Origin of the sequence: Streptomyces sp. A2-16, from assembly GCF_018128905.1 — a bacterium.
In the GTDB taxonomy this organism is placed as follows: Bacteria; Actinomycetota; Actinomycetes; order Streptomycetales; family Streptomycetaceae; genus Streptomyces.
This window is the reverse complement of the sequence record NZ_CP063808.1, coordinates 4,903,360-4,961,030: the sequence shown is the minus strand read 5'-3', so window position 1 is coordinate 4,961,030 and position 57,671 is coordinate 4,903,360. Positions and strand designations below refer to the sequence as shown.

The 57,671-nt window shown below is 70.5% G+C and carries 49 protein-coding genes and 1 pseudogene (2 of these 50 only partly in view); 27 read left to right on the top strand and 23 right to left on the bottom strand.

What is annotated here, in order from left to right:
* Positions 1-916 carry the 3' portion of an AMP-binding protein gene (locus IOD14_RS22230; RefSeq protein WP_212671290.1) on the top strand. 578 nt of this gene lie to the left of the window's left edge, so 916 of the gene's 1,494 nt are visible here — the last part of the coding sequence; the start codon falls outside the window, past its left edge; its stop codon occupies positions 914-916.
* A 164-nt stretch (positions 917-1,080) separates the two neighbouring features.
* On the opposite strand, the gene IOD14_RS22225 is transcribed toward IOD14_RS22230, so the two are convergent.
* The 7 genes from IOD14_RS22225 to IOD14_RS22195 all read right to left on the bottom strand — a co-directional run bounded on the left by IOD14_RS22225 (position 1,081) and on the right by IOD14_RS22195 (position 8,890).
* Complete coding sequence (locus IOD14_RS22225) at positions 1,081-2,028, bottom strand: zinc-binding dehydrogenase (RefSeq protein WP_212671289.1); 948 nt, start codon at positions 2,026-2,028, stop codon at positions 1,081-1,083.
* Positions 2,028-2,882: an alpha/beta fold hydrolase gene (locus IOD14_RS22220; protein WP_212671288.1), complete on the bottom strand. Its 855-nt coding sequence runs from the start codon at positions 2,880-2,882 to the stop codon at positions 2,028-2,030. Before IOD14_RS22220 ends, IOD14_RS22225 begins: the two co-directional genes overlap by 1 nt.
* A gap of 35 nt (positions 2,883-2,917) precedes the next feature.
* Complete coding sequence (locus IOD14_RS22215; RefSeq protein ID WP_123986579.1) at positions 2,918-3,766, bottom strand: alpha/beta hydrolase; 849 nt, start codon at positions 3,764-3,766, stop codon at positions 2,918-2,920.
* A gap of 119 nt (positions 3,767-3,885) precedes the next feature.
* On the bottom strand, positions 3,886-4,665 hold the full coding sequence (locus tag IOD14_RS22210; protein ID WP_123986578.1) for an SDR family NAD(P)-dependent oxidoreductase: 780 nt from the start codon (positions 4,663-4,665) through the stop codon (positions 3,886-3,888).
* 84 nt (positions 4,666-4,749) lie between these two features.
* Positions 4,750-5,592, bottom strand: coding sequence for an enoyl-CoA hydratase-related protein (locus IOD14_RS22205; RefSeq protein WP_249126019.1), 843 nt, complete (start codon positions 5,590-5,592; stop codon positions 4,750-4,752).
* Positions 5,589-7,901, bottom strand: coding sequence for a CoA transferase (locus IOD14_RS22200; protein ID WP_212671287.1), 2,313 nt, complete (start codon positions 7,899-7,901; stop codon positions 5,589-5,591). Before IOD14_RS22200 ends, IOD14_RS22205 begins: the two co-directional genes overlap by 4 nt.
* A gap of 137 nt (positions 7,902-8,038) precedes the next feature.
* The gene (locus IOD14_RS22195) at positions 8,039-8,890 is read right to left on the bottom strand and encodes an IclR family transcriptional regulator (RefSeq protein WP_212671286.1); all 852 of its coding nucleotides are present in this window, start codon (positions 8,888-8,890) and stop codon (positions 8,039-8,041) included.
* Positions 8,891-9,330: 440 nt separating this feature from the next.
* On the opposite strand from IOD14_RS22195, the gene IOD14_RS22190 reads away from it, so the two are divergent.
* The 5 genes from IOD14_RS22190 (at position 9,331) to IOD14_RS22170 (ending at position 14,240) form a co-directional block, all read left to right on the top strand.
* A complete protein-coding gene (locus IOD14_RS22190) occupies positions 9,331-10,308 on the top strand; it encodes an ABC transporter substrate-binding protein (RefSeq protein ID WP_123986575.1) in 978 nt (325 codons plus the stop codon).
* Positions 10,309-10,452: 144 nt separating this feature from the next.
* The gene (locus IOD14_RS22185; RefSeq protein ID WP_212671285.1) at positions 10,453-11,463 is read left to right on the top strand and encodes an ABC transporter substrate-binding protein; all 1,011 of its coding nucleotides are present in this window, start codon (positions 10,453-10,455) and stop codon (positions 11,461-11,463) included.
* Positions 11,463-12,371 carry an ABC transporter ATP-binding protein gene (locus IOD14_RS22180; protein WP_212671284.1) on the top strand — a complete coding sequence of 303 codons (909 nt, stop codon included), beginning with the start codon at positions 11,463-11,465 and terminating at the stop codon, positions 12,369-12,371. Before IOD14_RS22185 ends, IOD14_RS22180 begins: the two co-directional genes overlap by 1 nt.
* Complete coding sequence (locus tag IOD14_RS22175; RefSeq protein ID WP_123986572.1) at positions 12,368-13,201, top strand: ABC transporter permease; 834 nt, start codon at positions 12,368-12,370, stop codon at positions 13,199-13,201. The genes IOD14_RS22180 and IOD14_RS22175 overlap by 4 nt, the downstream gene beginning before the upstream one ends.
* Positions 13,202-13,268: 67 nt before the next feature.
* Positions 13,269-14,240 (top strand): zinc-binding alcohol dehydrogenase family protein, encoded by a 972-nt coding sequence (locus IOD14_RS22170; RefSeq protein ID WP_123986571.1) that lies wholly within the window; start codon positions 13,269-13,271, stop codon positions 14,238-14,240.
* A gap of 217 nt (positions 14,241-14,457) precedes the next feature.
* Here IOD14_RS22170 and IOD14_RS22165 read toward each other — a convergent pair whose 3' ends face one another.
* From IOD14_RS22165 to IOD14_RS22145, 5 genes are read right to left on the bottom strand one after another with little or no spacing between them, the layout of a single operon-like run.
* Positions 14,458-15,474: a branched-chain amino acid ABC transporter permease gene (locus IOD14_RS22165; protein ID WP_212671283.1), complete on the bottom strand. Its 1,017-nt coding sequence runs from the start codon at positions 15,472-15,474 to the stop codon at positions 14,458-14,460.
* Positions 15,471-16,343, bottom strand: coding sequence for a branched-chain amino acid ABC transporter permease (locus tag IOD14_RS22160; RefSeq protein ID WP_123986569.1), 873 nt, complete (start codon positions 16,341-16,343; stop codon positions 15,471-15,473). The genes IOD14_RS22165 and IOD14_RS22160 overlap by 4 nt, the downstream gene beginning before the upstream one ends.
* The gene (locus IOD14_RS22155; RefSeq protein WP_123986568.1) at positions 16,340-17,068 is read right to left on the bottom strand and encodes an ABC transporter ATP-binding protein; all 729 of its coding nucleotides are present in this window, start codon (positions 17,066-17,068) and stop codon (positions 16,340-16,342) included. The genes IOD14_RS22160 and IOD14_RS22155 overlap by 4 nt, the downstream gene beginning before the upstream one ends.
* Positions 17,065-17,793, bottom strand: a complete 729-nt coding sequence (locus IOD14_RS22150; protein ID WP_123986567.1) for an ABC transporter ATP-binding protein — start codon at positions 17,791-17,793, stop codon at positions 17,065-17,067. Before IOD14_RS22150 ends, IOD14_RS22155 begins: the two co-directional genes overlap by 4 nt.
* Positions 17,790-19,112: an ABC transporter substrate-binding protein gene (locus IOD14_RS22145; protein WP_123986566.1), complete on the bottom strand. Its 1,323-nt coding sequence runs from the start codon at positions 19,110-19,112 to the stop codon at positions 17,790-17,792. Before IOD14_RS22145 ends, IOD14_RS22150 begins: the two co-directional genes overlap by 4 nt.
* A 277-nt stretch (positions 19,113-19,389) precedes the next feature.
* Between IOD14_RS22145 and IOD14_RS22140 the strand changes: the two genes are divergently transcribed.
* The 9 genes and pseudogenes from IOD14_RS22140 (at position 19,390) to IOD14_RS22100 (ending at position 28,735) form a co-directional block, all read left to right on the top strand.
* Positions 19,390-20,757, top strand: a complete 1,368-nt coding sequence (locus tag IOD14_RS22140) for an amidase family protein (protein ID WP_212671282.1) — start codon at positions 19,390-19,392, stop codon at positions 20,755-20,757.
* A 20-nt stretch (positions 20,758-20,777) separates the two neighbouring features.
* Positions 20,778-21,788 (top strand): carbon-nitrogen hydrolase family protein, encoded by a 1,011-nt coding sequence (locus tag IOD14_RS22135; RefSeq protein ID WP_123986564.1) that lies wholly within the window; start codon positions 20,778-20,780, stop codon positions 21,786-21,788.
* Entirely contained in the window at positions 21,785-22,522 is a 738-nt protein-coding gene (locus IOD14_RS22130) for an IclR family transcriptional regulator (protein WP_123986563.1), read from the top strand. Before IOD14_RS22135 ends, IOD14_RS22130 begins: the two co-directional genes overlap by 4 nt.
* Positions 22,523-22,628: 106 nt before the next feature.
* On the top strand, positions 22,629-24,257 hold the full coding sequence (locus IOD14_RS22125) for a thiamine pyrophosphate-dependent enzyme (RefSeq protein ID WP_212671281.1): 1,629 nt from the start codon (positions 22,629-22,631) through the stop codon (positions 24,255-24,257).
* Positions 24,258-24,282: 25 nt separating this feature from the next.
* The gene (locus IOD14_RS22120; RefSeq protein WP_212671280.1) at positions 24,283-25,224 is read left to right on the top strand and encodes a hypothetical protein; all 942 of its coding nucleotides are present in this window, start codon (positions 24,283-24,285) and stop codon (positions 25,222-25,224) included.
* A gap of 48 nt (positions 25,225-25,272) precedes the next feature.
* Positions 25,273-26,733 (top strand): aldehyde dehydrogenase family protein, encoded by a 1,461-nt coding sequence (locus IOD14_RS22115; protein ID WP_212671279.1) that lies wholly within the window; start codon positions 25,273-25,275, stop codon positions 26,731-26,733.
* Between the two features lie 162 nt (positions 26,734-26,895).
* Positions 26,896-27,084 (top strand): annotated as a pseudogene (locus IOD14_RS22110) (cupin); the annotation flags it as partial.
* Positions 27,085-27,213: 129 nt separating this feature from the next.
* On the top strand, positions 27,214-27,813 hold the full coding sequence (locus IOD14_RS22105) for an isochorismatase family protein (RefSeq protein WP_123986559.1): 600 nt from the start codon (positions 27,214-27,216) through the stop codon (positions 27,811-27,813).
* A gap of 10 nt (positions 27,814-27,823) precedes the next feature.
* Positions 27,824-28,735 carry an AraC family transcriptional regulator gene (locus IOD14_RS22100; protein WP_212671278.1) on the top strand — a complete coding sequence of 304 codons (912 nt, stop codon included), beginning with the start codon at positions 27,824-27,826 and terminating at the stop codon, positions 28,733-28,735.
* A 121-nt stretch (positions 28,736-28,856) separates the two neighbouring features.
* Here IOD14_RS22100 and dmpG read toward each other — a convergent pair whose 3' ends face one another.
* The 6 genes from dmpG to IOD14_RS22070 all read right to left on the bottom strand — a co-directional run bounded on the left by dmpG (position 28,857) and on the right by IOD14_RS22070 (position 36,872).
* Complete coding sequence (gene dmpG, locus IOD14_RS22095; protein WP_123986557.1) at positions 28,857-29,870, bottom strand: 4-hydroxy-2-oxovalerate aldolase; 1,014 nt, start codon at positions 29,868-29,870, stop codon at positions 28,857-28,859.
* Entirely contained in the window at positions 29,867-30,814 is a 948-nt protein-coding gene (locus IOD14_RS22090; protein WP_212671277.1) for an acetaldehyde dehydrogenase (acetylating), read from the bottom strand. The genes dmpG and IOD14_RS22090 overlap by 4 nt, the downstream gene beginning before the upstream one ends.
* A complete protein-coding gene (locus IOD14_RS22085) occupies positions 30,811-31,635 on the bottom strand; it encodes a fumarylacetoacetate hydrolase family protein (protein WP_212671276.1) in 825 nt (274 codons plus the stop codon). The genes IOD14_RS22090 and IOD14_RS22085 overlap by 4 nt, the downstream gene beginning before the upstream one ends.
* Positions 31,636-31,728: 93 nt before the next feature.
* A complete protein-coding gene (locus tag IOD14_RS22080; protein ID WP_212671275.1) occupies positions 31,729-32,493 on the bottom strand; it encodes an IclR family transcriptional regulator in 765 nt (254 codons plus the stop codon).
* Positions 32,494-33,148: 655 nt separating this feature from the next.
* Entirely contained in the window at positions 33,149-35,188 is a 2,040-nt protein-coding gene (locus tag IOD14_RS22075) for an FHA domain-containing protein (protein ID WP_212671274.1), read from the bottom strand.
* A 55-nt stretch (positions 35,189-35,243) separates the two neighbouring features.
* Positions 35,244-36,872: a serine/threonine-protein kinase gene (locus IOD14_RS22070; RefSeq protein WP_212671273.1), complete on the bottom strand. Its 1,629-nt coding sequence runs from the start codon at positions 36,870-36,872 to the stop codon at positions 35,244-35,246.
* A 561-nt stretch (positions 36,873-37,433) separates the two neighbouring features.
* Here IOD14_RS22070 and IOD14_RS22065 point away from each other — a divergent pair.
* Positions 37,434-37,865, top strand: a complete 432-nt coding sequence (locus IOD14_RS22065) for a spore-associated protein (RefSeq protein WP_123986552.1) — start codon at positions 37,434-37,436, stop codon at positions 37,863-37,865.
* Positions 37,866-38,143: 278 nt separating this feature from the next.
* Here the strand turns inward: IOD14_RS22065 and IOD14_RS22060 are convergent, their stop codons facing one another.
* The gene (locus IOD14_RS22060) at positions 38,144-39,904 is read right to left on the bottom strand and encodes a S8 family serine peptidase (RefSeq protein ID WP_212671272.1); all 1,761 of its coding nucleotides are present in this window, start codon (positions 39,902-39,904) and stop codon (positions 38,144-38,146) included.
* 770 nt (positions 39,905-40,674) lie between these two features.
* Between IOD14_RS22060 and IOD14_RS22055 the strand changes: the two genes are divergently transcribed.
* Genes IOD14_RS22055 through IOD14_RS22015 form a run of 9 tightly spaced genes read left to right on the top strand, consistent with a single transcriptional unit; the run spans position 40,675 to position 49,103 of the window.
* Positions 40,675-40,980: an MSMEG_0570 family nitrogen starvation response protein gene (locus IOD14_RS22055; protein WP_123986550.1), complete on the top strand. Its 306-nt coding sequence runs from the start codon at positions 40,675-40,677 to the stop codon at positions 40,978-40,980.
* Positions 40,977-42,332, top strand: a complete 1,356-nt coding sequence (locus IOD14_RS22050) for an MSMEG_0569 family flavin-dependent oxidoreductase (protein WP_249126018.1) — start codon at positions 40,977-40,979, stop codon at positions 42,330-42,332. Before IOD14_RS22055 ends, IOD14_RS22050 begins: the two co-directional genes overlap by 4 nt.
* Positions 42,333-42,343: 11 nt before the next feature.
* Entirely contained in the window at positions 42,344-43,159 is an 816-nt protein-coding gene (locus IOD14_RS22045) for an amidohydrolase family protein (RefSeq protein ID WP_123986549.1), read from the top strand.
* 40 nt (positions 43,160-43,199) lie between these two features.
* The gene (locus tag IOD14_RS22040) at positions 43,200-43,730 is read left to right on the top strand and encodes an MSMEG_0572/Sll0783 family nitrogen starvation response protein (protein WP_123986548.1); all 531 of its coding nucleotides are present in this window, start codon (positions 43,200-43,202) and stop codon (positions 43,728-43,730) included.
* A 10-nt stretch (positions 43,731-43,740) separates the two neighbouring features.
* On the top strand, positions 43,741-44,832 hold the full coding sequence (locus IOD14_RS22035) for an MSMEG_0568 family radical SAM protein (RefSeq protein WP_249126017.1): 1,092 nt from the start codon (positions 43,741-43,743) through the stop codon (positions 44,830-44,832).
* Positions 44,829-46,268 carry an MSMEG_0567/sll0787 family protein gene (locus IOD14_RS22030; protein ID WP_249126016.1) on the top strand — a complete coding sequence of 480 codons (1,440 nt, stop codon included), beginning with the start codon at positions 44,829-44,831 and terminating at the stop codon, positions 46,266-46,268. The genes IOD14_RS22035 and IOD14_RS22030 overlap by 4 nt, the downstream gene beginning before the upstream one ends.
* Positions 46,265-47,116: a carbon-nitrogen hydrolase family protein gene (locus IOD14_RS22025; RefSeq protein WP_212671271.1), complete on the top strand. Its 852-nt coding sequence runs from the start codon at positions 46,265-46,267 to the stop codon at positions 47,114-47,116. Before IOD14_RS22030 ends, IOD14_RS22025 begins: the two co-directional genes overlap by 4 nt.
* Positions 47,113-47,949, top strand: a complete 837-nt coding sequence (locus IOD14_RS22020; protein WP_123986546.1) for a carbon-nitrogen hydrolase family protein — start codon at positions 47,113-47,115, stop codon at positions 47,947-47,949. The genes IOD14_RS22025 and IOD14_RS22020 overlap by 4 nt, the downstream gene beginning before the upstream one ends.
* A complete protein-coding gene (locus IOD14_RS22015) occupies positions 47,946-49,103 on the top strand; it encodes an MSMEG_0565 family glycosyltransferase (RefSeq protein WP_212671270.1) in 1,158 nt (385 codons plus the stop codon). Before IOD14_RS22020 ends, IOD14_RS22015 begins: the two co-directional genes overlap by 4 nt.
* Positions 49,104-49,777: 674 nt before the next feature.
* Here IOD14_RS22015 and solA read toward each other — a convergent pair.
* The 4 genes from solA to IOD14_RS21995 form a co-directional block, all read right to left on the bottom strand.
* Positions 49,778-50,923, bottom strand: coding sequence for an N-methyl-L-tryptophan oxidase (gene solA / locus IOD14_RS22010; RefSeq protein WP_212671269.1), 1,146 nt, complete (start codon positions 50,921-50,923; stop codon positions 49,778-49,780).
* 20 nt (positions 50,924-50,943) lie between these two features.
* Positions 50,944-52,347 carry an FAD-dependent oxidoreductase gene (locus IOD14_RS22005; RefSeq protein WP_249126015.1) on the bottom strand — a complete coding sequence of 468 codons (1,404 nt, stop codon included), beginning with the start codon at positions 52,345-52,347 and terminating at the stop codon, positions 50,944-50,946.
* 553 nt (positions 52,348-52,900) lie between these two features.
* Positions 52,901-53,386 carry a RidA family protein gene (locus tag IOD14_RS22000; RefSeq protein ID WP_212671268.1) on the bottom strand — a complete coding sequence of 162 codons (486 nt, stop codon included), beginning with the start codon at positions 53,384-53,386 and terminating at the stop codon, positions 52,901-52,903.
* Positions 53,387-53,434: 48 nt separating this feature from the next.
* Complete coding sequence (locus IOD14_RS21995; protein ID WP_212671267.1) at positions 53,435-54,115, bottom strand: haloacid dehalogenase type II; 681 nt, start codon at positions 54,113-54,115, stop codon at positions 53,435-53,437.
* Between the two features lie 842 nt (positions 54,116-54,957).
* Here IOD14_RS21995 and IOD14_RS21990 point away from each other — a divergent pair.
* Together IOD14_RS21990 and IOD14_RS21985 are read left to right on the top strand one after the other, a co-directional pair.
* Positions 54,958-55,644 carry a GntR family transcriptional regulator gene (locus IOD14_RS21990; RefSeq protein ID WP_212671266.1) on the top strand — a complete coding sequence of 229 codons (687 nt, stop codon included), beginning with the start codon at positions 54,958-54,960 and terminating at the stop codon, positions 55,642-55,644.
* A 1,288-nt stretch (positions 55,645-56,932) separates the two neighbouring features.
* Positions 56,933-57,671, top strand: the 5' portion of a protein-coding gene (locus IOD14_RS21985; protein WP_212671265.1) for an alanine racemase. It continues 368 nt past the right edge of the window; 739 of the gene's 1,107 nt are visible here — the first part of the coding sequence; the start codon lies at positions 56,933-56,935; its stop codon lies off the right edge, out of view.

Sequence of the window (57,671 nt, the reverse complement as noted above, 5' to 3'; positions counted from 1 at the left end):
CTACACGTGCCTGCCCCTGTTCCACACCAACGCGCTCAACACGCTGGCGCAGGCGATGACGGTGGGGGCATCCCTGGTGGTGGACCGCCGGTTCTCCGCCTCGCGCCACTGGACGCGGGCCGCCGAGACCGGCGCCACCTGCGTGTATGTGCTCGGCGCCATGGTGCCGATGCTGCTCGCGCAGCCCCCCGGGCCCGCCGACCGCGCGCACCGGGCCTGGCGCGGACTCGGCCCGGGCACCCCTGGTGCGCTGTGGGAGGTGTTCCGCGAGCGGTTCGGCGTGGCCCTCGTCGACGGGTTCGGCTCCACGGAGACCAACATGGTCATCGGCTCCACGCCGCAGGACTGCCGTCCCGGCTACATGGGCACGGTGCGTGACGGCTTCGAGGCGCGAGTCGTCGGAGCGGACCTCGCACCCGTGCCGGACGGTACGCCAGGGGAACTCGTCGTCCGCACCGATCAGGAGCATGCCTTCGCCACGGGCTATCTGGGCGATGTGACACCGGACCCGGGTGCGTGGCGCCGCACCGGTGACCGGGTGGTGCGCGAGCCCGACGGCTGGTTCCGTTTCGTCGACCGGGTCAAGGACTGCATCCGGCGCCGGGGCGAGAACATCTCGTCGTACGAGGTCGAGGCCGCGCTGCGGGTGCATCCCGATGTCGTCGAGGCAGCCGCGTTCCCGGTCCCGTCCGCACTGGCCGAGGACGAGGTGATGGTGGCGGTCGTCCCGCGCGCCGGCCGCACGCTCGATCCGGCGCAGCTGGCGCGGCACTGCGCAGAGGAGCTTCCCGCCTTCGCGGTGCCACGGTATGTGGACGTGGTCGAGGCGTTGCCGCTCACGGAGACGGGGAAGGTGCGCAAATCGGTGCTGCGGGAGCGGGGGGTGACCGGGGGGACGTGGGACCGATGCGGCTGACCTCCGGCCGGACGCGGGTTCGGCGACGGCCGTCCCGCGGCGCCCCGCAGCCGTGAAGGCGTGTGCCGCGCGCGGCTCCCCCGATGAGATGCCGCGCGCAGCACACGCCTTCACGAGGGCGTGGGAACCCCTGACCAGCTCCCACGCCCCACTGCCTCGGGCCCTCACCCGGGCAGCAGCACAGCCCGTCCCCGCACGCGCCCGCCGCGCAGGGCGTCGAGCGCCGCGGGAGCGTCCCCCAGGCCGAACTCCTCGACCGCCAGGGTCAGTTCACCGTCGGAGAGCCTCCGGACCAGGTCACCGGAGACCTCCCTGGCCCGGCGTTCCTGACGGATCATGTTCACCGGCAGCAGCGCCACCTCGTCGAGCAGCCAGCTCGGCAGATCGAGCTCGACGTGCGGGCCTGCGACGTACCCGATGACGACGGCGCGCCCGCCCCGCTGCACCCAGCGGCTGCGGCCGATGAGCCCGGCACCGCCGAGCGTGTCGACCAGCAGCGTGGCCGACCGGTCCTGGGCGAGACCCTCGGCATCGTCCAGCGTGACGGCCTCCGCGCCCTTCGGCACGTCGGCGAGCTGCTCCTCCCGGCCGACCACCCCGGTCACCCGTGCGCCCGCGGCCAGGGCCTGCTGGGTGACCATCGCGCCGACCGCGCCGGCGGCGCCCACCACGATGACGTCCTCGTCCTGCCCGATCCGGGCGATGTCGTGCAGGGCCACGTACGCGGTCGTGGCGGGGACGAAGAAGCTCGCCGCCACCGCCGGGTCGAGCGGAGCCGCGAGCGGCGTGACGGCCTTGCGCTTCACGCTGACCCGCTCGGCCCACGTTCCGTCGCGCAGGAGACCCAGGCCACCGCCGCGCAGCACGACCTGCGTACCCGGTGCCGGCCCGGAGTCGACGTCGGACTCCAGGACCGTGCCCGCGCCCTCGACTCCGCCGATGTACGGCAGGGCCGGCTTGAGCTGGAAGTCACCGGCGGCGACGGTGGCGTCGAGGTGCGAGACACCGCCGGCCGTGACCTGGACGAGGACCTCACCGGGTGCGCGGACGGGCTCCGGCAGCTCGTCGAGTACCGGAGGGGCGCCCCAGGCGTGGAAGCGTACGGCCCGCATCAGCCGGCGGCCTTGCCGATGAACTCGAGGCTGAGGGGGTTGTAGCGCTCGGCCTGCTCGTGCTGCGGCCAGTGCCCGCAGTTCTCGAACAGTTCCAGGCGCGACCCGGGGATGCCCTCGTGCAGCGCCGTCGCCTCGGGGGTGTCGCCGAACGGGTTCTGTCGTCCCCACACCACCAGCGTCGGCTGGGTGATCTGTGCCAGGTGCTCGGGGCGCAGCAGGTTGCGCCGGCGGCGCTCCATCTGCTGGAGGGACAGGAGGTTGTCGACGCCCGCGACGAACTCCGGCGTGTGGTAGATCGCGTGCCGGACCTCGACCAGTTCCTCGGTCGCGGAGGCGTCGTCGGCCATGAGCAGCCGCATCCGCTTGCGGGTCAGCTCGATGTCGTCGGACGTGACGGCCTGCTTGGTGCTGGTGCGGATGCGTTCCATGACCTCGGGGTTGGCCACGGTGCCGCCGGAGCACAGCAGTTGGAGGCTGCGCACCCGCTCGGGGTGGTCGATGGCGGCGCGGGCGCCGACCCAGCCGCCCAGGGACTCGCCGACGATGTGGGCGCTGTCGACTCCGACGGCGTCCAGGTAGTCGAGCAGGTGGGCGACGTAGTCGGCGATCTCGTACGGCTTGTCGGGCTTGCCGGTGTAGCCGTGGCCGAGCATGTCGATGGCGTGCAGGTCGTAGGCGGCGTGCGCGGTGATGTTGCGCGCGAAGGCCTCCAGATGACCGCTGGTGCCGTGCAGGAAGACGACGGCCTGGGCGGCCGGGTCACCGGCGCGCAGGGTGCGGGTGGGAACTCCGCCGGCGTCGACGTACTCGACGCGGAAAGGGGTGGGGCTGATCTCGGTCCAGATGGACATGCTGCACTCCGAAGGCGGTTGGGGAGGGGGATGTTTCAGCTCAAGGAGTTGAGGAAGCCGCTGACCACCGAGTGGTACGCCTCGGGGCGCTCCTCCTCGAGGTGGTGGGAGGTGTGGTCCATCACGTGGAGGTTCCCGTTCGGCACCATGCGGGCCAGCATCAGCGGGTAGTCCGGGGTGAGGAACGCGTCCTGCATGCCCCAGATGAACAGGGTGGGAGCCTGGATCTGCCCCAGTTCCTCGGTGAGGTCCTGCCATTCGCCGCGCGGCGAGTCGGACATGGCCGCCAGCGCGCGCTCCTCCTCGTCGAGGCTCTGCTCGTAGCGCAGCGTCAGGGTCTCCTCGGGGAGCTTCGCGCCGTCGTACCACTCCAGCTTCGTGATCAGCTCCCGCATCTTCTCGCGGGTCGGGCCCTCGCCGCCGTAGTAGATGTCGCGGGCCGTGCGGCCACGGTGCCCGTTCTCCGGGAGGGGGGCGAGCGGTCCGTAGAAGACGGGCATGCTGCCGGTGACGACCAGCGAGCGGACCCGGTCCGGGTACTTCGCGGCGAGGTTGAGGGCGATGGTGCCGCCCCACGAGCTGCATATGAAGTCGGCGCGGTCGACGCCGAGCGTGTCCAGCAGGCCGACGGTCTTCGCCGCGTGGTGGTCCCACATCGGGCCCTCGATGGGGGACTTCTCCGACTTGCCGTACTGCTGGATGTCGACGAGCAGACAGCGCCGGTCGGCGGCGAACAGGTGCGCGACGGGTCCGAAGTCGCTCCACGCGGTGCAGCCGGGGCCGCCACCGTGCAGGAACACGGTGTCGGTCCCCGAGCCGAGGTCGTGGTAGTGGTAGCGGATGCCCGCGCCGTCCGCGTAGTGGCTCTCCGGTGCTGGTGACATGCGAGTCCTTCCGTACGAAGCAGGGGGGTGCGGTGTCGAGCCCATCACCGGGCCGGGCGCGGGCCCAGCGGCGCGGTCCGTTCAGCGAACCGCTCTCGCTGGGTGGCCCGGGTGATCGCTCACTGCGCGGTGTAGCCGCCGTCCGCGTGCACCACCGCGCCGGTGGTGAAGGACGAGCCGGCGGCGAGCAGCGGGAGCACCGCGTGGGCGATGTCCTCGGGCGTGCCCCAGCGGCCCAGCGGCACCTTGGCGGTGAAGGCGGCCTGGGCGGCGGCGTCGGTGGTGGTGGCACTCTCGTTCATGGGGGTGCGGACGGGGCCGGGCGCGACGCAGTTCACGGTGACGCCGGTCCCGGCGACCTCCAGAGCCGCCGACCGGGTGAGCGCGGCGACCGCGCCCTTGGTGGCGGCGTAGCCGGACCGTTCGGGGGCGCCGGTCGTGCCGAGCACGGAGCCGATCGTGACGATGCGACCGTGACCGGCGTCGAGCATGCCGGGCAGGACGGCGCGCATCGCCAGCCATGTGCCGACGACGTTGGTGTCGAGGGCGGCGCGGAAGTCGTCGGGGGTGAGGTCGAGCACCGAGCCACGGGCCAGCTTGCCGGCGGCCGTCACCAGGCCGGTGACGGGGCCCCAGCGTTCGGCGGCCCGGCTCACGGCCGCGGCCAGCGCGTCGGGGTCGGTGGTGTCCGCGACCAGTGCCAACCGGCGGTCACCCGCGATGCCTTGGAGCTGCTTCTCCGCCGCGTGGCAGCGGTCCTCGGAACGCCCGGTGACCACCACGGGGCGCCCGGCACGGGCCACCGCCTCCGCGACGGCCAGGCCGATCCCGCTCGTGCCGCCCGTGACGAGCACGGCCCCGTTCTGCGGGGCTGCTTCGGTGTGTTGTGGGGAACTCATCCGCCGAGCATGCGGAACGCAGGGGAACACGCCAACGCGGGTGGTCCGGTCACCGGAACCGGGCCGTCCCGCCTCGGCGCGGCCTCACTGTCCGGTGAACACCGGCGTCCGCTTGTCGAGGAACGCCTGAAGCCCCTCCCTCGCGTCGGCGGTCCCGATCAGGTCGGCGACGCCCTTCTCCTCGCGCTCCAGGGCCTGTTCGAGGGGCAGCCCGTACCCCTCGTCGACGACCCGCTTGAGCAGGCCGATGCCGGCCGTCGGCTGCGCCGCGAGGCGGCGGGCCCGCTCGGCGACCGTCGCCTCGAACTCGGCGTGCTCCACCACGACGTCGACGAGTCCGAGCTCCAGGGCGCGCTGTGGTGTCAGCTGCTCCCCCTCGATCATCAGCCGTTTCGCCAGGTGGGGGCCGACGAGCCGGGGGAGGCGCTGGCTGCCGCCGGCCCCCGGGAACAGTCCGAGCCGCATCTCCGGGAAGCCGAACGTGGCCTCCGTCGAGAGGATCCGCAGGTCGCAGGCGAGCGACAACTCCGCGCCGCCGCCGAGCGCGTGGCCGTTCATCGCGGCGACGACCGGCTTGGGGGTCTGCTCGATCACCCGTTGTACGTGGATCCAGCGGCGCATCCTCGCCTGGTTGTCCGCGGACAGGTCGCGCATGACGGCGATGTCGGCACCGGCGACGAAGAACCGGCCGGTGCCGGTGATGACGATGCAGCGCACCTCCGGATCGGCGGCCAGCGGCGCCAGCGTCGCGAGGAACTCCTCGATCATCGCCGGATCCACGGCGTTCACCTTGGGACGGTCGACGCGCACGGTGGCCACGGCGCCGTCGCGCGTCACGCGCAGCACGGAGGGCTTCTCCTCGGTCGGCTTCTCCTGAGTCGGCCCTTCCTGGGTCGGCTTCTCCGGTGTCATCCTCGCCTCGCTCACTCGGTCACTCCTTCGGCGGTCAGCGTTGCCAGCTGTTCATCGCTCAGGCCCAGTAGTTCCCGCAGTACCTCGTCGGTGTGCTGGCCGAGGAGAGGTGCGGGCCGGTCGAGTTCGCCCGGCGTCGCCGTGAGCCGCGCGACGATGCCCTCGTGCCGGACCGGCCCGGTCAGGGGGTGGTTCAGGACGGGGTAGAAGCCGCGGGCCGCGAGCTGCTTGTCGGCCTCGACCAGGTCCTGTCCGGTCGCCACGACCGCCGCTGCTACGCCCTCCGCCTGGAGCGTCTCGGCCAGCTTGAGCGCGTCGTGCCGGCCCGTCCAGGCGGCGAGGGCGGCGTCGATCTCGTCCTCGTGCGCTCGGCGTGCAGCCAAGTCGCCGTCGGCGCAGGGGAGTTCGACCAGGCGGGTCAGGGCCTGCCACTGTGCTTCGTCGGTCACCGACAGCGCCACCCACCGGTCGTCCCCGGCTGCCGGATACACCCCGTGCGGCACGGCGCGCGTCGACCGGTTCGGGAACTCGGCGGTCCGGGGATCCGGATCTCCGTCGCCCAGGACGGGTTCCAGGGCGGCCGGGCCCATCGTCGCGGCCATCGCCTCCAGTTGGGACAGGTCCACGTGGCCGCCGCGCCCGCGCGCCAGCAGGTCGAGCGTGGCGAGCACCGCCGAATTGGCCGCGATCATGTCGCCGAGCCCGAAGGTCAGCCCCTGCGGCGGGCCGTCCGGATCCCGGGTCTCGCTGGACAGGCCGGACATCGCGGCGAGCGTGTCGGCGAACGTGACGGCCTTGCGCCAGGGACCGGTCTGGCCGACCCCCGCCATCGACACCAGGATCACGTCCGGGTTGAGTGCGCGCAGCGATGCGTAGTCCATGCCCCAGCGGGCGAGCACACCCGGACTGAAGTTCTCCACGACGACGTCGCAGTGCGGGACCAGCTCGCGCAGCAGCCGTCGGCCCTCCTCGGTCCGCAGGTTCAGGGCGACGCCGCGCTTGTTGCGGTTGAAATTGACGAAGTAGCCGCTGTCGTCGGGGTCGGAGCCCGGCCGCAGATGCATCGACGGGGCAAAACGCGTGGGGTCCTGGCGGTGCCGTGACTCGATCTTGACGATGTCCGCACCGTGCTCCCCGAGCTGCTTGGTCACGTACGGACCGGCGAGGACCCACGTCAGGTCCAGGACCCGCACCCCTTCCAGGGCCTTGGACTTCGGCTTCTCACCGCTGCCGCGCACCCGGCTCGGTCCGGACCCGCCCCACGGCTGATCGCCCGGTGCCGCCTCCCGCAGTGCGGGCAGAGCGACCGGCCGCGGCAGAGCCGCCCAGGGAAAGCCGACGTCCTGGACGCCGCCGTCGGGCAGCCCCTCGCCGGTGATCGTGACCAGGGACTCGCGGTCGCGCAGCTGCGGGTTGTCGGTCAGACGCGCGGCCGGTACGACCTCCGCCCACGGCAGGGCCCGGTTCCGCGCCTCCGCGGCCAGTTCGGCGGCCGGCTGCCCCGCCGCGAACTGCCGTACGACTGCGTCCACATGGGGGCGCTGCCGCCACCGGAACGTGGCGTCCTGCCAGCGCTCGTCGAGGAGGTCACCGGCCTCGCCACGCTCGGCCATCCACGCCAGCAGATCCGTCCACATCCGGTTGCTGCCGGAGTAGCCCCCGGCCACATACCCGTCCGCCGCCTCGAAGATCTGGTGCGCCACGTGTTCGTACACCCCTCCGTTGCGTACGGGGAAACGTCCGGCGTGGATCCATGCGAGGGCGGCGGTCTCCAGCGTGGCGGCGACGGCCTCCTGCGCGGAGATGTCGACCAGTTGAGGGGTGCCCGACACCACGGCCAGGAGCGCCCCGATCGCCGCGTGGGCGCCGGCGGTCTGGAGCGCCTGTTCGCGCGGCGGCGGCTTGGGCTGTGCGTCGGGGCGTCCGCCGAGCCAGGTCATGCCGCCCGCCGACGCCAGCACCAGATCGTCGCCGATCCAGTCGCGGCGCGGGCCGGTCAGCCCGAACGGCGTCACCACCACGTGTACGGCGTGCGGCCACCGGGACGAGCCGTCCTCCCGCAGGCCGCGCAGCCGCGCCACGGGCCCGCTCTCCAGGACGACGTCGGCGTCCGCCGCCAGTGCGTCGAGCTCGGCCGTGCTGTTGGCCGGGGTCCAGCGTTTGCCTGCGTGCCAGTGCGTACGGGCGGCCGTGTCGAGGCCGGTGCCCGGCTCGGTCCGTACCACGTCGGCGCCGATTCCGACGAGCAACCGGGCTCCCTGGAAGGCGAGTTCGTCGGTCAGGTCGAGCACGCGCAGTGTTGCCGGGTCCGTGTCTGGTCCCACCACGGCTCCTCCCCTTACGTGTCCGCAGCCTTTGCGGAATCTCACGATCACCGGGGTCGGGGAGGCGGGCCACGGGGGTGTTCTGCTGACCGGAACCGGCTGCGGAGTGGAGGCGCGCGGACGCGGCGAACTACTGCTCAGCTCGCGGCGCGGGCGGGACGCGCCCCGGCCCGTTTCGGCCGGCGAACCGCGCGAGCCCTTTCGTACGACGGACTGTCCTGCGTCTTCTGCGCCACACCCCGCTCGATGCTCTCCGCCGCGGCACGCAACGCCGCGAGGCACCGGTCCGCCGACACCTGCGTGACCGGTGCGGTGACCGAGAGCGCCGCGTACTCCGAGCCGGGCAGAGCGACCGGCACGGCGAGGCTGGCGTGCCCGGCTCTGACCTCCTCGACCTCCAGCGCGTACCCCTGGCGTGCCGCCTTCGACAGCCGCTGGGCCAGGACCCGCGGGTCCGTCACCGAGCGTCGGGTCATCGCGGGCAGCCCCGCGTCGGTGAGCGCCGCCACCCGCTCGGGTCCGTCCGGCGCCAGGGCGAGCAGCATCTGACCGGTCGCCGCACAGGAAGCGGGGAGGTGACCGCCGACGTACGAGGGGCCGAGCACGTTGGCCTCGCCTGCGATCTTCTCCAGGAACAGCACGTGGGTGCCGTCGAGGACCGCGAGGTGCACGGCCGTGCGGGTGCGTGTGAACAGGTCGGCCATCCGCGGGCGGGCCACGGTCCGCAGCACCGAGGAGGCGGGCACTCGCTGCCCCAGGTGAAAGAGCCTGATGCCGAGCTCGTACATCTCACCGCGCCGGTCCAGCAGACCCCACTGCACCATTTCCTGGGCGAGGCGGTACGCCGACGCCTTGGGCACGCCCGAGCGGCGGCTCAGCTCGCTCAGTCGCAGGCGGTCCGCCCCCGACTCGAACGCGGCGAGCAGCAGCTGGGCCTTGCCCAGGACGGAATTCGGCAGCAGGACGTCCTCGTCTGAATACGACCCCATCAGCGTCCCCTTACTCCGTCGCACGGCGTTACAGGCCATTTGAAGTGCAACAACGCCATGTTGCATAGAGGGGCGGGGGTGTAAACATCAGGCTACGGGTATGCCGGTGTTCTCCTCCTGGGGCTGGTCGGCATCCTGCGGAGGGTGTTGCCCGGAGTACTTCGGGATGCGCGCGAAGAGGACAAGTGCCACCCGGTGGCGGCCGGCGGTGTCGTGGCGACCCCGGGTGACGGTCCGCCGGCGATCGCTGACGACAGCGCCCGCCCTCGGAGCTGTGCGTGCTCCTTGCCGTTCGGGCGTCAGTTCGCTGGAGCGTACGAACGGCCGCAAGCCGCCTCGATCGAGCCGGTCCGCCAGACGGGACGTCGCGCTTTGCACAGGTCTTCCGGAGTGCCAGGTTTCGGCCACCTCGACAGCACTCCGACCGGAGGTCGTTTTCAATGTTCCGTCTCCACCGAACGGGAGGGCGTCCGGCGGTCGCCCTGTTCACCCTCCTCCTCGCCACCGCCTGCGGCGCGGGCACCACCGACTCGGCGGGATCCGCGGGCGGCACGAGCCCGACCGTGCGGATCGCGCTCGGCGTCGACGCCGCGTACGCCCCGCTGTATCTGGCCGTCGAGAACGGCATGTTCAAGAAGGCCGGCCTCGACGTGCAGCTGACGAAGGTGGAGGGTGGACCCGCCGCAGCCCAGGCGGTCACGGCCGGCACTGCACAGATCTCCGTGAACGCGGACTCCACCGCGCTGCCGCAGATGGTGAGCAACCCGCGCCTGCGCGCCCTGGGCGTGTTCCAGTCCTCGGGCCGCTACCTCAAGGTCGTCCTGCGCAAGGGCGTCACCTCGCCGAGCCAGATCAAGACGATGGGTTCGATCCAGGGCATCGGCCTGTACGCCACGCACGAGTACCTGGACCACCACGGCATCGACCCGGACTCCGTGAAGATCCAGCAGAGCTCGCCGCAGGAGATCCCCACCATGCTCCAGCGCGGTGACATCGACGGTTACATCCTCTTCGACCCCTGGGCGACCAAGGGCGTCGAGGCCGGCGGCCACATCGCCGGTTCCATCGGCGACTTCGGCGTCACGTACAAGCAGTGGCTGCTCGCGGACGACAAGTGGCTGAAAGAGAACGAAAATCTCGCCGGGAAGGTGTTCAAGGTGGTCGCGGAGGCCGACCGGCTGGTGACGAAGGATCCGCACGCGGCCGCCGTCGCGGCGCACGAGCAGGCCCAGCTGCCGGTGGCCCAGACGGAGAAGGGCGTCGGCGAGATCTCCTTCACGGCTCGCTCCCTGACCTCGGCCGATGTCGCCTCCTCGCGCAAGATCGTGGACTTCCTCCTCGCGCAGAAGCTCATCAAGAACGCACCCGACTACGACACCGTGCTGTTGCGGGGCTGGTACGACCAGCACGCCAAGTGACCGCCTGTGACGAACCACGTGCGAGCCCGTCCCGCTGAGCGGACCGTCGCGCATGCTCCTGCCCCTCCACCGGAAGTAGCGTTCGCCCACTCACGGGCCCGCACCCCCGATTACCTGCCAAAAGCGCCCAACTCCGAGGTGACCATGCAGAATACGTCCCGCCCGAATGCCCGCCCCGGCCAACGCATCGCCGGCACCGTCTTCCTCGCCGCCGCGCTGACCACCGTGACCGCCTGCGGAGCGGGTACCACCGACGCCGGCTCGGGGTCCGGCGGCAAGGCAGGTGTTCCCCACATCCGCATCGCCGTAGGTATCGACGCTGCGTACGCGCCGTTCTTCGTGGCCGATGCCGAGGGACTGTGGGCCAAGCACGGGGTCGACGTCGACCTCGTCCAGTTCGCCAAGGGCGGGGAAGGTGTCGACGCTCTCAACGCGGGACAGGTCCAGATGGCGGGGAACTCCGACGCCACCACCATCGGCCTGCTCGGGGAGAGCCAGGACCTGCGCTCACTCCTCGTGTACGAGGACTCCGGGAAGTACCTCAAGGTCGTTCTGGGGCCCGATGTGAAGTCCGCCGCGAAGATCCGGAAGATGGCCGTGGTCCCGGGCCTGTCCCAGCTGGCAGCCACGCGGTTCCTCGAATCGAAGGGCATCAAGCCTGACTCGGTCGAATTCGTCACGGCCGACCCTGCCGAGATCCCGGCGCTCACCAAGAAGGGCGACGTGGACGCCTACGTCCTGTGGGAACCGTGGCCGGCCAAGGGGGTGGAGCTGGGCGAGCGGATCCTGGAGACCACCGGCGACTACGGCTTCAGCTACCAGCACTGGCTGCTGTCGACGTCGACCTGGCTGAAGGACAACAGGGACGTCGCCGCGAAGGTGGCGGCCACTCTCACGGAAGCGGCGGAGAAGACCGAAAGCGACCCGCAGGTCGCGGCACAGTCCACCAAGAAGGCCGCGAAGATCCCCACCGACCAGACCCTGACCGCGGTGAGGGAGATCAACTTCGGCGTCCGCGACTTCACGGCGAAGGACCTCGAGGGCTACGACAGCACAGCCCAGTTCTACCTGGACACCGGCAAGGTGAAGGCCCGCCCCGATGTGTCCCGCACCGTCCAGCGCGGCTGGCTTTCCGACAACGCGGAGGGATCCTGATGGCCAAGGCGATCCAGGGGATGGAGAAGGAGACGGTGCCGGGGGACGTCGCGGTGGCCGCGACAACTGTGGCAGCTCCCGGTACGGAGCCGGCACCCGGACGTGGAGCGGCTCTGCGTGTCGAAGGCGCGGGCATCTCCTTCGGTGACTTCCAGGCCGTCCAGGGCATCGATCTGGACATCCCGGCCGGAGAGTTTCTCTGTTTGCTCGGACCGAGCGGCTGCGGCAAGTCCACACTGCTGTCGGCCATGGCGGGATTCACTCAGGTCAGCGAGGGGACTCTCACCGCGAACGGTGCACCCGTCCGCGGCCCGCACCCGGAACTCGGCATGGTGTTCCAGAGCAGTGAGGCGCTCTTCGACTGGCTGACGGTGCAGCAGAACGTCACCTTCGGACCTCGCATGCGCGGCATGTCCCGCGCCGAGCAGAACCGGGTGGCCGACGAGTACCTCGGCCTGGTCGGACTGCGCCACTGCGCGGACCGGTACCCCGGCCAGCTCAGCGGCGGCATGCGCCAGCGCGTCCAGATCGCCCGGGTCCTCGCCAACGAGCCAGGTGTCGTCCTCATGGACGAGCCCTTCGGCGCGCTCGACGCGCAGACCCGGCAGGTGCTTCAGCAGGAGACGGCTCGTATCTGGAGCGCGTCCGGCTGCACCATCGTCTTCGTCACGCACGACATCGACGAGGCGATCCTCCTCGCCGACCGGGTCGCCGTGATGACGGCTGGCCCCGCGGCCTCGATCAAGTCCCTGTACACGGTCGACCTGCCGCGTCCCCGCAACGAGTCCGACCCGGCCGCCCTGCGCCTGCGCAACCAGCTGCGCGAGGACATCGGAGAAGAGGTCCGCAAGGCCATGCGCGACCAAGGGCTCGACGACCAGCTCGACCGAGAGGCGAAGGGCGCATGACCATTACTACGACCGAGGCCCCCGCCACGGCCCGCACCCGGACCCGCACCCGCCGCACCACGGGGAAGGGCGGCGGACAGGCGCTGCGCACCATCGGCCTCTACATCGTCGCCATCCTCGTCGGCCTGGGTGTCTGGCAGCTCCTGGCCATGAAGTACGGTCCGTCCTTGGTCGCCTCGCCGAGTCAGACCCTGTCGGCCGCCCGCGAGCTGGCGGCCGACGGAACGCTGGGCAACTCGATCATCGCCTCCAGTCGTCGCATCCTGATCGGCTGGGGCCTGGGCGTCGTGGTGGGCGCCCCGGTCGGCCTGCTCATCGGACAGATCAGGATCGTCCGCGTGCTCCTGGAGCCGTACACCGAGTTCTTCCGCTTCATTCCGCCGGTCGCCTTCGTGACACTGGCGGTGGTGTGGCTGGGCATCGGTGAGAGTTCGAAGGTGGTCCTGATTTTCTACACGGCCGTCTTCATCGTCACGCTCAACACCAGCGCGGGCGTGATGGCCGTCAACGAGTCCAAACTGCGGGCCGCCGCCAGCCTCGGGGCCGGCCGCCGCCAGATCCTGCAGCGCGTCGTGTTGCCGTCCACCGTCCCGTACATCCTCACGGGCGCCCGCCTCGCCATGGGCAACAGCTTCCTGACGATCGTCTCCGCCGAGATCGTCGCCGCCCAGGTGGGTCTCGGCTCCCTCATCTGGACCTCCCGGAACTACGGCCGGATCGACTGGGTCTTCGTCGGCATCATCACCCTCGGCATCCTGGGCCTCGTCTACGACCGGATCCTGCGCGTGATCGCGATGCGTGTACTGTACAAGTATGGGGCCAAGGTCTAGACAAGGGGCGTCGGCGATCTACGGGGGAGCGCAGTCACCAACGGGGAAAGAACGGAGAACACAGCACGTGAGCACTACCGCATCCACGTCGCGCGCCCTGTTCCTCGAGAAGTTCGGCACTCTGCCGAAGCTCGGGGAACGCACCGTGCCCGAGCCGCGCCCCGGACATACGCTCGTCCGGGTGGCGGCGGCCACCGCCGCCCATCTGGACCTGAACATCCTCGACGGACAGTTCGGCATCCTGCCCGCATTGCCGTTCGTCCCCGGCACTCAGGGCAGCGGCTACGTCGTCGCCTCCGACACGCACCCCGAGGGCGCCCTCGTCCGGCTGCGCGGCGAAGGGCTGGGCCTGAGCCGTGACGGCGCCTGGGCCGAGCACGTGCTCGTGCCGGACGCGGCCGCGGAGATCATGCCCGAGGGCACCGACCCCGCCATGGCGTGCATCTACTTCTCGCCGGTCGGCACCGCCTGGGCGTCCGTCCATGCGATCACCCAGGTGCGGCCGGGGGAGCGGGTGCTGGTCACCGGCGCGTCCGGCGCGGTCGGTGCCGTGGCTGTGCAGCTCGCGGCGCGCGCCGGCGCGGAGGTGGTCGGCGCGGTCGGCCGCCCGGCGAAGCTGGCGCATGTGCCCGGCGTCGCCAAGGCACTGCTCGCCTCCGACCTCTCCGAGGAGGCGATCGGCGGCAAGGTCGACGTCCTGATCGACACCGTCGGCGGCCAGATCCTGCGCGACGCCCTCACGCTGGTCCGGCCCCGCGGCCGGGCCGCACTCCTCGGCTACACGGCCGGGCGCGAGCTCACCCTGGACCTCGCGGACTTCTTCCTCGCGGACGTCTCCCTCCTCCCCGTGAACATGATCAACCGCAGCGCGGAGGTCGCCCCCGAGGTGCTGCGCCTGCTGCCGGAGCTGTCCTCGGGTGCGCTGACGCTGCCGTACGAGAGCTACGGGATGGACGCGCTCGGCGAGGCCGTGGAGCGGCTGCGCACGGGCGCGGTGGTGGGCAAGATCGTGCTCGACATGGGGAACGCCGGCACGTGACCCCCGCCTCGCCGTGACAGGCGGGATGCACTGCATCCGAGACCCGGCCGGGCAAGGTGTCCGGCCGGGTCTCGTGCGCACGGTGCGGACGGAGGGGGCAGCCGATGCACCGCCAGAGCGGAGCCGGCCCTTCGCAGCGAACAAGTGCGCGCGCGGCGGCCGGCCACGACTCGCGGACCGGGGCACCGACCGGGCCGCCCATCCTCGTCGCTGAGGATCACAGCCGGACAGTGTGGCGCACCGGGAAGACGGCGAAGCCCGTGCGGTGTGCCAGCGTTCCCCACAGACCGCGTGGCAGGTACAGCGAGACCACGATGGCCGCCGCGCCGACCACGACCAGGTACCAGACACCGCTCTGCGCGAAGTACTTGTCGAGCAGGAAGTAGGCGACGGCGCCGACGACGGGTCCCTCGACCGTGCCGATGCCGCCGATGACCACCATGAAGACCATCAGGGCCGAGTACTGGACCCCGAAGATCTGTGTCGGCGACGCGACGCCCAGGCTGTTCACGCAGATCACCGCGCCCGCCGCCGCGCAGCCCCCCGCCGCGGCGACGTAGATGACGCGCTTGCCGCGGGTGACGTTCACGCCGAGGGAGCCCGCGGCGGTGTCGTCGTCGCGGATGGCCTGCAGGCCCAGGCCGAGCCGGCTGCGCAGGACGGCGTACGTCCCGAGCACGGCCGCCGCCATGACGGCGAGTGCCAGCCAGTAGGTGTACGCCCGCCGCAGCACCGGGTCGGCGGTGACATCGGACAGGCTGCGTCCGCTCGCCGCTCCCAGGGAGTCGAAGCGCACCACGATCAGACGTACGACTTCGGCGATCACCCAGGTGCCCACGGCGAAGTAGCCGCCGCGCAGCCGGAAGGCGAGGTACGACAACGGCCAGGCGACCAGGGCCACCAGTGCGGAGACCACGAAGGTGCCCGTGTAGACGTTCAACCCGTGGTCGTTGACGACGAACAGGAGGTAGGCGCCCAGGCCGATGAAGGCTTGCTGGCCCATGGACATCATGCCCGCGTAGCCCGTGAGCAGGTTCCACATGGAGGCGAGGGCCACCAGGTAGCAGAGCTTGACGAGTTGCGCGGTGACGCCGGTGGCCACGAGGTACGGCAGGACGGCCATCGCCAGCAGGACGACGGCCGTTCCGGTCAGGCCGAGGGCCGTCGCGCGGCCACCGCGGTGGACGGCGGGCAGTGCGGTCGCCTCCGCGGCGGGGGCTGTCTGGACGGTCATGCGGGAACACTCCTGCCGAACAGGCCCTGGGGGCGGACCACCAGGATGAGGAGGAAGACCAGGTGCCCCGCGAGCAGGGGCAGGTCGGGAGATATCTGGGCACCGACGGACTGCGCGATGCCCAGGACCATGCCGCCGGCGAGGGTTCCCCACAGAGACCCCAGGCCGCCGATGATGACCGTCTCGAAGGCGAACAGGACGGTGAGCTGGCCCTCGTACGGGGTCACCCCGCCCTGGCGCATGGTGTAGAGCGAACCGGCCAGCGCGACCGTGGCGAAGGCGATGACCGAAGTCAGGGCGTAGATCCGGCGGTTGTCCACGCCCATCAGACGGACCGTCGTGCGGTCGTCGGCCGTGGCGCGGACGATACGGCCCGGCTGGGTGCGGTGGAGGAAGAGGTGCAGGGCGGTGAGCACGGCGACCGCTGCCACGACGGTGATCAGCGGGAACCAGCCGATCGCCAGGCCGCCGCCGAGGTCGATGCTCGCGGTGCCGAGGGAGCCTGTGGACAGGGGCTGGGCGTCGTTGCTGAACATCTGGACGAGGACGTTCGGGATGATGAGGGAGATGCCGAAGGTGACCAGCATCGGGGTGAGTTCGCCCAGGCTCATCGCGCGGTCCAGCATGGAGCGCTGGACGAGATAGCCGAGCGCGCCGACGGCGATCATCGATACCAGGACGGTGACCGGGACGGGGACTCCGTAGTGGGCCGCCGCCACGGAGGCGACGTAACCGCCGAGGATCATCAGGTCGCCGTGGGCGAGGTTGGCGATCCGCATCACGCCGAAGATCAGGGACAGGCCGGCGGCGGCCATGGCGAAGATGCCGCCGAGCAGCATGCCCTGCACGATCGCGTTGACCCAGGTCATGAGGAGGTCACCTCCGGGAGAGTGCCGGTGCCGAAGTAGGCGGCGGTCACCTGGTCGCGGGTGAGCCGGTCGGCCCGCCCGGTGAGCACGATGCGCCCTTCCAGGACGCAGGCGATACGGTCCGCGACGGCGAGCGTGCGGTTGAGGTCCTGTTCGACGAGGACCACCGTCGTCCCTTCGGCGCGGATGCCCGGCAGTGCCGTGTACAGCTGGTCCACCACGAGCGGGGCCAGCCCCAGGGACACCTCGTCGAGGAGCAGCAGACGCGGATTGCCCATCAGGGCCCGGCCGATGGCAACGGCCTGCTGCTCACCGCCGGAGAGCCGGGCCGCCCTGCGGGTACGGCGGTCGGCGACCAGCGGCATCGCCTCGTACACCTTGGCCAGGTTCCAAGGCCCCTTCCGCCCGGTCGCCGCGCCCACTTGGAGGTTCTCCTCCACGGTGAGGGACGGGAAGAGGCGGCGGCCCTCCGGCACCAGACCGATGCCCTTGCGGGCCCGTCGGACGTCGGGGTCCGCGGTGACGTCCTCGCCGGCGAAGCGGACGGTGCCGCGGAACGGCTTCAGGGCTCCGGCGATGGTCCGCAACAGCGTTGACTTTCCTGCCCCGTTGGCGCCGACCAGGGCCAGCAGCTCGCCCTCGTCCACTTCGAGGTCGATGCCGAACAGGGCCTGGAAGTCCCCGTATCCGGCGTCGACGTCGGCCACGTTCAGCAGTGCGCTCATGCCGCCGTACCTCCCAGATAGACCTCGGCGACCTCGTCACTGGCCAGTACCTCGTGCGGGTCGCCGTCGACGCGGATGCGGCCGTAGGCGAGGCAGACCAGCCGGTCGACGACCTGGACCAGCGCCTTGACGACGTGCTCGATCCACAGGATCGTCACGCCGGACTCCTTCAGTGACAGCACGGTGGCGACGAGTTCCTCCGCCTCGGCCTCGGTGAGCCCGCCGGCGATCTCGTCGAGGAGGAGCAGTTCGGGGCCGGTGGCGAGCGCCCGTGCCAGCTCCAGCCGTTTCCGGCCGAGGAGGGGCAGGGAACCGGCGGGCTTGTTGGCGAGGCCGAGCAGCCCGGCGGTCTCCAGCGCGCGCAGGGATCGTTCGCGGGCGTGAGCGCCCCGCAGCCCGGCTCCCCGCTCGGCGCCGACCAGGGCGTTCTCGAACACGGTCAGGTCGGCGAACGGGCGTGGTATCTGGAAGGAGCGGCCGACGCCGAGCCGGCATCGTTCGGCCGCGGAAGTGCGGGTGACGTCGCGGCCCGCCAGCCGTACGGCCCCCGCACTCGCGCGCTCTACGCCCGAGATCGCGCTCAGCAGTGTGGACTTGCCCGCGCCGTTCGGGCCGACGATGCCGACGGCCTGCCCGCGAGGGACGGTCAGCTCGACGTCCTCCAGGACCCGCAACTCCCCGAACCGGACGGCAAGATGGTCCACTTCCAGCAGCGGGGTGGTCACAGTTCCGCCGCCTTGGCGTCGGGCTTGACCTGCGGCAGCAAGGTGTTGCTGATGACCTTGAGGTCGTACGCCCCACCGCTGCCCTTGACCCACTGGGTGCCGACCATGGGGATGGTGGCGACGTTCTTGACCGGGTTGGCCGCTCCGCCGCCGGTCCAGGAGAGGTGGCCGAGGACGGTGTCGAGGCTGGTCTTGGCGATCTGGGCGGCGACCGCCTCACGGTCCTTGGGATTCGCGTGGCGCAGGACGTGGTTGGCGACCTCGAACAGCGCGTGGTTGGGGCCCAGCCCCTGGTTCCACGTGCGGCCCTTCGACAGCGGGGACTTCTCGTAGTCGTCGGCGAGTGCGGTGGCGGTCTGGCCGGTGAGCGTGGAGGTGAAGGGGAACTGCGGCACCCACCAGCTCGCCGTGCACAGCCCGTTGCCGAGGTTGTTCGGCAGAGAGGACACCGACGACTCGAAGAGGATGGCCTTGGAGATGGTGGCGACCCTGGGCTTGAAACCCTGCTGCGCGGCCTGCGTCCAGAACGTCGAGAAGTCGGGCGGCGAGGGCACGCCGGCGAGGATCTCGACGCCCTCCTTCTTGAACTTCGCGATGATCGACGAGAAGTCCTTGGTGCCGGGCTCGTAGGAACCCGGGTCGACGAACGTGAAGCCCTTGGTCGGCGGCTGCGCGCGGTATCCGGTGGTCTTGTCCCGGAAGGCGTTGCCGTCGGAGTCGTTCGGCCACAGCACGCCGACCTTCTTGTTGGTGCCGTGCTGCCGCCACATGTCGCTCTCGACCCTGGCCAGGTGCTCGATGCCGTCGAAGAAGTGGAACGTGTACTTGAAGGTCTTCTTCGGCGTGCCGCCACGCCCGAAGAACCAGGCCTGCCAGGGCTCGATGGTCGAGATGCAGGGCACGCCCTCGCTCTCGCACTTGGCCGCGACCGGGTGGATCGTGTCCGGCGTCGCGGTGACGAGGACGAGGTCGACCTCCTGCTGGGAGATCAGCTCGTCAGCGATGGTGGCCGCCTGCTGCGGGTCCGAGCCCGTGTCGCGGTCCAGGATCTTCACGTCGTACTTCTTGCCGTCGTACGTGATCCCCTTGGCGAAGAAGGCACGCACCTGCTTGAGGATGTAGGCGTCGGACTCGGCGAAAGCGGCGTAGGCGCCGGTGCGCGGGCTGACGTAACCGATCTTGATGGTGTTGCCGGTCGATGTGCCCGAGCCCTTGAGGCCGGAGGAACAGGCGGACAGGATCGGGGAGGCCGCCACGGCAGTGGCTCCGAGGCCTCTGAGGACGCTGCGGCGGGACGGCTGGATCGCGGGGTGTTCCATGGCGGGCTCCGGAGGGCCTTGAGCCGCAGGTCACGGGCTGCGGCGGAGTGGTGGAAGTGGCCGCGAACGTAGGGCCGCCGTCCGTGCCTGGACAGGGCACGGATTCGATATGAGAGACGGCGGAGCCGTCGGTGACCTGAATGAAACATCGGCTGTACGCAGAGAGACGTATCGGGGACTACGGCACGCCCAGAGCGGGAGGTGCGGTGCGGGCCGCAGTCTCGCATTGCGAAACAGCCCTGTTCACCGGTTACGGCGGTGACCTTAGGGTCCGCCCATGCACACCGCCCTGTCCCGACTCGCCGCCGGGACGCTGACCAGCGTCTCGCTCACCGAGGAACTCATCGCACGCGCGGAGCGGGGCGGTGACCTGGGCGCCTTCGTGACCCTCGACGCCGACCGTGCCCTCGCCGGGGCCGCGGCAGCGGACCGCGGCCCCGTGCGGGGCCCGCTGCACGGGCTGCCGATCGCGGTCAAGGACAACATCCACGTCGCCGGACTCCCCAACACCGCGGGCTGCGAGGCCCTCGCCGGATTCGTCCCGGACCAGGACGCGCGGGCGATCACCCGGCTGCGCGCGGCAGGCGCGATCGTGCTGGGCAAGACCAACATGCACGAACTGGCCCTGGGAGCCACCATCGCGGGCGGCCCCTACGGGCCCGCCCGCAACCCGGCCGATCCCACCCGATTCGCGGGCGGAAGCAGCGGCGGCACCGCGACGGCCGTCGCCGCCGGTCTGGCGCCGGCCGGTCTGGGCACCGACACCGGGGGCTCGGTCCGTGTCCCGGCAGCCCTGACCGGCATCGCCGGTCTTCGCCCGACGACGGGCCGTTACCCGGCCGACGGAGTGACCCCGCTGTCGTGGACGCGCGACACCATCGGCCCCATGGCCCCGACCGTCGCGGACCTGGTGCTGCTGGATGCCGTCCTCGCTGCCGACCGCGACCCGGCCGAGGCACCCGACCCGCGCGAGGTCGTACTCGCCGTCCCCGAACACCACTTCACCGAGCCGTTGCACCCGCGCACCGCCGAGGTCTGGGAGCACTGCCTGCACGTACTGGGGAGCGCCGGGGTCCGGCTCGTGCCGGCACGACTGCCGGAGGTCGAGACGGCCGAGGAACGGGCCGGATTCCCGATCACCCTCTACGAGGCGGCCAGGCAGCTGCCCGGGTATCTGAGCACAGCGGCGGACGGCACGGACCCGGCGGGACTCCTGGCCCGGATCACAGATGCCGACGTCCGCACGACGATGGAGCGCGTCGTGTTCCCGCAGGCGATCACCGAGTCGGCGTACAAGGCCGCTCTCGGCATCCGCGACCGCGTGCTCGTGGACGGCTACCGGCGGATCTTCCGCGCCACCGGAGCCCACGCCGTGCTCTTCCCCACCACCCCCCTGCCCGCCGGACGGATCGACACCGACACCGAGCGCGTACGGCTCGACGGCGTCCTGCGCCCGGCCTTTCCCACCTACATCCGCAACACGGGACCCGGCAGCGTCGCCGCTCTTCCCGGCCTCACGGTGCCCGTCCGGTCGGCGGACCCGGGACTGCCGGTCGGTGCGGCGCTCGACGCGCCCTGGAACACCGACCGACGGCTCCTGGGCCTCGGCCTGCTGGTCGAAAAGCTCCTGGACGGGGGAGCATGAACAGAAGGAGACGATCGGACATGACAGACACCATCCGCCGTTTCAAGGCCGCGGCCGTCCAGGCCGAGCCCGCCTGGCTCGACGCGGAGGCAGGCGTCGCGAAGACCGTCGACCTGATCGCGGAAGCGGCCCGCAACGGTGCCTCGCTCATCGCCTTCCCCGAAGTGTGGATTCCCGGCTATCCGCACTTCCTGTGGCTGGGTGCGGTCGCCGACCAGGTCCCCTTCGTCGGCCGCTACCACGCTGCCTCCCTCGCCCCCGACAGCGAGGGGCTGACCACGATCCGTCGCGCGGCCCGGCGGCACGGCATCACCGTCGCGCTCGGATACAGCGAGAAGGACCACGGCACCCTCTACGTCAGTCAGACCGTGATCGCCCCTGACGGCAGCGTGCTGCTGCACCGCCGCAAGCTCAAGCCGACCCACGTCGAGCGGACCCTGTTCGGCGAGGGCGACGGCAGCGACCTCAGGGTCGTCGACAGCGCGGTCGGCCGGCTCGGCGCGCTGAACTGCGCCGAGCACGTCCAGCCGCTCAGCAAGTACGCCCTGTACGCGCAGAACGAGCAGGTGCACGTCGCGGCCTGGCCCTGCTTCGGTCTCTACCGCGACCTCGCCTTCCAGCTCAGCGCCGAGGCCAACACCGCCGTGACCCAGGTGTACGCCATCGAGGGCAGTGCCTTCGTCCTGATGGCCACCCAGGTCATCTCCCCGGCCGGCATCGACGTCTTCGCCTCCACACCCGAGCAGCGCCGCCTGCTCGCGGCCGGAGGGGGCTGCTCACGGATCTTCGGCCCCGACGGACGTACCCTCACCAAGGACGTCGACGAGGGCGAGGAGGCACTGGTGTACGCCGACATCGACCTCGACGAGATCGACCTCGCGAAGAACGCCTACGACCCGGCCGGGCACTACGCGCGCGCCGACGCCACCTACCTCGTTCACCGGCGCGAAGCCCGTCGGCCCGTGGTCCGGGAGGGAAGCCCCGCCGAGAGCGTGTTCCCGGCGTTGGACGACGAGATCCCCGAGCCATGACCGGACCCGCCGAAGACCCCCCGCCGCCGGGCCGGCCCTCCGTCCAGACCCTGGACCGGGGGCTCAGGCTGCTGGAGGTGATCGCGCTGTCGGACGTACCACTGACGCTGGCCGAACTGAGCCAGCAGATGGGGCTGCACCGCTCGATCGTCTACCGGCTGCTGCGCACCCTCCAGGACCACCACCTGGTCGCGCACACCACGCACGGGTACGTCATCGGCACCCGCGCGCAGTCACTGGGCCGGCGCACCCTGCCCATGCTCCAGCGCATCGCCAAGCCGGAGATCGCCAAGCTGGCCGCGCGGGTGGGCCTGACCTCCTTCTTCGTCGTGCGGGACGGCGAAGAGGCGGTCACGCTCGTCTCCGTCGAGGTCGAGAGCACCCGCTCGCGCACCGTCTACAGCCCCGGCGACCGGCACCCACTGACCCTGGGCTCCCCGGGCGTGGCGATGCTCTCCGCCGAGCCGCAACGGCTCGGTGAGCGCCCGGAGATCAGCCGTGCCCGTGCCTGTGGTTACGCCGCGACACGCAACGAGGTCGTGCCCGGGCTCGGGACGGTCTCGGCGCCGGTCGTGTCCGCGCCGGGCCACGCCGTCGCCGCCGTGTCGATCGCCTTCACCGTCGAGCACCCGGGCCCGCCACAGATCGAGGCCGTCCTCGACACCGCCCGCCTCATCACCGGCCGACTGCGCGCGGAACTGTCCACCGGAGCGGTCCTGCCCGGGGTCGAATGACGCGTCCGCCGGCGCAGGTACGGCACGTTTCGCATAGTGAACGTGCCTGTGGTTCCCGGAGGGTGGGCGGCCTAGCGTCCAGTCCTGTCAGAAAGGGGACCCGAGAATGACCACGGCCGCCCATGCCAGGACCGTCAAGGAACAGACCTTCGACGTCCTGCGCGAGTACGACCTCACCACCCTCTTCAGCAACCCGGGCTCCACCGAGGTCGGCTTCCTCGCCGACCTGCCGGCGGACATCTCCTTCGTGCTCGGCCTGCACGAGGGCTCGGTCGTCGGGATGGCCTCCGGCAGCGCCTTGGCCACCGGTCGCCCTGCGCTCGTCCTGCTGCACACCACCGCCGGCTACGGCAACGCGGTCAGCGCCCTGGCCACCGCCCGTGCGAACCGCGCACCCCTGGTGGTGATCGTGGGCCAGCAGGACCGCCGGCATCTGGCCCACGAACCGTTCCTGGCCGGGAGGTTGGACGGCCTGGCGGGGGAGTACCCGGTGTGGCAGCACACGCCGGCACGTCCGCAGGACGTACCCGGTGCCGTGGCCCGCGCCTGGCACGAGGCCCAGGAAGGCCGCGGTCCGGCGGTGGTCGTGGTCCCGATGGACGACTGGTTCGCCGAGGCCGACGAGGATGTCGCGCGGGCCGCGCCGCGCGGGCCGGTCGCGGTACGAGGCGGTCGTACGGCCTCCGACGAGGCTCTGTCCGCCCTCGCCGCGCTCCTGGCAGCGGCCGAATCGCCGTGTCTGGTGGCGGGCGCCGGCAATGACACGGCGGACGGCTGGCAGGCGTTGGTGGCGCTGGCCGAGCGGCTGGACTGCCCGGTCCACCAGGAGCCGTTCGGCGCCCGCGCGGGCTTCCCCCAGGACCACCGTCTCTTCGCCGGGCACCTGCCCGCGGTCCGCTCCGGGCTGCGCGAGGCGCTCGCGTCGTACGACACGGTCCTCACGGTCGGAGCCGCCGCCTTCCGCCAATACACCTACGCGCCCGGCGACTTCACCGTACCGGGCACCCGGGTCGCCGTCATCACCGACGACCCGGAGGAGGCCCACCGCAGTCCGGCGGAGCTGACCCTGCTCGCCGAACCGGCCGACACCGTGCGCCGGTTGGTGCCGCTGGTGCCCGCCGTCCCGCGTACCTCGAAACTGAACCGGCCGACAACTCCCCAGCCCCCCGCGCCCGGTGAGCCACTGCGTGCCGCTCATGTGCTGGTCGCCCTCGCCGAGCGACTCGACCCGAAGGCCGTGGTGGTCGAGGAAACCCCCTCCAGCCGCCCGGACCTGCACCGGCTGCTGCCCGCCCGAGCGCCGCTCGGCTTCCTCAGCGCGGCCATGGGCGGACTGGGCTTCGCCATGCCGGCCGCGATCGGCGTGCGCCACGGCGCCCCGGACCGGCCGGTCGTGGCCGTGCTCGGCGACGGCTCCTCCCTCTACTCGATCCAGGCCCTGTGGAGCGCCGCCCACTACGGCATCGGCGTCCTGTTCGTCGTCCTCGCCAACGGCCGCTACGCGATCATGGACCGCCTCTCCGAACGGGAGGGCTCCACCGCCCCGGCCTGGCCCGCGTTCAGCGAACTGAGCGTGTCGGCCCTTGCCCGGGGCCTGGGCTGCCCGGCCGAACGGGTCGAGGACCACACCGCGTTGGCCTCCGCCCTGGACAAGGTCCTGCCGTCACTCGCGGAGCGACGCGAGCCGCTCGTGCTCGAAGTCGCCGTCGAGGCCGACGCCCGCTACTCCTCCTGACCCGCCGAACGGAAGGCACAGACCCGTGAAGGTCGTCATCATCGGAGGCGCCGGCGGCATCGGCTCCTCCGCCGCGTTCAACCTGCTCTCCGCGCAGGGGACGTACGAGATCGTGCTCGTCGACACCCGACCGAACATGATCACCAGCCACACCATGGACCTGGAGAACGCCCTCGGCCTCGGCACCACCGCCGACACCGTGCGCGGCGGCACGCCCGAGGACGCCCTCGACGCCGACGTGGTCGTCCTCAGCGCCGCCGTTCCGCTGCGGCTGAACTCCTCCCGTTCGGTCTTCCTCGCCGACAACGCGCGGATCGTGGAGGAGTGCCTGCGCCCGGTGCGGGAAGCCGGAGCGGACTTCGGCGGTGTGGTCCTCATGCTCACCAACCCGGTCGACCCGCTGCTGACCTGGGTGCACCGGCAGGGCTGGCTGCCCCGTGAGCGGCTGATCGGCTACACCCTCAACGACAGCCTCCGGCTGCGCACCGGCATCGCCTTCGCGCTCGGCGTCCCGGTGAAGGACGTCGGCGCCTGGATGCTGGGCGAGCACGGCGAGGGCCAGGTCCCGCTGTACAGCCGTATCACCGTCGGCGGCGAGCGTGTCGTCCTCACCGAGGCGCAGCGCACTGTGGCCGAGGAGTACGTGGACACCTGGTACGCCAAGCACGTCGCCCTCGACTCCGGCCGTACGTCCACCTGGACCACGGGGCTGGGCACCGCCCGCATCATCGAGGCGCTGAACACCGGTTCCGGCACGGTCGTCCCTGCCTCGGTCGTACTGGACGGCGAGTACGGCGTGCACGGCGCCAGTCTCACCGTGCCCGTCGAACTGCGGCCCGACGGCGTGCGCCGCATCGTGACCTGGGACCTGCCGGCGGAGGAACTGGCCGGCATGAGACGGGCCGCGGCCCACGTCGAGGCAGCAGCCTCCGAACTCACCGCCCACCACGCGACCCAGCTTTCCTGACCCGGTTCATCGCGTACCGACGACGTTACGTAGCAAGGAGATCACCCCATGGCCATCGCCCGCGACCTGTTCATCGCCGGTAGAGACGTACCCGCGGCCTCCGGCCGGACCACCGACGACATCAACCCCTTCACTGGGGAGGTGTACGCCACCGTGGCCGCCGCAGGCCACGACGACGTCCTTCGCGCCGTGGACGCCGCCCACGCGGCCTTCGAGGCGTGGGCGTCGACGACCCCCTTCGAGCGGCGGGCCGTCTTCCTCAAGGCGGCCGACCTGCTGGACGGCCGAAGTGACGAGGTCGCCGACCTGATGGCGCAGGAGGCGGGCGGCACCCGCCCATGGGCGTACTTCAACGTGGCTCTGGCGGCGAACATCCTGCGCGAGGCGGCGGCGGCCGTCACCGCGCCGCGCGGTGAAGTGCTCAACGCCCAGGAACGGGGCGCACTGGGTCTGGCAGTGCGTGAACCGCTGGGCGTGGTCGCCGCGTTCGCGCCGTGGAACGCGCCGGTCATCCTCGGCGTGCGGGCCGTGGCGGCGCCCTTGGCCGCCGGCAACACGGTCGTCGTCAAGGCCAGCGAGGACGCGCCGATCGCCTGCGGACTGCTGGTCGCCGACGTGCTGCGGGAGGCCGGACTGCCGGACGGCGTGGTCAACGTCCTCACGAACGCCCGTGAGGACGCCGCCGAGATCGCCGAGACACTGATCGCCGACGAGCGGGTACGGGCGGTGAACTTCACCGGCTCCACACGTGTGGGCCGCATCATCGGCGAACTGGCGGCCCGCCACCTCAAGCCCGCGGTGCTGGAGTTGGGCGGCAAGAACGCCGTTGTCGTCCTCGACGACGCCGATGTGGACTACGCGGTCGACGCCGCGACCTTCAGCGTGTTCATGAACGCCGGGCAGATCTGCATGTCGGGTGACCGGATCCTCGTACACGAGTCGCTGGCCGAGGAGTTCACCCAGAAGTTCACCGCCAAGGCGGCCTCGCTCCAGGCCGGAGACCCCGGGCATCCGCACACGGTGGTGGGGCCGCTGGTGAGCGCCCAGGCCGCACGGCGGGTGGCCGGGCTGGTGGCGGACGCCGTGGACAAGGGCGCGAGGGTTCTCGTCGGTGGCGGCGAGCCGGAGGGCGCGGTGCACCCGGCGACCGTGCTCACCGGCGTACCGAAGGAGGCGGATCTGTACCACGCCGAGTCCTTCGGCCCCGTCTGCGTGGTCGAGACCTTCACCGACGACGATGCCGCAGTCGCCCTCGCCAACGACACCGAGAATGGTCTGACCTGCGGCATCATCACCGAGAACGCCACTCATGGGCTCACCGTCGCCCGCCGGATCCGCACCGGGATCGTCCACATCAACGACCAGTCGGTGGCCGACGAGCCCCAGGCGCCGTTCGGCGGGGCGAAGGCATCCGGGTACGGTCGCTTCGGCGGCCGCTGGGGGATCGAGGCGTTCTCCAACACCCGCTGGGTGACCATCGCCACCCAGCAGGCGCACTTCCCGTTCTGAACCACCCGCGCGGCAGGTCTTCCTTGCTGTGACCCGGCCGACGCGCATGTGCTCCGTCGCCGACCTCGGATACATCGAGGTCAGCGACGGACTCTCAGGAAGAGACACCGGGTGTTGCTCTCCGAGGATCCGGCCGGCGGTGCTGTCCAACTGCCTCACCCGATCCGCCTGCGGACCTCTCCCGGCGACTACATCTTCGTCCCCCGTACGTGCACCACCGCGAGGAGAACCCCGGACCCGGCCGAAGAGGTCGTGGTGGTCATCGCCCGCAGCACGCAGGAGGCGATCGTGGTGAACTCCCGAACCTGTACGTCCTGGGGAGGCGAGGAAGGCGCCGGCGTCCCGGGCTGAGGCGAGCCCGGCCCCGGCCGCCCGCGTCGCACGACTCGTCCCGGCCGCTCTCGCCGTGACCGGATCGGTCCGGTGCCGGACTCGATGAGGCCTGTCGACACATGGGCCGCACCGGTCAGGCTGGGCGACATGACCCGAGCACTGATCGTCATCGACGTCCAGGAATCCTTCCGCGCCCGCCCGCTGTGGGAGACCATCTCCGATCCGAAGATCGCCGACCAGGTGAACCGACTGGTCCGGCTCTCCCGCAGCGCCGGGGACCTCGTGGTGTGGGTCCTGCACTCGGAGCCCGGCAGCGGCGACGTCTTCGACCCCGCCCTCGGCCACGTCCGGCTCATGGAGGAGTTGGAGCGCCAGGACACGGAACCGCTGCTCCACAAGACCTCGCACAACGCCTTCACCACCACCAACCTCCAGCAACTCCTCACCGAGCGCGGCATCCAGGAACTCACCGTCTGCGGCATCCGCACCGAGCAGTGCGTGGAGACCACCACCCGCGTCGCGAGCGACCTCGGCTACCGGGTCACCTTCGTCACCGACGCCACCGCGACCAACCCCATCCCGCACCGCGACGCGCCCGCCGACCAGAGCGTCGCCGAGTTGCTGGCGGATCCTCGCACCCTCAGCGCCGAGGAGATCATCACGCGCACCGAGTACGCGCTCGCCGGACGCTTCGCCACCATCGCCACCGTCGAGGAACTGGAAGCCGCGGCGGGGCAGCGGGCATGATGACCGGATCGTGAGCCACATCGCCTTCTTCCTGGTGCCGGGAGTCCATCTCCTGGACCTGGCCGGCCCTGCCCAGGTCTTCTCCACGGCCGCCGACTTCGGCCACCCCTACACGCTCAGCTACATCGCCGAGCAGCCACAGGTCCTCACCGCCCAGGGGCTTCCCCTGGTAGCCCGGCTCGACTGGCCCGGGCTCGGCCCCGAGGACCTGATCGTGGTGCCCGGCTGGCGGGCGCACACCCTGGCCGGCGCTCCCGCCATCGGCTCAACCGCCCTGGGGCAACTGCGGAAGCACCACGCAGGGGGCGGCACGGTCGCCAGCGTCTGCGCGGGAGCCGAGGCACTGGGCCGGGCCGGCCTGCTCGACGGCCGCCGCTGCACCACCCACCACGACGTTCAGGACGAACTCGCCCGCCGCTACCCCGCAGCCACCGTCGTCCGCGACGTCCTCTACACCGCCGACGACCGGGTGGTCACCTCGGCCGGCATCGCCAGCGGCATCGACCTGGCCCTGCATCTGGTCGCCACCCGCCACGGTCCCGCCGTCGCCGCACAAGTGGCCCGGGACATGGTCGTCTACGCCCGACGCAACGGCCACGAGCCACAGGCCAGCGCCATGCTCCGCTACCGGTCCCACCTCGACGACACCGTGCACCGAGCCCAGGACCTCCTCGACGCCCGCTTCGACCAGCCCTTGCCGCTGCCCGCCCTGGCCGCGGCCACCGGCGTCAGCGAACGCACCCTCACCCGCCTGTTCACCCGCGCCACCGGCGGCCTGACCCCGCTGCGCTACCAGCAGGCCCTGCGCCTCGAACGCGCCGAGCACCTCATCAGCCACGGCACCACCCTCGACGCCGCCGCCCGCGCCGTCGGCTTCGAGGACCCCCGCATGCTGCGCCGTCTGCGCACCCGCAAGCCCTGACCACCGACCGCACGGCGGTACTCCCCGGCGACTCGGGTCGTCGTCGTGCCGGCAACCCGCCGCGGGTACAACGAGCAGGGCCGGGAGCCACCGTCCTCCCGGCCCTGCGTCGCAGGCGATGTCAGCTCGCCCGCGCGAGCCCCAGCGCCACGTCGACGATCATGTCCTCCTGGCCGCCGACGAGGCCGCGCTTGCCGACCTCGACGAGGATCGTGCGGACGTCGACGCCGTAGCGCTCGGCCGCCGCCTCCGCGTGCCGCAGGAACGAGCCGTAGACACCGGCGTAGCCGAGCGTGAGCGTCTCGCGGTCGACACGGACCGGCCGGTCCTGCAGCGGACGTACGAGATCCTCGGCCGCGTCCTGAAGTGCGAAGAGGTCACAGCCGTGGTTCCAGCCGTTGAGGTCGGCGACCGCGATGAACGGCTCGATGGGGCAGTTGCCCGCACCAGCGCCCTGACCGGCGAGGGAGGCGTCCACGCGGGTCACGCCCTCCTCGACGGCGATCATGGAGTTGGCGACCGAGAGGGAGAGGTTCTCGTGGGCGTGGATGCCGATCTCCGTGGCCGGGTCCAGCACATCGCGGTAGGCGCGCATCCGCTCGCGCACGCCGTCCATCATCAGCCGGCCGCCGGAGTCGGTGACGTAGACGCAGTGGGCACCGTACGACTCCATGAGCTTGGCCTGCTGGGCCAGCGTCTTGGCGTCCGCCATGTGGCTCATCATCAGGAAGCCGGACACGTCCATGCCCAACTCGCGGGCGGTGGCGATGTGCTGGGCCGAGACGTCGGCCTCGGTGCAGTGCGTGGCGACCCGCACCGAGCGCACCCCGAGCGCGTACGCCTGCTTGAGCTCCTCGATGGTGCCGATGCCGGGCAGCAGCAGAGTGGTGAGGCGGGCGTTCTTGATGTGCGCGGCCGCCGCCTCGATCCACTCCCAGTCGGTGTGGCTGCCGGGGCCGTAGTTGAGCGAGCCGCCGGCGAGGCCGTCACCGTGGGACACCTCGATGCCGTCGACGCCCGCCGCGTCGAGTGCGGCCACGATCCGGCCCACCTGCTCGGGTTCGATGCGGTGCCGGACGGCGTGCATGCCGTCCCGCAGGGTGACGTCCTGGACGAACAGCTTGTCGGTGGTCATGCGCCGGCTCCCTGGAGTTCGGTGGCGCGGGCGGCCATGGCCTCGGCCATCCGCAGGGCCGCGCTGGTCATGATGTCGAGGTTCCCGGCGTAGGCGGGGAGGTAGTGGGCGGCGCCCTCGACCTCCAGGAACACGGACACCTGGTGGGTGGCCGCGGCCTGGGTGAGGGTGTGCACCGGCTGGTCCGCGGGGACGGGGGTGATCTGCACCTGCTGCTTGAGGCGGTAGCCCGGCACGTACGCCGACACCTCGTCGACCCGTTGCGCGACGGCTGTGCGGATCGCGTCGTGGGTCGCCTCGTCGGGCGCGTCGACGAGCGCGAGCACGGTGTCGCGCATGATCAGCGGCGGTTCGGCCGGGTTGAGGATGATGACGGCCTTGCCGCGCTCGGCGCCGCCGACGGTCTCGATGGCGTGGCTGGTCGTCTCGGTGAACTCGTCGATGTTGGCGCGGGTGCCGGGACCGGCGCTCTTCGAGGCGATCGAGGCGACGATCTCCGCGTACGGGACCGGAGCCACCGAGGAGATCGCGGCGACGACCGGGATGGTGGCCTGACCGCCGCACGTCACCATGTTGACGTTGTCCGCGCCGACATGCTCCGCCAGGTTGACCGCGGGGATCACCATCGGGCCGATGGCGGCGGGGGTGAGGTCGATGAGCTGCTTGCCGTACGGGGCGAGCGCGTGGGCGTTGGCGATGTGCGCCTTCGCGGACGTGGCGTCGAAGACGATCTTGATGTCCTCGAAGCCGTCCATGGCGATCAGGCCCTGGACGCCCTCGGCGGTCACGGGGACCCCGAGCCGCTTGGCCCGGGCGAGGCCGTCGGAGGCGGGGTCGATGCCGACCATCGCCCCCATCTCCAGGGTGTCCGACAGGCGAAGCACCTTGATCATCAGGTCGGTGCCGATGTTGCCCGAGCCGATGACGGCTACCTTGGTCTTCATGCGGAGGCTCCTTCGTCGCCGGAAGTGTGGAAGCGGACGGAGACGGAGCCGAGCCCGGTGATCTCGGCGCTGAACACGTCTCCGGCGGCGGCGGGCACCATCGGGCCGAGCGCGCCGGACAGCACGACCTGGCCCGCGCGCAGCGGATCGCCGACGTCGCGCGCGGTGCGGGCGAGCCAGGCCAGGGCGGCCAGCGGATCGCCCAGACAGGCTGCGCCGTTGCCGCGGGAGACGGTCTCCCCACCCCGTTCGAGGGTCATGGCGGCCTCGACCGGCTCGAACTCGGTGAGCGGCTTGGCCGGGGTGCCGAGGACGTAGAGCGCGGAGGAGCCGTTGTCGGCGACGGTGTCGCCGAAGGTGATGTCCCAGCCGGCGATCCGGCTGTCCACGATCTCCAGGGCGGGGACGGCATGCGCCACCGCGGCCCGGATCTGCGCGGCGTCGAGCGTCCCCTCGGCGAGGTCGGCGCCCAGCACGAACGCGATCTCCGCCTCGACCTTCGGCTGGAGCAGCTCGTCGACCGGTACGGATGCCCCGTCCGCGACGCTCATGTCCGCGAACAGCACCCCGAAGTCCGGCTGCTCCACGCCCAGTTGCTGCTGCACGGCGGGGGAGGTGAGGCCGATCTTGCGGCCGGTGATCCGGCCGCCCGCTTCGAGGCGGCGCGCGGTCAGCAGCTCTTGGACGGCGTAGGCCGCCTTCACGTCGTCGCTGCCGATCAGATCACGCACCGGTGGACAGGGCACACGGTCGGCGGCGGCGAGCAGCAGGCGATCGGCCGCCTGAGCCACGGAGTCGTGACCGGGAGAGAACTCGTTCATGCCGACAGCTTGAACACGAGGGCCGTCTGGCGCCCAGCAATGTGTTCCGTCTCGCGGAACTCGTCCGTCGATCAGTGTCCGCGCGGCGCCCGATCAGTGGCTGCGCAGCTCCTCGCGACGGCAGAGCGTCGCGGAAATCCCGGCCGCGGCGGCTCGCACACTGGAGGCGTGCCGGGCGGGCTGGAACCGGTGCACCGGGCCCGTCACACTGACCGCCGCCATGATGTCGTCCGACGGACCGAAGATCCCGGCGGCCACGCAGACGATGCCGACCGCCGACTCCTCGTACTCGAAGGCCACCCCCTGGGTGACGACGTCCGACAGTTGGCGCGTCAGCACCTCGACATTGGTGATCGTCCGCGGTGCCTTGCGCTCCAGGGGTCCGCCCAGCACGGTCTCCCGCACGTCGTCCGGGGCTTGGCTCAGCAGCACCTTCCCGAGGGCCGTCGCGTGCAGCGGCATGCGGCCGCCGAGCCGGGAGGGGGAGTTGGCCTGCTGGTGGCCGCCCACCTTGGCGACGTACACGACCTCTGTTCCCTCGCGGGTGCCCAGATGGACGAGTTCGTGCGTGCGCTCGTACAGGTCCTCGAGAAACGGCGTGGCCACTTCGAGCAGCCCACGCTCGACCGACGCGCGCATCCCGAGCTCGAAGACGAGCCCCGACAGGCGGTAACGCTCCTGGACGCGGTCCAGCAGCCGGGCCGCCACCAGGTCCCCGAGCACCCGGTGCAGGGTGCTCTTCGCGAAACCCGTACGCCGCCGGAGTTCGGTGAAGCCCAGGGTCGTGTCCTCGACGGTGAACGCCTGCAGCACGGCGAGCGCCTTGCTCAGGACGCCGCTCGGCGCGTCGTCGCTCAAGAGGGTCTTCCTTCCGGGGCAGCGCAACACATCGACTGTAAGGGACCATGAGCGCGCCCTCGGGGAGACGGTGGGTGACCGACATCGCTCGGGCGGATGAGGGGCACCGGCCGGCGGATCCGGCGAGGCCGAGCCCGTGGCCGTGGGACGGCGCAGCAACGGCCTGGCGGTCGGGTCCAAAAATCGCTGGCCCACGGAACTGATATCCATGCAGTCTTCACAAGATCAAGCCAGCGCTGCTGGCGACCGCTGCCACCGTGGTCGGGTGCTGCTCCATTGGCCCTCGTGCACTGCATCGGCTGGATCCTGGCTTTACCGCGTCCTAGCCATGGGGTTCCGCTGCGCGCACTTCTCCACTGACTTAAAGGTGAGCGACTGGCGCCCTGTCGCTTCTATGAGTCGGACGTCGACGTGTCCTGGCTCCGCTGGTCAACGGCCTTGCCAGGAAACGAGGTTGCGGCACCGCTTGCACCTTCGGGCCGCCGGTTGAGCCAGTGCTTTCGGCACCGTGCACCGCGCCGCACTGTCCGGGCCCGCGAGGAACGACGTTCTCCTCGCCGACGGCGCGAGGCGTGAGCCGGTGGCAGACGATGGCCCTGTCTCTGATTCCCGTGTCGGCCGACACGGGAATCAGAGACTGCCGGGACGACAGCCGTCAGGCCGGACCCAGAAGAGCCGAGCTGCGGGGGTCGGGGCGCGGCTGGGACGGTTGCGGGGCGGCCGGGACGAAGACCGGGGCGTCCTGCTGGTAGAAGATGTCGATGTCGGCTTCCTCGCCGCTGACGATCAACGTGTCCCACGCGCCGCTCTCCTGGAGCGTACGCAGGGTCGCGGGTGACAGCTTGGAGAGGTGGGCCCGGAGCACGTTGTCGTCCGGCAGCCCCGGCATGCGGGGAGCCAGCCGTTCACGTATCGCCCGCATGCGGTCCAGCAGGACCTCCAGGTGGGCTTCCGCAGACCCAGAGCCAGACCCAGACCCAGACCAAGATCCGGAGCCGGAGCCCGCGGCCGAGCCCGGAACCGGGACTGCGGCCGGGACGGAAGGCATCCGGCCCACGGCACCTGCTCCCGCCGGCTTCGCCGTGCCGTCCATGCTGCCGTCGATGATGTCCTTGATCGCCCGGGTCACGCCCCGCTCGTCCGTGGTGACCATAGCGTTCCAGGCGCGGCTCTTGTGCCGGTACTGGAGCATGGACATCGCCGCCTCGTGCCGGATGAAGTCCGCGTCGCGCAGCGGCCTTCCGCGCCAGACCCGGCTGAGGGAGCGGGCCAGCGAGACGGCCGAGGCCACGCCGCTGTTGAGGCCACGTCCGGGCCAGAAGTGGATGGCGTTGGCCGCGTCGCCCAGGAGGAAGCCGTACGTTCCCGGACGGTCCGCGGTCGGGCGGGTGAGCTGGGCTGTGAACCTCGGGCGCTGGACCATGTCGAGGCGGAACGACGTGATGGCGCTGAGGTCCTCTTCGGGGACATCGAACAGCCGCAGCCCTTCCAGGATGCGCTTCCACAGCGGTGAGCTGCGCAGCAGCGCCGGGAGGAAGAGCGTGCCGTGGGTGGGGCAGGCGAACTCGTTGTCCTCGTGGCGGCTCATCAGACACGGCCGGGCCGCGATGCACTCCTCGAAGACCTGCCGCACCGGGTCGATGCCGATGACGTTGCGCGCCTCCTCCCGGGTGAGGCGCATGTTCAAGAAGCCTTCGCCGCGCAGCGAGTTGAGCAGGAACCGGTTCTGCGCCACGGTCAGCAGCACGCTCATCGGGTCCGGCAGCCGGGACTTGACCCTGAGCCCGAGCACCACGTCCTGGATGTGCTCGCCGTCCAGGGAGTAGATGGAGGCGTCGGCCATGCCGAAGCGGTCGGCGAAGTGCTCACGAGTGCGCGAGCGGCCACCCTCACTGATGACCAGCACATGGTCACGGGCGATGAGGTGTTCCTGCTCGGTCAGGTCGAACCGCTTGGGCACCAGCCGGATGGCGGACTTGCGGTTGGCCAGCTCAAGCAGCCGGTCCTCGATGTAGGCAATGCGTATGTTGCGGGGCGGCCGTCCGTCCACGGAGTCGGGGCCCAGCGGCCACATCTCGGAGAACTGGCCGCTGTCGCCGAACATCGCCGTCTGCATCTCCTGCGTCAGTGCCAGGTACTGCCGGCTCTGGACGGTGACGACCTGCTGGCGGCGGACGTTGCCCTGGGCGGCGTCCTTCCAGACGACGGAGGTGCCGCTGCGGACCCACCGGCCGTCGTAGACGGTGATCGCGACCCGTCCGGACAGCGCTTCCTCCAGCAGCAGCGCGAACGCGAGGCCGACGGGACCACCGCCGCTCACCGTGACCCGGAGGACTCCCGGGTCCACGACCGCGTTGGCGCGCGGCAGGTCCATCTGGGAGAGGTCCATGACCGTCTCCACGGCTTCCTGGGTCTCGAACAGAAAAGTCTCGTCGCCGATGCGTATGGTGTCGCCGGGCGTCAACTCGTGCCGCTCGACGCGCTGTTCGTTGACGAAGGTGCCGTTCCTGCTACCACGGTCGTGAAGGACGTACGTGTCGTTCTCGGTGACGATCTCGGCGTGGAAGCGGGAGGCGCTGACGCTGACGATGATGACGTCGTTGTCACTCTTGCGCCCGAACGTCACAGGAGCTTCTCCGAGAACCACGCTCTGACCGGTGAACGGACCGGTGCGTCCCACGATGACCGACAGCACGGAATCTCCTTGAGGGAAGACAGATTGGCCCAATTATGAAAGACATGGTGCCTTGTCACTCACCGTTCGATCGGCAAGTGATGGAAAACGGCACAGAGTTGGACTTCGTGTCGAACGGCGACTTGATCTCCACGGCCATCGCGCTCTTCAACGTTCCTTCCTGTGCCCACGTCGACAGGCGCACCGTCTCCGTCTTGCTCGTCGGGTCACCTTCACGGAATGACAGAGTCCGCCACTCCCGATCCACCACAGCTCCGTTGTCGGACACCCACCGGTACGAGAACTGGACCGGAGCCCGGTCCGTCTTGAACGTAGCGGTGAACCAGGGCGCCTGACCTTCTCCGCCCGGGCAACTCCCGTCGAACGTGGTTGCGTTGCCGGTGACAGCCACCGACACAGGCTTGGACGCAGTGCCGGTGCTGGTGGTTTCGGCGTCCTTGCCGGCCTTGTCATCGCTCTGGTTCATCAACGTGTAGGTGAGACCCGCGCCGGCCAGAACCAGCGCGATGGCCACCGCCCCCACCAGATATGTCCTACGACGGCTGAGCGGAGCGGAGGCGGGCCCCGACGTGCCATCCTGCCCGAATCCGGCCGCCGGGGCCGGTAGGGCTGCGGCGGGCCCGAACGCCGAGCTACTGCGAGGAGGACCGAACGTGCCCAGCGGCGCAGGCGTGGCCTGAGCCTCGGGCACCTCCGCCGCAGCCGTGGCAGCCGAGGTGGCCTCGATCGGTGCCTTCTCCGTAGCCGGCACCGCCGCGGTGACCGCGGCAGTGATGCCACCCGTCGCCGAAGACGTGGTCACCCCCGGATCGGCGCCCGCTGTCTCGGCCGGGGCCGCCAACTCATCTGCACATTGCACGAGTTCGCTCATGGCCTCCTCGGCACCCATGCGCTCCTCAGGGTCCTTGCGCATGAGCCCCTCGATGACCGCCGTCAACGGTCCGGCCCGATGCGGCGGAGGCAACTCGTCATCCACGACGGCACGCAGCGTCGACAGGGCACTCGTACGGCGGAACGGCGAACGTCCCTGTACGGCCGTGTAGAGGAGCGCCCCGAGTGACCAGAGATCGGAAGCGGTGCCTGGGGTCCGGCCCAACGCCCGCTCGGGAGCGAGGTATTCGGGCGATCCGACCACCTCACCCGTCATCGTCAGCGCGGTGCTGCCCTCCACACTGGCTATGCCGAAGTCCGTCAGGACGATGCGGCCCTCGTCGGCGAGCAGCACGTTGGCGGGCTTCACGTCGCGGTGCAGCACGCCGGCAGTGTGGGCCGCACGCAGAGCGGCGAGTACCTCGACACCGATCCGCGCGACCTCGCGCGGTGCCAGGGAGCCCTCTGAGCTGATCACGTCGGCGAGGGAGCGGCCACGCACGAGCTCCATCACGATCCACGGCCGGTCGTCGAAGTTCACCACGTCATGGACGGTCACGACTCCTCGAGCGTTGACCCGCGCCGCCGCCCACGCCTCCCGCTCCAGCCGGACGTACATCTGCCTGCTGCGCTCGGCGGGCAGCTCGATGGAGGCACGCACCTCCTTCACCGCGACGTCACGGCCGAGCACTTGGTCGCGGGCCCGCCACACGGTGCCCATCCCGCCCTCGCCGAGCACGGACAGCAGCCGGTACCGACCAGCGACCAACCTCTCCTCGCCGACCGCCGACGAGGCATCGTCCTGGTTGTGCATGAGGGTCATCTCCCCTTAATCCGCCAACTGCCGCCAACCGTATGGTGAATACGGTGACGATCAATAAATGCGCAGCACGAGGGCCGGACAGTAACCATCCGGACAGCACTGTGACACGCTCGTGAACCGGTGACGGCGACGGCCCGCGTCGACCAGGCGTTGCGCGCCGCTCCGGACCTGTAGTCGCCCTCACCAGAGAGTCGGTGGATCGCCAGGCCGCGGAGCTGTTGGCTCAGGGACTTCCGGAGGTATGGCTGTGCGACCGGGCCCGGCAGGCCCAGGGGCTGTGCGAGCGAGGGGTGTTCGCGGGCGGGGTACACAGCGGCGCCCGTGATCAAGCAGTCGGTCACCAGGGAGAGGAACAGGGCAGCCGGCTGCAACTCGCGGTGCGTCTCGTCCTGAGGGCGCGCCGCGATCATGAGCGATACCCACGGACCCGTTCACTCCGTGTCCGGGTTCCGTAACCGGGTGCCGGTGACCTACAACGCTGTTCGGGTGACGACGGTCAATCCCTGCGAGGTCGACAAGCTGTTGGGGCTGTCGACGAGACGGGGGATTCACATGAACATCATTCAGCGTGCCGCAGCGGTCGGAGCGGTCACAGCTGCCGTGGTCGGCGCCCTGGGGGCCGTCGCACCGCAGGCAGGGGCGGCGACGCCCCTGGCGAAGTACAACGGTGTCTGCGGGGCGGGCTACGCGGTGGTCGACTCGGCACCGGTCGGTACGGCGGGCACGGTCTACCTGACGTACAACCCCTCCACGGGACAGGACTGCGTGGTCACGGTGCGCGCCCGTCCCGGCACCGCCGTGTCCATGCTGGCGGCAGTCACGGACGCCCAGGACGTCGACCCCGAGTTCGATGACGGTTCTTACACGACGTACGCCGGCCCGGTGTACATCGGCCACCCCGGGCACTGTGTGAGCTACTGGGGACGGATCTCCGGGCAGAGCGGTGGAGCGAACAACGTGCACTGCACACCCTTGACCGACTGAGCGGCTCCACTGGGACTTCCGCGCAGGAGCGGAAGCCCGGTGTGAGGTCGGTGCGCAGGCGCTGTTGCTCGATCCGGGACGTGGTCTCGGCTCGGACGCCTGCGGCATATGGGCCCCAACACGCGGTGTACACCGCCGCCGGGGCCCATATGCCCTCAGCCGCCCAGCAGTTGGCAGCCCTGGCCGAACAGAGCGCAGCCCGCCTTGAACGCCGACCACGGGCCGGGAGCTGTGGTCGGCGCTGCGCGTGCTGTGCGCGGGTGTTGTCGCGGCCTGCGCTAGAAGGTCAGGTTCCAGGCGTCGATCTTGCCGGTGTCGGAGGCGGCGTTGTCGTTGACGCGCAGTTTCCAGGTGCCGTTCGCGACCTCCGAGGAGGCGTTCACGGTGTAGGTCTGGGCGATGTTGTCGGCGCTCCCGCCGGTGTGGTTGTGCAGCGTGTAGACGGTGCCGTCCGGCGCCACCAGGTCGACCTTCAGGTCACCGATGTAGGTGTGCTTGATGTCCACACCGACCTTGAGGGTGGCCGGGGCGTTGCCGGTCACACCGGTGACGGTGATCGGGCTCTCCACGGTCGCGTTGTCGTTGACGGCGAAGTCCGCGAGGCTCTCGAAGTACTTGCCGGGCGGGGGAGTGGCCCCGACGGCCTTGAGGGCGTCGACCTGTCCTTCGCCGAAGAAGGAGTTGTTGGCTGTCGTGCCCGTGCAGCGGCTGTCCGAGGGGCAGGCGATGTCGTTGGCCTGCTCGGCCAGCTTGGCGCGGAGCTGCGCCGGGGTGATGCCGGGATTGGCGCTGGCGATGAGTGCCGCCACGCCGACCACGTGCGGGGTGGCCATCGAGGTGCCGCTCTTGCTGCCGTAGCCGCCGCCGGGGACGGTGGAGTACACGTTGCTGCCCGGCGCCGCGACGTCGATGACGCCCTGACCGTAGTTGGAGAACGAGGCCTTGGTGACGCCGGTGCCGTTGGCCGCGACCGTGACCACGCCCGGCAGCTCGGTCGGGATGTCGAGGCAGGCGTTGGTGATGGTGCGGGTGACCGGCGTCGAGTCGTTCGGGCTCGCGGAGTCCGTCGTCTTGTGGGCGAGGTCGTAGTTCTCGTTGCCCGCCGCGGCGATCTGGAGGGAACCCTTGCCCTCGGCGTACTCCTGGGCGCGCTTGACGCCCTCGATGATGGCGGCCTGGTCGATGTTGTCCGGGCAGTTGAACTGCCACGGGTCCGTGTAATAGCTGTTGTTGGTGACCTTGAAGCCGTGGTCACCGGCCCAGACGAAGCCGCAGATGGTGTTCTCGGCGAAGAAGAAGGAGTTGCCCGGCTCGGCGACCCGGACCGCGGCGATCTTCACCCCGGGTGCGACGCCGACGACGCCCTTGCCGTTCTTGGCCGCGGCGACGGTGCCCGCTACGTGAGTGCCGTGCGTGTCGACGTCCCGCCACGCGCCGGCACGGGTGTCGGGCTTGCCGTAGGCACAGGAGACCGAGTCGGCCGCGTCGAAGTTGGGCGCCAGGTCCTGGTGCTGGTCGTCCACACCGGTGTCCAGGATGCCGACCGTGACGGAGGCGGAGCCCGGGTTGACGGCCCAGGCCTGGTCGGCCTTGATCTGGCTCATGTCGGCCCGGACCGGTTCTCCGGCCGGGGTCGAGGCCTGGGCCGGATTGGCCGGGAGCGCCGGGTTGTAGGCGTCGGCCGGGACGTCCGAGGTACGCGTGGCGCCGACCTGCTGCACGCCCGCGACGCCGCGCATGGTGGCGGCGAAGGTGCTGGACGTCGAGTGGGCGACGATCACGCCGATGGCGTCGAAGTTCGAGAAGACGGTGCCGCCGTTGGCCGTGATCGCCGAGCGGACCGCGGAACTGTCGCCGGGGGCGGTGATCACGAGGTAGGCACGCGTCCCGGCCACCCAGGTCGCACTCTGGGAAGCCGGCGCGGCGGCCGGAGCATGGGCCTTGGCGGCAGGCGCGGTGGAGGGGGCGACGGGCAGCGTGCCGGCGAGGGCGCCCGGGGTGCCGAACGCGAGGGCGGCGCCGAGTGTGGCCGCCAGCACCAGCGTGCGTCTAGGGCGGCTGGATGTGTGGGGTATCAAAGCATCCTCCGGAGACGGCCCGGCCGTGCTGAGGACACGGGCCGGGCCGTACGAAACGAGTGGTGGATGCAAGATGTCAGGTGCATGATCCCGTACGGAAGTACCTTTCCGTACAGGGACGTCAGACAGGCATGGCTGAAAAGAGACCTGCTCCGGGCACCGACGTCGGCAACCGCGCGGCAAAGATGCCGAAGTCCCGCCGCTCCTGGGCGTGCCGGCCATCGGGGCACTGCTCCGGCCCGGCCGATGCTGACCTGTGCACACGCCAGACCTGCCCGTGCACCACGCCCGCGCGCCGACCGGGTAGGGCGCCGACGCCTTGACGGCAGGGCCACTCCCGCGACTCGTGTCGATCATCGCCGTCTTTGATGAACTCCCGTGCCGAATGCAAACGTTCGCGCCGATCCAAGACCGCGCCGAGGGGAACGAGAACGATTGCTCTCGGCCTGGCGACGGCTGTCGCGCCTCCCCATCGGTCGCGCCACCATGTCAGGCTCGCCGGCTCGGCTGATGCGACTGATCCAGCCGACACGACGGAAACCCGCTCGGGCGGGACATCCGTAATGCGCGGAGCACGCTGATGGGCACGGCATATTCGCACCATCGGCGTGAGGTTGTGGTAACTCCCCTTTATTCCGGATGACTTCGTTCGGCAATCACCGAGGGCTGGAGTTGGTCTCCACAGACAGCGGCGAGGTGTCAAGACCTCGGCGCCCGGCATGGAGGATGTCATGCCCGAGATGTATTTTCATGTGCGCTGGCCCGATGGTGTGACGCAGCGCTGCTATTCCCCCTCCACGGTCATCGAGGACTACTTCGTTCCCGGCGGCCAGTATGCGCTTGCGGAATTCGTCGAGCGCAGCCGTACGGCACTCGGTATCGCCGGGGAACGCGTGAAGGAGAAGTTCGGCTTCTTCTGCACCGGCGCCTCCGACCAGCTCGCACAGATCGAGCGGACCGCCGCCGTGTACGCCGCCGTCAGCGGCGCCAAGGTCACGGTCGAATCCCTGACCGGCGCCGACGGGAGCACTCGGTGAGTTCGGCTGCGGCGATACGGCCGGTCGGCGCCCTTCCTGACAGCCTGACGGGCAGGGGCGGTGCACCGATCCCGGTGGTCGTGGTCGGCGGCGGTCAGGCGGGGCTCTCGATGAGCTACTGCCTCGGTCAGCGCGGTGTCGAACACGTCGTCATCGAGGCGAACCGGGTCGGGCACGAGTGGCGCGAGCGGCGCTGGGACTCCTTCTGCCTGGTGACCCCCAACTGGCAGTGCAGGCTGCCTGGTTATCCGTATCAGGGCGAGGATCCGGACGGGTTCATGGTCCGTGACGAGATCGTCCGGTACCTGGAGGACTATGTCTCCTTCTTCCGGCCGCCACTGGTGGAGGGTGTGACGGTCACCCGGCTGCGCCGCTCGCCGAGCGGGGTGTTCGAACTGTCCACCACCGCCGGGGACTTCACCGCCGAGCAGGTGGTCGTCGCCACCGGCCCGTACCACACGCCGTCCGTCCCGCCGATGGCCCAGCGCCTGCCCGACCGCGTCACCCAGGTCCACTCCTCCCGCTACCGCAGCCCCGACCAGCTCCCCGAAGGCGCCGTCCTCGTGGTCGGCACCGGCCAGTCCGGCTGCCAGATCGCCGAGGACCTCCACCTCGCCGGGCGCCAGGTGCACCTGGCCGTCGGCAGCGCCCCTCGCGTGGCCCGCTTCTACCGCGGCCGCGACTGCGTGGCCTGGCTCGACGACATGGGCCACTACGACAAGTCCATCGACGAGTTCGACGACGCCGACGCCGTGCGCATGCGGGTCAACCACTACGTCACCGGCCGCGACGGCGGCCGCGACATCGACCTGCGCGCCTTCGCCCGAGACGGCATGCGGCTGTACGGGCGGCTCACCGCAGTCACCGGCACCGATCTGGAGTTCGCCGACGACCTGAAGGTGAACCTCGACCACGCGGATGCGGTCGCCGAGGGCATCAAGGACGCCATCGACGCGCACATCGCCGCGCACGGCATCGACGTCCCGACCGAGCCCCGGTACGTCCCGGTGTGGGAGCCGAACGAGCAGCCGCGCGAACTGGACCTGGAGGCCGCCGGTATCACCTCGGTGATCTGGTCGACCGGCTTCCGCCGCGACCACCGGTGGATCGAGGCACCCGTCTTCGACGGCCGCGGCTACCCGATGCACTGGCGCGGCGCCACCGGGACGCCCGGCCTCCACTTTCTCGGTCTGCCCTGGCAGTACTCGTGGGGTTCGGGCCGCTTCGAGGCGGTCGGCCGGGACGCCGCGTTCCTCGCCGACCACATCGACGCCTCGCGCCGCCTGGCCGACGTGTGCGGCACCCTCACCGGAGCCCCCAGCGAACTCGCCTCCGCCCTACCGATCGGCTGAGGAACCACACCATGGTCCACGACGCACACCGCCACATCGGCGTCCTGCCCGCCTATCCCTTCTACGGCGGCCCACCCGTCAACCCGGACACCACCGCTCGCGCCACCGTCAAGCAGCTCATCGCCGACCTGGACACGGAGGGCACCGAACGAGCCCTGGTCATCCCCAACTACGGCGTCCCGGACCCCGCGATCGCCTTCTCCTTCAACGAGCTGGCGCTGGAGGCCGCGCAGAGCGACGACCGCATCCGCGCCGGGCTGTGGGTGTCCCCACGCCCGGAGGACGCCCAACGCACGGACGAGGCGCTCCAGTTGGCGGGCGAGAGCGGAGTCAAGGCCCTCAAGCTGAGTTTCCTGCTGGGAGGCCGCCCCACGGACCCAGCCTGCCGCCCCCAGCTGGACCGCATCTTCGCCGAGGCCGCCCGGCACGGCCTCGTCGTCCATGTGCACACCTCTCCCGGCGCTGCCTCCGACATCGACGAGGTCGGCCATCTCGTCGACTGGTACGCCGACCACGTGCCCGTCCATCTCGTGCACTTCGGCGGCGGGATGAGCGGCCACATCAAGCTCGTCGGCTCCCGGTTCTTCGACTGGATCACCGCCGGCAAGCGCGTCTACACCGATCTCTCCTGGGCCATCGGCTTCACTCCCCGCTGGCTGGCCCAGGAGATCGAGCGCCGCGGCATCGGCCACGACCGGGTGCTCTTCGCCAGCGACCAGCCGTGGGGCGACTTCACCGGCGAGTACGCCCGCCTCGCCGAAGCCACCGGCGGCGGCGAACTCGGCGACCTGGTCTTCCGGGACACGTTCGCCGCGCTCTACGACTGACCGACCACCACTCCCTCCCCGTACGCACAAGGAGACAGCCATGTCCGAATCCGTCGCCACCGCCGAACTCTCCGACGTGGAGCAGAAGTCCCTCGACGAGATCCCCCACCCCTCCCTGCCCGAGGGCACCAGCATCTACGGCTCCACCAAGGTCTTCCCCGACTACCAGGCCGAGGACGGCGAGACCTACTTCACCCTCGTCCACGGCATCGCCCACGAGTCCTCGGTCTCCTTCGTCGCCGTCCTCCAGGCCACCCGCGCGCTGCGCAAGGGCTTCGAGACCGCCATCTACTTCTACGGGCCCGGCTCCCTCAACTGCCTCGCCACCCGCGGCTTCCCGACCGTCGGCAACTCCGCCTTCCCCGGCGAGCACAACATCAACAACCAGCTCAAGACGTTCATCGCCGAAGGCGGCAAGGTCTACTGCTGCCGCTTCGGCCTGTCCCTGCACGGCGCCCGCGAGGAAGACCTCATCGAGGGCGTCATCCCCACCCACCCCCTGGACGTCCAGGACGCGCTGATCCACTACGCGCGCAAGGGCGCCATCATCAACTCCACCTACCAGCTGTAGGGAGCACGACGTGAGCGTTGGCACCGGCAACAGCGGAACGGCGGTGGATGTGCGGATCATGACCCGCGCCGAACTCGCCCTGCACGGCGTCGCGTCGGACGCGCCCGTGCGGCGGCCGGACGGTGCGGGGCCCAGCGACGACGGACACGTCCTCGTCGACGGTGCCAACGCCGCGCTCCCACGCAACCCCGGCAGCCCCTACTCCGTGCGCGACGGCACGGTGTGGCTCGGCGACGAGAACACCGGCATCTCCCTCACCCCCGTCCGGCGACCGAAGTTCTACGACCTGACCACGGCCGACGGCATCCGCTACGAACAGATCGCCCGCCTGCACGGCTCGAACGTCCTGGCTACCACCGTCGTGCAGACCTGCATCCGCTACACCGAGTCAGACCGCTGCCGCTTCTGCACCATCGAGGAGTCCCTGCGCTCCGGCGCCACCGTGGCCGCGAAAACCCCGGCGCAGCTCGCCGAGGTCGCCGAGGCCGCCGTACGGCTCGACGGCGTGCAGCAGATGGTGATGACCACCGGCACCACCACCGGACCCGACCGCGGCGCCCGCAACCTCGTACGGTCGGTCCGGGCGGTGCTGGCAGCCGTGCCCGGCCTGCCGATCCAGGTGCAGTGCGAACCGCCCGGCGACCTCGCCTGGATCCGCGCCCTGCACGACGCCGGGGCCACCGCCATCGGCATCCACGTCGAGTCCCTCGACGACGAGGTGCGCCGACGCTGGATGCCCGGCAAGTCCACCGTCCCGCTCGCCGAGTACGAGGCCGCGTGGGACGAGGCGGTGCGCGTCTTCGGACCGAACCGCGTCTCCACCTACCTCCTCGTCGGGCTGGGGGAGAACCCCGATGAACTCATCGCGGGAGCAGGAGAGTTGATCGCCAGGGGCATCTACCCCTTCGTCGTCCCCTTCCGTCCGATGAGCGGCACCCTCGCCGCCCGCGACGGCATCCGGGCACCCGCCGCGGAACTCCTCACGTACGTCACCGAAGGCGTTGCGGCGAAGCTGCGCGCCGCCGGAATGAGCGGCGCCGACCAGCAGGCCGGCTGCGCGGCCTGCGGCGCCTGCAGTGTGCTCCAGGCAGCGGGCGGGTGAGCGCCGTGAACCTCGACGGTTCCGTGGTCGTGCCCGCCGTGGACGGTCCGCAGGACATCCTGGCCCTGCTGGGCGACCGCAACACGCTCGCCCGCCGTCCCGCCTTCCGCATCGAGGAGGCGGACGGCACGGCGGACACGGCCGCCTACCGGGAGCTGCGCCGTGCCGCGTTCGTCCAGGAGCAGGGGCTCTTCGCCCACCACGACCTGGACGACCGCGACACCGACCCCCGGACCGTCGTCCTGGTCGCGAAGGACCTGGAGGGCACCGTGGTCGGTGGGGTGCGCCTCGGACCGGTCGACGACGGCCCCGACCTCGGCTGGTGGCAGGGCGGGCGCCTGGTCGTCGCCCGCCGGGCCCGCGGCCCGCACGGCATCGGCGCGGCGCTCGTCCGGGCCGCCTGCGCCCGCGCCGAGTCGGAGGGCGCCCTGCGGTTCGACGCGACCGTCCAGGCACGCAACGAGGTGCTGTTCCGGCGCCTCGGCTGGCAGCGGGTGCGGGACACGACGCTCGCGGGCGCGCCGCATGTCCTGATGCGCTGGCCGATCGGCCGCATCGCCGCCCTCGCGGCGGCCACGAAGTCGCCCCTTGGACAGTTGCTCACCGCGCTGGCCCCGCCCCCGGGCTTCGTCGGTGACGACGGCGCGCCCGTCCCCGGCACCGACGTGATCGCTGCGTGCGACGCGATCGTGCCGTCCATGGTCGAACGGGACCCCGAGTGGGCGGGCTGGTGCGCGGTCCTCGTCAACGTCAACGACCTCGCGGCGATGGGCGCCGCACCGCTGGGGCTACTGGACGCGGTGGGAGCCCGCGACGCCGCGCACGCCGCCCGGGTCCTGGCCGGACTGACCCGCGCAGCACAGGCGTACGGCGTTCCGGTGCTCGGCGGACACACCCAGCTCGGCGTCCCGGCCGCCCTGTCGGTGACCGCGCTCGGCCGCACCGACCGGCCGGTGCCCGGTGGCGGCGGCCACCCCGGGCACGCCGTACGGCTGACCGCCGACCTCGGCGGGAACTGGCGCCCGGGCTACCGGGGCCGCCAGTGGGACTCGACCAGCCACCGCCGTACGGACGAACTGCGCACCATGACCGGCGCGGTGGCCGCCGCGCGGCCCGCCGCCGCCAAGGACGTGTCGATGGCGGGCATCGCCGGCACCCTCGGCATGCTCGCCGAGGCGAGCGGCTGCCGCGCGGTGCTCGACGTGGCCGCCGTACCCCGGCCGCAGGCCGCGACCGTGGGGGACTGGTTCACCTGTTTCCCGGGCTTCGCGATGCTCACGGCCGACGACCCCGGCGCACCGCCCCTGCCCGCCGGACCCGCCACGGGAGCGGTGTGCGGGGAGCTCACCGAAGGCGAAGGCGTCGGGCTGCGCTGGCCCGACGGAGAGATCACCGAAGCGGTCATGTCCACCGTGACCGGGATGGGAACCGCATGACCACCCTGCGCATGGCCGCCGTCGCCGCCGAGTTCGGCCGCGACCTGGAGGAGGACTTCCAGATCGCCGAGCGGCTGATCAAGGAAGCCCGGGAGGACGGCGTACGCCTGCTGGCGCTGCCCGAGGCGTGCCTCGGCGGGTATCTGCTCAGCCTCGACGACTCCGCCGAACTCGACGAGGGCCCGCCCGCGCTCGCCCTCGACAGCCCCGAGATCCGCCGACTGGCCTCCCTGGCAGGGGAGATGACGGTCGTCGCCGGATACTGCGAACAGGCCGGGGAAGCCCGCTACAACAGCGTCGTCTGCGTCACCGGCGACGGCGTCCTCGGCAACCACCGCAAGGTCCACCAGCCGCTGAGCGAGGACGCCAGCTACGCCTCCGGGGACCGCTTCCACGCCTTCAACACCCCGGTCGGCCGGATCGGCATGATGATCTGCTACGACAAGGCGTTCCCGGAGTCCGCCCGCGCGCTCGCGCTCGACGGCGCCGAGATCGGGGTCTGTGTCTCCGCGTGGCCGGGATCCCGCACGAACGCGGCCGCCAGCCTTGAAGAGGACCGCTGGAAACGCCGTTTCGACCTGTTCGACCGGGCCCGCGCGCTGGAGAACCAGATCGTGTGGCTGTCGGCCAACCAGGCCGGCAGGTTCGGGTCGCTACGCTTCGTCGGCAGCGCCAAGGTCGTCGACCCCGGCGGCGAGATCCTCGCCGACACGGGAGTCGCCGCCGGCGTCGCCGTCGCCGAACTGGACGTCGCACAGGCACTGGAGACCGCCCGGCGGTCGATGGGACACCTGCGCGACCGGCGGCCCGAGACCTACGACGTACCCACGGGAGCAGTCAGCGCATGAGCACGATCCGGATCGCGGCCGCGGCCGCCCACTTCGGCCGCGACCTGGAGTTCGACCTCGCCCGTATCGGGAAACTCATCGACGACGCACGGCGCGAGGGGGCCGGGCTGCTGGTGCTGCCGGACGCCGCGCTCGGCGGCTACCTCGCCGACCTGCGCCACCCCGACCCCGAGGCCCTGCCGCCGGCCCTGAAGCCGGACGACCCGCTGATCCTCCAGGTCGCGCGCCTGGCCGCCGAGATGGTGGTCTGCCTGGGCTACTGCGAGGACGGCGGCGACGAGCGCTACAACGCCGCGGTCTGCGTCAGCGGCGACGGTGTCCACGGCCGCCACCGCAAGGTCCACCTGCCGGCCGGCGAGGTCGCCGCCTACGCGCCCGGTGACCGCTTCGACGCCTTCGACACCCCCGTCGGCCGCATCGGCATGCTCATCGACTACGACAAGACCTTCCCCGAGTCGGCCCGCTCGCTGGCCCTGGACGGCGCGGAGATCCTCGCCTGCCTCTCCGCCTGGCCCACGTCCATCACCAACCGCGCCCCGCGCATGGCCCAGGACCGCCAGGCCAAGCTCTTCGACCTGTACGACCAGACCCGCGCCGCCGAGAACCAGGTCGTCCTCGCCTCCTCCAACCAGACCGGCGCCATGGGGGGCATGCGCTTCCTCGGCCAGTCCAAGGTGGTCGGCCCGGGCGGTGACATCCTCGCCCGCACCTGGTCCAAGGCCGGCCTCGCGGTCGCCGAGATCGACGTCGCCGAGGAGATCGACCGCGCCCGCCGCACCCTGCGCCACCTCGACGAACGTCGGCCCGACGCCTACCGGGAGAACCCGTCGTGAAGATCGCTCTGCTGAGCTACTCCACCAAGCCGCGCGGCGGCGTCGTCCACACCCTCGCCCTCGCCGAGGCGCTCGCCGCAGCCGGGCAGGACGTCACGGTGTGGACGCTGGGCCGCGGCGGTGACGCGGGCTTCTTCCGGCCGGTCGATCCCGCCGTACGGCTGCGGATCGTGCCGTTCCCGGACGGCCCGCCCGAGGAGAGCGTCGGTGAGCGGATCCTGCGCTCCATCGTCGTCCTGGGCACGGCTTTCCAGTCCTATGCGGCGGCGTACGACATCGTCCACGCCCAGGACTGCATCAGCGCCAACGCGGTCGGCGGCCGGTGCGTGCGCACGGTCCACCACATCGACCGCTTCACCACCCCCGAACTGGCCGCCTGCCACGAGCGGGCCATCGTCGAGCCGTATGCGCACATCTGCGTGTCGGCGGCCGTCGCCACGGAACTGGCCGACGGCTGGGGCATCAAGGCGGCGGTCATCCCCAACGGAGTGGCCTACGACCGTTTCGCCACCACCGATCCGGCCGCTCGCGCGAACTGGCGGGCCCGTCTGGGCCGTTACATCCTCACCGTCGGCGGCATCGAACCCCGCAAGGGCTCGCTGGACCTGTTGGAGGCGTACGCCCTGCTGCGTGCCGCACACCCGGACGTACGGCTGGTGATCGCGGGCGGCGAGACCCTCTTCGACTACCGCGACTACCGGGCCCGCTGGGAGGCACGGGCAGCCGAACTCCGCGTCGAACCGGTCGTGTTGGGCCAGGTCGCCGAGGACGAGCTGCCGCCTCTGGTGGCCGCCGCCTCCGCTTTCGCCTTCCCCTCCGTCAAGGAGGGCTTCGGACTCGCCGCGATGGAGGCACTCGCCGCGGGCGTTCCGCTCGTCGTACGGGATCTGCCCGTACTGCGCGAGGTGTTCGACAGCGCCGCCCGTTTCGCGACCACCCGCCAGGACCTGGCCGCCCAGCTCGGCGCCGCGCTCACGGACGACACCCCCGCGCGGCGGGCGAGGGGCCGCCGACTCGCCGCCCGCCACACCTGGACCACCGCCGCGGAACGCCACCTGGCGTTCTACCGCTCTCTGCTGACGGACCCCGCGGGTCGTGGGCAGGGCCTGACCGGGAGTCTGTGCACGCAGCCGCAACGTGAGCCCGGCATCTGATCTCCGCACGAGGCAACCCCTGCGCGCTTGTAGTGCCAGAGGCCTCGGCCTCCGCGCGTTTCCGGGGTCCGCGCCCTCCACGCCTGCCCCATGCCTGGCATGCGCGCTATCCGCCGCCTTTGACTGTTCGTCAGCAATCCGTCCTCCTCGACGACGTCGTGGAAGACCGCCTGTCCCATCTTCGTGGCGGCACCCACCCCGACCGCAGTCACAAGAGTCGCCCGCCGACGCCTTCCGTCCCCTCTCAAGCAAGCTGGCCAACTCCGTGGGATTGAAGCTGAAGGCTGACCTATTCCTTGCAGTCTTCCAGCGCGGACGGACGCGAAGGCGGCGGACTCAGCAGCGACCGAGGTGGAGGCGCTCGACGCGCGCTAGGTCGCTCCGGCACCGTCTGCGCCGTCCCGCTGGGATGGTCCGTGGGCGCTCCGGGGTGGGCCGACCCCCGCTGCCTCAGCCGCGGGATGCGTGCTCCACCGGCCGCCGTGACCGCTAGCGACCCGAGCAGGCCCCAGGACCGCGGCCGGGGCGAGGACGACCCAGGGGGCGCGTTCGGCATACGGCTGGTTCTCGGCATTGTCGCGGGACATCGAGAGATGAGTCCCGCAACGACCGTCGGCAGGATGCCGCTGCCGAGGCCACTGCGCCGAGGCGGCTGGAGTGGGCGGAGTGGTCGGTTACCTGCTCTTGAACCGGTCCGGACGTACGAAGTCCAGGCCTTCGATGGTCTGCTTGCCGAGCGCCTCGTGTGCGGCGATGTGGCCGTAGCCGGTCGCCATCTTGAAGCCCTTTCCGGAGAATCCGGTGGCGCAGTAGATGTTGCTGGTCTCGTCCAGCCAGCCGAGGAGGGGATGCCTGTCCTCGGTGAAGAGGTCGGGGAAGGCGTCCGAGCGCGCGATGGTGGGGATCAGACCGGGGAAGAACTCGGTGACGATCTCGGTGACCTTTTCGACTTCTTCCCGGGTGAGTTCCCTGGGCACGGCGTCCGGGTCGGGAGTTGCCCGTGTGCGCCCGGCCAGCGGTCCGTCGATTGATGCCTTGACCGTCACGCCGTCGACGGCGGGTGCGCCGTACAGGGAGCGATCCTCGTACCACCGGCTGAAGGCGGGGAAGTTCTCCGGCGAGAACTGCGTGCCGTCCTGGGCGATGAACCAGGTCAGGACGATCCGATGGGTTTCCGTGACGGCCTTGAGGCGGTTGGGCATGAGCCTTCGCGACCAGCCGCCCGAGGCGACGATGACCTTCTCGAACGTCCAGGTTGTGTCGCCCGAGGTGACGACCACACCGTGTTCGGTTTCGGTGATGCTGTCCACGGGTGTGTTCTGAAGGACGGTGGCGCCGTTGGCCTGGGCCGCCGCGACGGCGGCGCTGACGGCGCGGTCGGTGCGCAGAACGCCGGCGCGGGGGTCGTAAACGGCGCAGTCGTCGGGGCGGAGGTTGTGCTGGGGGTAGCGTTCCGCCAATTCCTCCCGGCTCAGGACGGTGTGCTCGGCTCCGGTGACGCGCGTGGCCTCGAGGAGACTGTTGATGTAGCTGCCGTTTGCCGTGCCGATGGACAGGCCCCCGGTAGTGGTGAGGATTTCCTGTCCGGTTTCCGCTTCGAGCTCGGCCCACAGGCCGCGGGAGCGTTCGATGATGGGGTAGTACTCGGGCCTGCCGAGGTGGATCATGCGGAACAGGCGGGTGTCTCCGCCTACGGCACTGCGGCCGTGGGCGGGGGTGGCGGCCTCGAAACCGACTACCGAGTCGGACAGCCGGGAGGCCTGCCACAGGGCCATGCTTCCGATGCTGCCCAAGCCGATGACTGCGAGTTGTGCATCCATGACTGCAGTTCCCTTTTCGTCTACTCGTGAAGTCCTGAGAGGCGGCTGCCGAATCTGGCCAGGAGTGAGGTCTTGCTGGAACCCCTGCGCTCTTCCCACTGGTCGGCAATGCCGAAGAGCCGGTACATGGCGTGAACACCCAGCCAGCGAACGGGTTCCGGTTCCCACTTCCGCGCCCGGTAGCCCACCCAGGGAAGGGTGGTCCGTTCGGTTTCCTTCTCGAAGGCGAGCTCCACGAGCGTCCTGCCGCCGACGTAGGCTGCCGTGACACCGTGTCCCGCGTAGCCGGAGGACGATCCGATCCCCGCCGCCGGGTCCCAGAGCACACCGCCGTTCCAGTCCCGCGTGACGCCCAGGACTCCCGACCAGGCGTGGTCCACCTCGAAGGGGATGTTCGGGAAGAAGGAGCTGAGCTTGTACGAGATCAGGTCGATGGTGGACTGGGCGGTCGCACCGGCTCCTCCTGTGCCGGACCCGAAGCGGTAGGGGACACCTCGGCCTCCCATGGCGATACGGCCGTCCGATGTCCGCTGGGCGTAGATGAACGTGTGTGCGGAGTCGTTGAGGCACTGGGGCCCGTCCCAGCCGATCTGCTGCCATGCCTCCTTCGGCAGGGGCTTGGTCACGATCATCGAGGAATTGACCGGGATCAGGGTCCGGCTGCCCAGCAGCTGTCCCGAATAGCCTTCGGTGCAGATGAACGTCTTCGCTGCGGTGACACGCCCGTTGGCCAAAGTGAGGGTCTTGCCCCCGACACTGTCCACGCGGCTGCCCTCGTAGATCTTCACCCCCATGGAGGTCAGGGTGTCGGCGAGGCCGTAGACGAGCTTCGCGGGGTGGATCCGCGCGCAGTGCTTGTAGAAGAGCCCGCCGTGGACGGTGGAGATGTTGATCTGTGACTGGAACTCGTCCCGGTCGAGCAGCTGGATCTCGTCCTCGGTCAGCCCGTACTTCAGTTCGGCATCACGCCTGGCCACCAGCCGGCCCAGCCCCGCCCGAGTGTGGGCGGCGACGAGCGCGCCCCCCTTGTGCTGATCCGCATCGATGCCCTCGGCCTGGAGGATGTCCAGGACCGCGTCGACGCCGGCGATGAACTCCTGCTGCAGCGCCCGGCTCGCCTCCAGCCCACCGCCGACGCGGGCGAAGGCGGCACGGTTTCCCGGCGGCATGGCCGAGAGCCAGCCGCCGTTGCGCCCTGACGCGCCGTAGCCGACCTGTTCGGCCTCGAAGACGGCGACCGAGAGCGAGGGTTCGAGCTTCTTGGCGAAGTACGCCGCCCACAGGCCGGTGTAGCCGCCGCCGACAATGGCCACGTCGACCCGGTCCTGGCCGGCGAAGCGGGGGAACGAGCGCCTCGTGGCGGCCAGTTGGGCCACCCAGAAGCCGAGCTCTCCGTTTCGAGGGGAAGCCGCAAGGGCGTTCATAATGAGTCTTTGCTTTCTGTGTCTGGAAACCGTGTGGGCCGGTACTGGAAGGCGGTGTGACGCCCCGACGGGGAGGGCGGAACGACGGGCTCCGTCGACCTCGATCAGGACCTCCAGCCGCCCGGTGACGTCCTCTGTCGCCTCGGCGAGGGCGCTGATGGCCGCGACGTTGTCGACGCCGACCCGCAGACGGGTCGTCTCGGCCGGCCACCGGATCCGCGGCCCTTTCTTTCCCCACGGGCCGGATCGGGTAGGCGATGAAGATGCCGTCGAATCCGGCCTCGGCGAAGACCTCGGCCCCGCCGAGGTTGCCCGCGGTGATTCCGCCGGTCTCCACCTGGACCTGGCGCCGACCGATCTCAACGCATTTGTGCGTCTTGACGTGCGGCCTGACGTCAAGGCTGTGCTCGGCAGCGAAGCCCTGAATACGGTCGATGTCGTCCCGCATCACGTGGGCCGGCACTATCGGCGCCGGAGTGTCGGTGCGCTCGACGAGGGCGCCGAGTGCCTGTTGAAGCCGGTTCACAGGTGTACGGCCATGATCGGGTGGCCGCTACACCGCAGTGCAGACCATCTGGATCTCCACCGGGGTGTTGAGGGGCAGTCCGGCGACACCGATCGCGGTCCGGGCGTGCCGTCCGTTCTCGCCCAGCACCTCGATGAGCAGTTCACTGGCCGCGTTGGCGACCTGCGACTGCAGACCGAAGTCCGGCGTGCTGGCCACGAAGACGAGCATCTGCACGATCCGGACCCGGTCCAGATCGCCCACCGCCTGCACAGCGGCGGCCAGGCAGTTGAGCGCGGCATGGCGCGCGAGCTCCTTCGCGGTCTCCAGCTCCACGTCCCGGCCGACAACGCCCTGGCCCAGCAGCTCGCCGTCCTTGTAAGGCAGTTGGCCGGAGATGTGGATGCTGGAGCCCACCGCCCGGTGGTGCACGAAGTACGCGTTACCGGCGAGATCGGGTAGCTGCAGTCCGACGTTCTGGAGCCTTTCCGATGCCGAGTCACCCTTGACGGTGTGAGGCAGGGGCTGACTCATGCCGCCACCGCCTTGCTGAGGGTCATTTTTTCAGTTCTCGCTCGGGTGTCAGGGGCGGGGCAGGCCGAAGAGGACGGGGAGGTCGGCGATGTCGGTGATCCGCTCGTAGCCGAGCCAGTGCTCGTCGTGCTCGAAGCCGCGGTCGACGTACACCTTGTTCTTGATGCCCATGATCGCCGCGGAGCGGTGGTCGTACATCGGGCTCGCGGAGACGTGGACGATCTCGTCGGGTGTCACGCCGAGCTTGTCGAACATGTACTCGAACGCGCGGAGTCGCGGCTTGTAGACGCCCATCTCCTCGGCGCTGATGACGACCTCGAAGGGGGCCTTGAGGTTCTCCGCGAGGCGATGGGCATGCGCGGTGTCGCTGTTGGTGATGATGACCAGCGGGACCGCCTCAGCCAGGCGGTTCAGTGCCTCGGTGACACCGGGGTAGGGCCCCCAGGTGGGAACGATCTCGTACACCGCCCGCGCGTCTTCCTCGCGGTACTCGAGACCGACCTTGCGCGAGGCGCGCTCCATGGAGCGCGCGACGATCTGGTGGAACGGCTGGTACGCGCCCGTGCACTCGTCGATCCTGTACGCCTTGCAGATCCGCAGGTACTCGTCGGCGACCTCGGCCGGCAGTCGGTCGCCCAGGACCTCACGCATCGCGTCGTTGATGCTGAACTTGATCAGCGTTCCGTTCATGTCGAACGTCACGAACTTGGGCTTGACATCGAATCCCATGAGTCCTCCTAGTGCTTCAGCGGAGCAGGTTGAGCCGCTATGGACGATTGTCGACCAGCGTGCTGTCGATTGTCGACCATCTTGGTATCGGCTGTCAACGAGTTAGGGCAGCCGGCGTCCCCTCTGGCCATCGGCAGCTCCGCCTCGGCAGGGGCCTCGGGGCGCCGGCGCCATATCGGTGCGGCGGAGAGGTGTGGACATGGGTCTGCAAGGCTGAGGTGAAACGCCGGTCAGCGGCCCGTCACGACGTCTGGAGGCTGCGGAGACCCGGGCGCGCGTACGGCGCAGACGTGTTCGGGGGGCATCCTGACCCTCACGGCCATGGCGCGCTCAACAGGAACGCGCCACCATCCACCTTGCCCCCCCGCGCCCTTGGCGCACCGACTGGTGCCTGCCCCCGGTGCTGCCGCGACGGGGCTGGGGGCGCAGCGCGCGGGGTGGCGCCCCGCCCCGGTCGGCTCGGATTCAGTGTGGGGCGCGAAGGCGGCTTCCGGCTCCCGCCCTTCCAAGGTGCAACGGAGTCTGTGCATCGTCCGCGGCGCGGTGGCGGGAGTTCTATCGGACCTGCTTCCACTGCGACCCTGTCGACCGCTCGGCTCCCGGCAGGACTGCACCGTCCGGCGCCGCCTCAAGCGGGGTCGGTTTCACCCTGCTGCAGATCAAAAGCACCCCTGGCGGGACCAGCATCGGTCCGACAGACAAACGGCCCCCTCAAGGCGCCGACCCGTCCTGTGAGTCAGGGCAGCTCCGTGCCCAGAAAGGCAAGTTGATTGTCGATGCAAGATCAGTGGAGGTATAGTCGACAAAAGAATGGTCGACAACGGCCAAGGGAGGCCTCCGGAGTGGATCACAAGTTCGAGTGGCAGGAGCAGCGGATGACGACGCCGGACGGCGTCTACCGCACGCTGCGTGCCGCCATCCTCGACGGGACCGTACCTCCTGGTGGGCAGCTGCGTGAGGCGCACATCGCCGCGGATCTCGGGATCAGCCGGTCCCCGCTGCGCGAGGCGCTCACCAAGCTGGAGGAGGAGGGGCTCGTCGTCAAGATCCCCTACCGTGGGGCCTTCGTCGTAGAGGTGAGTGCTCGCGAGGTCGCCGAGATCGACTCGGTCCGGCTGCGTGTCGAGCCGTTCGCCGCCGAGCTCTCGGCCGAAGCACTGCGCGGTCCTGAGCGGCCTCAGTTGCTGCAAACCGTCGAGGATCTCCGCCGGGCAATGGAGCAGGACGACATTCCGGCCAGCATCGACGCACACCTCCGCTTCCACAGGCTCTTCTACGAGCTCTCGGGGCACGGCGTCCTGCAGAGTCTTTGGAACGGCTGGGAGACCAAGCTGCGCCTCCACCTCAGCGTCGATCACCGCACCTACAGCGACAACCCGCAGCAACTGGTCATCGAGCACGAGAGATTGGCCAAGGTTGCCCTGGAAGGCGACACCGAGGCGTTCCACCAGGAACTGGCTGCCCATTTCCCCAAGGGGCTGGGAGCCCATACGGGAGACTCGGGGGAGCACACGCCCCGGCACATGTGAGGCCATGCTGCCTGCGTGGTTCACGCACGCTTGCCACCGTGACGTTGTAGACCAATGCCGGGAAGCCAAGGATTGAGCCCGCAGTGTCTACGTGAGAGACGGCGGGTCGTGGCGGGGCCTTGTGTCATGAGTTCCACGGCCTGGAGCCAAACCGCTCCCTCACGGCCCTCCCGGCATCGGTCAGCCCGCCAGCCTGCGTATACCTCACAGGCGCACGGCTACCGGCATCGACGGCCAACTGTCAGGCGAACGGCGCCAACATCACTCGTCACGATCTCCAGCGCCTCGATGTGCGAGCTGGTGCGCCCGTGCCGCACGGAACGGTTGCGGGCCGAAGTGGCCCGGGATCCGTCGGAAGGGCAGATCGCACCAGCGGTTGGCGTCGAGGTTGCCGTTCATGACTTGGCCATTTGCTTGCCCAGGTGGGTGGCCATCTGCACGCCGTGGCCGGAGTGGCCGAGCGAGTAGAACACTTCATGTCGCTGCTCTCTCCTGCCAGTGGCCTCCGCTGTGCACGCGCGCCGCGAGGGTCAGGCCCTTTTCGAGGGTTCCGCAGAGTGGGCCTGAGGGAAGTTCGGGCCTGTTGACAGTTGTCGACAATGCTCTTATCGTCGACAATCGACAAGTCGCAGGGAATAGCTCCTTCGACAGGGACTGACCGTGAACACCTCACCAGCTAAGGACCATGCTCAGCGGCTCCTCGAGGAGAACGGCCTGACGTCGTCCCACGAGCCCATCGACGTGCTGCTGGTGAGCGTGCTGCTCGAGGAGCACTACCGCGTCACCGGGAGCTTGGGGCGACTGGTGACCGAGAAGGACGACACGTTCAGACGCAGCACCGACTCGAGCAACTTCAATCGCAGTCGCTGCCTGCTTCCGCCGGGCGGCAGCGATGACATGGGAGGCCTCCGTTGCTGGCAGCCTGCCGCCTCTGTCCCGAGCCGTCGACCGCCCGCGCCGATACCCGCTCGTGCGCCGCGCGGCACTCGACGCGCTCGCCGCCCCAGTGCACTTCGGTGAGCAGGCGAATGTCGTCAATGCGGCCAGTGAACTGCTCATCGAGGTCTCGGCGAGAACGGACGGCAAGTTCGCACCGCGATCGGTGTCGGCGGACTACCACTCAGGTCCGGTCGAGATCCAGATGGTCCGCACCGCGGTGTGGGGCGAACACAACGCTGGTGTGGCGCGAGCGAGTGGCGATGTCGCGGGCCGCGCACGTTCGGCATCCGAGGGATTCAGCACCCGCGCCCCTCGATCATTCCCAGGCAGAACCAAAAAGGAGGGCAGCGTGAACCGGCTTCAACGAGCACTCGACACCCTGGTCGAGCGAATCGACACTCCCGCGCCGATCGTGCTGGTCGACGTCATGCAGGACAACATCGACCGCATGCAGAGCTTCGCCGACCAGCACAACCTCGACGTCAGGCCTCACGTCAAGACGCACAAGTGCGTGGAGATCGGGCGGCGCCAAGTCGAGGCCGGTGCGGTCGGGATTACCGCGGGCAATGTCGGTGAGGCCGAGGTCTTCGCCGCGGCCGGATTCGATGACATCTTCCTCGCCTATCCCATCTGGCCCGCGGGAACGAAGGGCCCCCGGATCCGCCGGCTCGCCGAGTCCGCCAGGCTGCGGGTCGGCGTCGACAACGTGGCGGCGATCGAGGCCCTCGCCGACGCGATGGGAGACGCACCGGACCGGCTGCAGGTGGTGATCGAGGTCGACTGCGGCGCCCGTCGCTCCGGGGCCCCGCCCGAGCTCGCGGGCGATCTCGCATTCGCCGCCCGTAAGCGCGGCCTGGTGCCGGTGGGCGTCTTCACCTATCCAGGTCACGGCAGTTCCGGCCGGGACGCTCGCGAGCGCGCAGCGCAGGACCAGGAGGCCGCGCTCACCACCGCGGTACGCAGTCTCGCCGGCGTCGGCATCACCGCAGCGGTGGTCAGCGCCGGCTCCACGCCCACCGTCGAGTTCTCCACCAGCAGCGTGATCACTGAGATCCGTCCCGGCGAGTACGTCTTCTGCGACCTGAACA

Excerpts from the sequence above, each read along its gene's own strand:
- IOD14_RS22225 (WP_212671289.1), bottom strand. The coding sequence starts at position 2,028 with ATGCGGGCCGTACGCTTCCACGCCTGGGGCGCCCCTCCGGTACTCGAC.
- IOD14_RS22220 (WP_212671288.1), bottom strand. The coding sequence starts at position 2,882 with ATGTCCATCTGGACCGAGATCAGCCCCACCCCTTTCCGCGTCGAGTAC.
- IOD14_RS22215 (WP_123986579.1), bottom strand. The coding sequence starts at position 3,766 with ATGTCACCAGCACCGGAGAGCCACTACGCGGACGGCGCGGGCATCCGC.
- IOD14_RS22210 (WP_123986578.1), bottom strand. The coding sequence starts at position 4,665 with ATGAGTTCCCCACAACACACCGAAGCAGCCCCGCAGAACGGGGCCGTG.
- IOD14_RS22195 (WP_212671286.1), bottom strand. The coding sequence starts at position 8,890 with ATGGGGTCGTATTCAGACGAGGACGTCCTGCTGCCGAATTCCGTCCTG.
- IOD14_RS22190 (WP_123986575.1), top strand. The coding sequence starts at position 9,331 with ATGTTCCGTCTCCACCGAACGGGAGGGCGTCCGGCGGTCGCCCTGTTC.
- IOD14_RS22185 (WP_212671285.1), top strand. The coding sequence starts at position 10,453 with ATGCAGAATACGTCCCGCCCGAATGCCCGCCCCGGCCAACGCATCGCC.
- IOD14_RS22180 (WP_212671284.1), top strand. The coding sequence starts at position 11,463 with ATGGCCAAGGCGATCCAGGGGATGGAGAAGGAGACGGTGCCGGGGGAC.
- IOD14_RS22175 (WP_123986572.1), top strand. The coding sequence starts at position 12,368 with ATGACCATTACTACGACCGAGGCCCCCGCCACGGCCCGCACCCGGACC.
- IOD14_RS22165 (WP_212671283.1), bottom strand. The coding sequence starts at position 15,474 with ATGACCGTCCAGACAGCCCCCGCCGCGGAGGCGACCGCACTGCCCGCC.
- IOD14_RS22160 (WP_123986569.1), bottom strand. The coding sequence starts at position 16,343 with ATGACCTGGGTCAACGCGATCGTGCAGGGCATGCTGCTCGGCGGCATC.
- IOD14_RS22155 (WP_123986568.1), bottom strand. The coding sequence starts at position 17,068 with ATGAGCGCACTGCTGAACGTGGCCGACGTCGACGCCGGATACGGGGAC.
- IOD14_RS22145 (WP_123986566.1), bottom strand. The coding sequence starts at position 19,112 with ATGGAACACCCCGCGATCCAGCCGTCCCGCCGCAGCGTCCTCAGAGGC.
- IOD14_RS22140 (WP_212671282.1), top strand. The coding sequence starts at position 19,390 with ATGCACACCGCCCTGTCCCGACTCGCCGCCGGGACGCTGACCAGCGTC.
- IOD14_RS22135 (WP_123986564.1), top strand. The coding sequence starts at position 20,778 with ATGACAGACACCATCCGCCGTTTCAAGGCCGCGGCCGTCCAGGCCGAG.
- IOD14_RS22130 (WP_123986563.1), top strand. The coding sequence starts at position 21,785 with ATGACCGGACCCGCCGAAGACCCCCCGCCGCCGGGCCGGCCCTCCGTC.
- IOD14_RS22125 (WP_212671281.1), top strand. The coding sequence starts at position 22,629 with ATGACCACGGCCGCCCATGCCAGGACCGTCAAGGAACAGACCTTCGAC.
- IOD14_RS22115 (WP_212671279.1), top strand. The coding sequence starts at position 25,273 with ATGGCCATCGCCCGCGACCTGTTCATCGCCGGTAGAGACGTACCCGCG.
- IOD14_RS22105 (WP_123986559.1), top strand. The coding sequence starts at position 27,214 with ATGACCCGAGCACTGATCGTCATCGACGTCCAGGAATCCTTCCGCGCC.
- dmpG (WP_123986557.1), bottom strand. The coding sequence starts at position 29,870 with ATGACCACCGACAAGCTGTTCGTCCAGGACGTCACCCTGCGGGACGGC.
- IOD14_RS22090 (WP_212671277.1), bottom strand. The coding sequence starts at position 30,814 with ATGAAGACCAAGGTAGCCGTCATCGGCTCGGGCAACATCGGCACCGAC.
- IOD14_RS22085 (WP_212671276.1), bottom strand. The coding sequence starts at position 31,635 with ATGAACGAGTTCTCTCCCGGTCACGACTCCGTGGCTCAGGCGGCCGAT.
- IOD14_RS22070 (WP_212671273.1), bottom strand. The coding sequence starts at position 36,872 with ATGCACAACCAGGACGATGCCTCGTCGGCGGTCGGCGAGGAGAGGTTG.
- IOD14_RS22065 (WP_123986552.1), top strand. The coding sequence starts at position 37,434 with ATGAACATCATTCAGCGTGCCGCAGCGGTCGGAGCGGTCACAGCTGCC.
- IOD14_RS22055 (WP_123986550.1), top strand. The coding sequence starts at position 40,675 with ATGCCCGAGATGTATTTTCATGTGCGCTGGCCCGATGGTGTGACGCAG.
- IOD14_RS22045 (WP_123986549.1), top strand. The coding sequence starts at position 42,344 with ATGGTCCACGACGCACACCGCCACATCGGCGTCCTGCCCGCCTATCCC.
- IOD14_RS22040 (WP_123986548.1), top strand. The coding sequence starts at position 43,200 with ATGTCCGAATCCGTCGCCACCGCCGAACTCTCCGACGTGGAGCAGAAG.
- IOD14_RS22025 (WP_212671271.1), top strand. The coding sequence starts at position 46,265 with ATGACCACCCTGCGCATGGCCGCCGTCGCCGCCGAGTTCGGCCGCGAC.
- IOD14_RS22020 (WP_123986546.1), top strand. The coding sequence starts at position 47,113 with ATGAGCACGATCCGGATCGCGGCCGCGGCCGCCCACTTCGGCCGCGAC.
- solA (WP_212671269.1), bottom strand. The coding sequence starts at position 50,923 with ATGGATGCACAACTCGCAGTCATCGGCTTGGGCAGCATCGGAAGCATG.
- IOD14_RS22005 (WP_249126015.1), bottom strand. The coding sequence starts at position 52,347 with ATGAACGCCCTTGCGGCTTCCCCTCGAAACGGAGAGCTCGGCTTCTGG.
- IOD14_RS22000 (WP_212671268.1), bottom strand. The coding sequence starts at position 53,386 with ATGAGTCAGCCCCTGCCTCACACCGTCAAGGGTGACTCGGCATCGGAA.
- IOD14_RS21995 (WP_212671267.1), bottom strand. The coding sequence starts at position 54,115 with ATGGGATTCGATGTCAAGCCCAAGTTCGTGACGTTCGACATGAACGGA.